51 protein-coding genes and 1 tRNA gene (1 of these 52 only partly in view) are annotated in these 57,511 nt (G+C 63.8%); 25 read left to right on the top strand and 27 right to left on the bottom strand.

Features of this window, described 5'->3' with window-relative positions; translation table 11 throughout:
• A protein-coding gene (locus FJ979_RS08525; RefSeq protein ID WP_140497147.1) for a DMT family transporter crosses the window boundary here: on the bottom strand, positions 1 to 62 show its start. 829 nt of this gene lie to the left of the window's left edge; the window shows 62 of its 891 coding nt (coding positions 1-62); the start codon lies at positions 60 to 62; the stop codon falls past the left edge of the window.
• 27 nt (positions 63 to 89) lie between these two features.
• On the opposite strand from FJ979_RS08525, the gene FJ979_RS08530 reads away from it, so the two are divergent.
• The 5 genes from FJ979_RS08530 to FJ979_RS32470 all read left to right on the top strand — a co-directional run bounded on the left by FJ979_RS08530 (position 90) and on the right by FJ979_RS32470 (position 5,312).
• Positions 90 to 779 carry a PIG-L deacetylase family protein gene (locus FJ979_RS08530; protein WP_140580546.1) on the top strand — a complete coding sequence of 230 codons (690 nt, stop codon included), beginning with the start codon at positions 90 to 92 and terminating at the stop codon, positions 777 to 779.
• Positions 780 to 1,019: 240 nt separating this feature from the next.
• Complete coding sequence (locus tag FJ979_RS08535) at positions 1,020 to 2,927, top strand: propionyl-CoA synthetase (RefSeq protein WP_140580548.1); 1,908 nt, start codon at positions 1,020 to 1,022, stop codon at positions 2,925 to 2,927.
• Positions 2,928 to 3,064: 137 nt separating this feature from the next.
• A complete protein-coding gene (locus FJ979_RS08540; protein ID WP_140523583.1) occupies positions 3,065 to 4,144 on the top strand; it encodes an acyltransferase in 1,080 nt (359 codons plus the stop codon).
• A gap of 135 nt (positions 4,145 to 4,279) precedes the next feature.
• Complete coding sequence (locus FJ979_RS08545; RefSeq protein WP_140497155.1) at positions 4,280 to 4,600, top strand: putative quinol monooxygenase; 321 nt, start codon at positions 4,280 to 4,282, stop codon at positions 4,598 to 4,600.
• A 229-nt stretch (positions 4,601 to 4,829) separates the two neighbouring features.
• Positions 4,830 to 5,312 carry a hypothetical protein gene (locus FJ979_RS32470; RefSeq protein ID WP_181165290.1) on the top strand — a complete coding sequence of 161 codons (483 nt, stop codon included), beginning with the start codon at positions 4,830 to 4,832 and terminating at the stop codon, positions 5,310 to 5,312.
• Positions 5,313 to 5,404: 92 nt separating this feature from the next.
• Here FJ979_RS32470 and FJ979_RS08555 read toward each other — a convergent pair whose 3' ends face one another.
• The 6 genes from FJ979_RS08555 to FJ979_RS08580 form a co-directional block, all read right to left on the bottom strand.
• Positions 5,405 to 7,786, bottom strand: a complete 2,382-nt coding sequence (locus FJ979_RS08555) for a polysaccharide biosynthesis tyrosine autokinase (RefSeq protein WP_140497157.1) — start codon at positions 7,784 to 7,786, stop codon at positions 5,405 to 5,407.
• Positions 7,787 to 8,023: 237 nt separating this feature from the next.
• The gene (locus tag FJ979_RS08560; protein ID WP_140512943.1) at positions 8,024 to 8,920 is read right to left on the bottom strand and encodes a UTP--glucose-1-phosphate uridylyltransferase; all 897 of its coding nucleotides are present in this window, start codon (positions 8,918 to 8,920) and stop codon (positions 8,024 to 8,026) included.
• A gap of 74 nt (positions 8,921 to 8,994) precedes the next feature.
• Positions 8,995 to 9,963, bottom strand: coding sequence for a glycosyltransferase family 2 protein (locus tag FJ979_RS08565; protein ID WP_140523580.1), 969 nt, complete (start codon positions 9,961 to 9,963; stop codon positions 8,995 to 8,997).
• Positions 9,953 to 10,903: a glycosyltransferase gene (locus tag FJ979_RS08570; protein WP_140523578.1), complete on the bottom strand. Its 951-nt coding sequence runs from the start codon at positions 10,901 to 10,903 to the stop codon at positions 9,953 to 9,955. Before FJ979_RS08570 ends, FJ979_RS08565 begins: the two co-directional genes overlap by 11 nt.
• Positions 10,903 to 11,892: a glycosyltransferase family 2 protein gene (locus FJ979_RS08575; RefSeq protein ID WP_140523575.1), complete on the bottom strand. Its 990-nt coding sequence runs from the start codon at positions 11,890 to 11,892 to the stop codon at positions 10,903 to 10,905. Before FJ979_RS08575 ends, FJ979_RS08570 begins: the two co-directional genes overlap by 1 nt.
• Before the next feature lie 15 nt (positions 11,893 to 11,907).
• Positions 11,908 to 13,080, bottom strand: a complete 1,173-nt coding sequence (locus FJ979_RS08580) for a glycosyltransferase (RefSeq protein ID WP_140523572.1) — start codon at positions 13,078 to 13,080, stop codon at positions 11,908 to 11,910.
• A gap of 189 nt (positions 13,081 to 13,269) precedes the next feature.
• On the opposite strand from FJ979_RS08580, the gene FJ979_RS08585 reads away from it, so the two are divergent.
• Positions 13,270 to 14,766, top strand: a complete 1,497-nt coding sequence (locus FJ979_RS08585) for a lipopolysaccharide biosynthesis protein (protein ID WP_140580550.1) — start codon at positions 13,270 to 13,272, stop codon at positions 14,764 to 14,766.
• Positions 14,767 to 14,815: 49 nt separating this feature from the next.
• Positions 14,816 to 15,838: a phosphoribosyltransferase family protein gene (locus FJ979_RS08590; RefSeq protein WP_140497171.1), complete on the top strand. Its 1,023-nt coding sequence runs from the start codon at positions 14,816 to 14,818 to the stop codon at positions 15,836 to 15,838.
• A 201-nt stretch (positions 15,839 to 16,039) separates the two neighbouring features.
• On the opposite strand, the gene FJ979_RS08595 is transcribed toward FJ979_RS08590, so the two are convergent.
• From FJ979_RS08595 to FJ979_RS08630, 8 genes are all read right to left on the bottom strand, one after another.
• Complete coding sequence (locus FJ979_RS08595; protein ID WP_140580552.1) at positions 16,040 to 17,119, bottom strand: glycosyltransferase; 1,080 nt, start codon at positions 17,117 to 17,119, stop codon at positions 16,040 to 16,042.
• A 65-nt stretch (positions 17,120 to 17,184) separates the two neighbouring features.
• Positions 17,185 to 17,631, bottom strand: coding sequence for a hypothetical protein (locus FJ979_RS08600; protein ID WP_140580554.1), 447 nt, complete (start codon positions 17,629 to 17,631; stop codon positions 17,185 to 17,187).
• A gap of 14 nt (positions 17,632 to 17,645) precedes the next feature.
• Positions 17,646 to 19,088, bottom strand: a complete 1,443-nt coding sequence (locus FJ979_RS08605) for a GMC family oxidoreductase (protein WP_140580556.1) — start codon at positions 19,086 to 19,088, stop codon at positions 17,646 to 17,648.
• A gap of 93 nt (positions 19,089 to 19,181) precedes the next feature.
• The gene (locus FJ979_RS08610) at positions 19,182 to 20,513 is read right to left on the bottom strand and encodes a UDP-glucose/GDP-mannose dehydrogenase family protein (protein WP_140497179.1); all 1,332 of its coding nucleotides are present in this window, start codon (positions 20,511 to 20,513) and stop codon (positions 19,182 to 19,184) included.
• Positions 20,514 to 20,586: 73 nt separating this feature from the next.
• The gene (locus tag FJ979_RS08615) at positions 20,587 to 21,462 is read right to left on the bottom strand and encodes a family 16 glycosylhydrolase (RefSeq protein ID WP_140497181.1); all 876 of its coding nucleotides are present in this window, start codon (positions 21,460 to 21,462) and stop codon (positions 20,587 to 20,589) included.
• Positions 21,463 to 21,598: 136 nt separating this feature from the next.
• On the bottom strand, positions 21,599 to 22,000 hold the full coding sequence (locus FJ979_RS08620) for a hypothetical protein (protein WP_140512927.1): 402 nt from the start codon (positions 21,998 to 22,000) through the stop codon (positions 21,599 to 21,601).
• A 223-nt stretch (positions 22,001 to 22,223) separates the two neighbouring features.
• A complete protein-coding gene (locus FJ979_RS08625) occupies positions 22,224 to 23,246 on the bottom strand; it encodes a glycosyltransferase (protein WP_140497185.1) in 1,023 nt (340 codons plus the stop codon).
• A 70-nt stretch (positions 23,247 to 23,316) separates the two neighbouring features.
• Complete coding sequence (locus FJ979_RS08630; RefSeq protein WP_140497187.1) at positions 23,317 to 24,444, bottom strand: nucleotidyltransferase family protein; 1,128 nt, start codon at positions 24,442 to 24,444, stop codon at positions 23,317 to 23,319.
• Between the two features lie 522 nt (positions 24,445 to 24,966).
• Here FJ979_RS08630 and FJ979_RS08635 point away from each other — a divergent pair.
• The 6 genes from FJ979_RS08635 to FJ979_RS08660 all read left to right on the top strand — a co-directional run bounded on the left by FJ979_RS08635 (position 24,967) and on the right by FJ979_RS08660 (position 30,823).
• Complete coding sequence (locus FJ979_RS08635; protein WP_140497189.1) at positions 24,967 to 25,119, top strand: lasso peptide; 153 nt, start codon at positions 24,967 to 24,969, stop codon at positions 25,117 to 25,119.
• 166 nt (positions 25,120 to 25,285) lie between these two features.
• On the top strand, positions 25,286 to 25,585 hold the full coding sequence (locus FJ979_RS08640; RefSeq protein ID WP_140497191.1) for a PqqD family protein: 300 nt from the start codon (positions 25,286 to 25,288) through the stop codon (positions 25,583 to 25,585).
• Positions 25,586 to 25,703: 118 nt separating this feature from the next.
• Positions 25,704 to 26,078: a lasso peptide biosynthesis B2 protein gene (locus FJ979_RS08645; protein WP_224618327.1), complete on the top strand. Its 375-nt coding sequence runs from the start codon at positions 25,704 to 25,706 to the stop codon at positions 26,076 to 26,078.
• Positions 26,079 to 26,081: 3 nt separating this feature from the next.
• Positions 26,082 to 27,989 carry a lasso peptide isopeptide bond-forming cyclase gene (locus FJ979_RS08650; RefSeq protein ID WP_140512920.1) on the top strand — a complete coding sequence of 636 codons (1,908 nt, stop codon included), beginning with the start codon at positions 26,082 to 26,084 and terminating at the stop codon, positions 27,987 to 27,989.
• Positions 27,986 to 28,957, top strand: coding sequence for a serine kinase (locus FJ979_RS08655; RefSeq protein WP_140580557.1), 972 nt, complete (start codon positions 27,986 to 27,988; stop codon positions 28,955 to 28,957). The genes FJ979_RS08650 and FJ979_RS08655 overlap by 4 nt, the downstream gene beginning before the upstream one ends.
• A 21-nt stretch (positions 28,958 to 28,978) precedes the next feature.
• The gene (locus tag FJ979_RS08660; RefSeq protein WP_140580559.1) at positions 28,979 to 30,823 is read left to right on the top strand and encodes an ABC transporter ATP-binding protein; all 1,845 of its coding nucleotides are present in this window, start codon (positions 28,979 to 28,981) and stop codon (positions 30,821 to 30,823) included.
• 17 nt (positions 30,824 to 30,840) lie between these two features.
• Here the strand turns inward: FJ979_RS08660 and FJ979_RS08665 are convergent, their stop codons facing one another.
• Positions 30,841 to 31,116: an exopolysaccharide production repressor exox gene (locus FJ979_RS08665; protein ID WP_140512914.1), complete on the bottom strand. Its 276-nt coding sequence runs from the start codon at positions 31,114 to 31,116 to the stop codon at positions 30,841 to 30,843.
• Between the two features lie 599 nt (positions 31,117 to 31,715).
• Here FJ979_RS08665 and FJ979_RS08670 point away from each other — a divergent pair.
• Entirely contained in the window at positions 31,716 to 32,393 is a 678-nt protein-coding gene (locus FJ979_RS08670; protein ID WP_140497203.1) for a sugar transferase, read from the top strand.
• Positions 32,394 to 32,503: 110 nt separating this feature from the next.
• A complete protein-coding gene (locus FJ979_RS08675; protein ID WP_181171603.1) occupies positions 32,504 to 33,769 on the top strand; it encodes a polysaccharide biosynthesis/export family protein in 1,266 nt (421 codons plus the stop codon).
• A 224-nt stretch (positions 33,770 to 33,993) separates the two neighbouring features.
• On the opposite strand, the gene FJ979_RS08680 is transcribed toward FJ979_RS08675, so the two are convergent.
• The 5 genes from FJ979_RS08680 to FJ979_RS08700 form a co-directional block, all read right to left on the bottom strand.
• A complete protein-coding gene (locus FJ979_RS08680; protein WP_140523534.1) occupies positions 33,994 to 35,295 on the bottom strand; it encodes an O-antigen ligase in 1,302 nt (433 codons plus the stop codon).
• A 254-nt stretch (positions 35,296 to 35,549) separates the two neighbouring features.
• On the bottom strand, positions 35,550 to 36,377 hold the full coding sequence (locus FJ979_RS08685; RefSeq protein ID WP_140523531.1) for an SDR family NAD(P)-dependent oxidoreductase: 828 nt from the start codon (positions 36,375 to 36,377) through the stop codon (positions 35,550 to 35,552).
• A gap of 109 nt (positions 36,378 to 36,486) precedes the next feature.
• The gene (locus FJ979_RS08690) at positions 36,487 to 37,002 is read right to left on the bottom strand and encodes an acetone carboxylase subunit gamma (protein WP_140512904.1); all 516 of its coding nucleotides are present in this window, start codon (positions 37,000 to 37,002) and stop codon (positions 36,487 to 36,489) included.
• Between the two features lie 5 nt (positions 37,003 to 37,007).
• Positions 37,008 to 39,203 (bottom strand): hydantoinase B/oxoprolinase family protein, encoded by a 2,196-nt coding sequence (locus FJ979_RS08695; protein WP_140497213.1) that lies wholly within the window; start codon positions 39,201 to 39,203, stop codon positions 37,008 to 37,010.
• Positions 39,204 to 39,216: 13 nt separating this feature from the next.
• Complete coding sequence (locus tag FJ979_RS08700; RefSeq protein ID WP_224684603.1) at positions 39,217 to 41,358, bottom strand: hydantoinase/oxoprolinase family protein; 2,142 nt, start codon at positions 41,356 to 41,358, stop codon at positions 39,217 to 39,219.
• 110 nt (positions 41,359 to 41,468) lie between these two features.
• Between FJ979_RS08700 and FJ979_RS08705 the strand changes: the two genes are divergently transcribed.
• From FJ979_RS08705 to FJ979_RS08720, 4 genes are all read left to right on the top strand, one after another.
• Complete coding sequence (locus FJ979_RS08705; protein WP_140580560.1) at positions 41,469 to 42,248, top strand: helix-turn-helix transcriptional regulator; 780 nt, start codon at positions 41,469 to 41,471, stop codon at positions 42,246 to 42,248.
• Between the two features lie 184 nt (positions 42,249 to 42,432).
• Positions 42,433 to 43,185, top strand: a complete 753-nt coding sequence (locus tag FJ979_RS08710) for an SDR family NAD(P)-dependent oxidoreductase (protein ID WP_140580562.1) — start codon at positions 42,433 to 42,435, stop codon at positions 43,183 to 43,185.
• A gap of 213 nt (positions 43,186 to 43,398) precedes the next feature.
• Positions 43,399 to 44,742, top strand: a complete 1,344-nt coding sequence (locus FJ979_RS08715; RefSeq protein WP_140580563.1) for a glucoamylase family protein — start codon at positions 43,399 to 43,401, stop codon at positions 44,740 to 44,742.
• Positions 44,732 to 46,261, top strand: a complete 1,530-nt coding sequence (locus FJ979_RS08720) for a mercuric reductase (RefSeq protein ID WP_140580565.1) — start codon at positions 44,732 to 44,734, stop codon at positions 46,259 to 46,261. The genes FJ979_RS08715 and FJ979_RS08720 overlap by 11 nt, the downstream gene beginning before the upstream one ends.
• Before the next feature lie 31 nt (positions 46,262 to 46,292).
• Here FJ979_RS08720 and FJ979_RS08725 read toward each other — a convergent pair whose 3' ends face one another.
• Positions 46,293 to 46,874, bottom strand: a complete 582-nt coding sequence (locus tag FJ979_RS08725; RefSeq protein ID WP_140523515.1) for a DUF1349 domain-containing protein — start codon at positions 46,872 to 46,874, stop codon at positions 46,293 to 46,295.
• Between the two features lie 57 nt (positions 46,875 to 46,931).
• A complete protein-coding gene (locus FJ979_RS08730; RefSeq protein WP_140512893.1) occupies positions 46,932 to 48,371 on the bottom strand; it encodes an aldehyde dehydrogenase family protein in 1,440 nt (479 codons plus the stop codon).
• 265 nt (positions 48,372 to 48,636) lie between these two features.
• Between FJ979_RS08730 and FJ979_RS08735 the strand changes: the two genes are divergently transcribed.
• From FJ979_RS08735 to FJ979_RS08755, 5 genes are all read left to right on the top strand, one after another.
• Positions 48,637 to 49,296: a TetR/AcrR family transcriptional regulator gene (locus FJ979_RS08735; protein WP_181165292.1), complete on the top strand. Its 660-nt coding sequence runs from the start codon at positions 48,637 to 48,639 to the stop codon at positions 49,294 to 49,296.
• Between the two features lie 95 nt (positions 49,297 to 49,391).
• A complete protein-coding gene (locus tag FJ979_RS08740; protein WP_140580566.1) occupies positions 49,392 to 50,645 on the top strand; it encodes a sarcosine oxidase subunit beta family protein in 1,254 nt (417 codons plus the stop codon).
• Between the two features lie 71 nt (positions 50,646 to 50,716).
• Complete coding sequence (locus FJ979_RS08745; protein WP_140580568.1) at positions 50,717 to 50,983, top strand: sarcosine oxidase subunit delta; 267 nt, start codon at positions 50,717 to 50,719, stop codon at positions 50,981 to 50,983.
• Complete coding sequence (locus FJ979_RS08750) at positions 50,980 to 53,862, top strand: sarcosine oxidase subunit alpha family protein (protein ID WP_140580570.1); 2,883 nt, start codon at positions 50,980 to 50,982, stop codon at positions 53,860 to 53,862. The genes FJ979_RS08745 and FJ979_RS08750 overlap by 4 nt, the downstream gene beginning before the upstream one ends.
• Positions 53,855 to 54,373: a hypothetical protein gene (locus FJ979_RS08755; RefSeq protein ID WP_140497233.1), complete on the top strand. Its 519-nt coding sequence runs from the start codon at positions 53,855 to 53,857 to the stop codon at positions 54,371 to 54,373. Before FJ979_RS08750 ends, FJ979_RS08755 begins: the two co-directional genes overlap by 8 nt.
• Here FJ979_RS08755 and FJ979_RS08760 read toward each other — a convergent pair.
• The 4 genes from FJ979_RS08760 to FJ979_RS08770 form a co-directional block, all read right to left on the bottom strand.
• A complete protein-coding gene (locus FJ979_RS08760) occupies positions 54,363 to 54,848 on the bottom strand; it encodes a hypothetical protein (protein WP_140497235.1) in 486 nt (161 codons plus the stop codon). The genes FJ979_RS08755 and FJ979_RS08760 overlap by 11 nt on opposite strands.
• A gap of 37 nt (positions 54,849 to 54,885) precedes the next feature.
• Positions 54,886 to 55,041 (bottom strand): hypothetical protein, encoded by a 156-nt coding sequence (locus FJ979_RS32475; RefSeq protein ID WP_181168359.1) that lies wholly within the window; start codon positions 55,039 to 55,041, stop codon positions 54,886 to 54,888.
• 56 nt (positions 55,042 to 55,097) lie between these two features.
• Positions 55,098 to 55,173, bottom strand: a tRNA-Ala gene (locus tag FJ979_RS08765).
• Between the two features lie 173 nt (positions 55,174 to 55,346).
• Positions 55,347 to 55,736 (bottom strand): TIGR02300 family protein, encoded by a 390-nt coding sequence (locus FJ979_RS08770; RefSeq protein ID WP_140497238.1) that lies wholly within the window; start codon positions 55,734 to 55,736, stop codon positions 55,347 to 55,349.
• Positions 55,737 to 55,943: 207 nt separating this feature from the next.
• Here FJ979_RS08770 and aroA point away from each other — a divergent pair, with 207 nt between their 5' ends.
• Positions 55,944 to 57,302: a 3-phosphoshikimate 1-carboxyvinyltransferase gene (gene aroA / locus FJ979_RS08775; RefSeq protein ID WP_140580572.1), complete on the top strand. Its 1,359-nt coding sequence runs from the start codon at positions 55,944 to 55,946 to the stop codon at positions 57,300 to 57,302.
• Positions 57,303 to 57,511 lie beyond the last annotated feature (209 nt).

Below are 57,511 nucleotides of genomic sequence, written 5' to 3' on the forward strand. Positions count from 1 at the left end.
ACGGCATCGCTGCCCGAATAGCTTGCATAGGCGATCAGGGCGAGCAGGATTCCGTTCGTCACGTTTTTCCATTTCCGGGGAGAGAAGCGTTGAAAATACTGGCGCTCGGCGCGCATCCTGACGACATCGAGATATTCATGTTCGGTACGATGGCGGCCTATGCGGCGCAAGGCGCAGAACTGACTTTTGCCATAGCCACGGATGGTGCCAGGGGCGGCAAGAGCGATCCCACGGTTCTCGCCCGTGTCCGTCGCGAGGAGGCAACGGCCGCGGCCGCGCTGCTCGGGGCGGCGCCGCGCTTCCTCGACTTTCCCGACGGCAGGCTGGTGGCGGATAACGCGCTGATCGGCGCGCTGAAGACGCTGATTGGCGAAACCGGACCGGATCTGGTGATTACCCATGCGTCCAACGACTATCACGCCGACCACCGCGCGCTGTCGGACGCCGTGCGCATCGCGGCGTCGTTCGCCGTACCGGTGCTGCATGCCGACACGATGGGCGGCACCGGATTCTCCCCGACCCATTATGTCGAGATATCAGCCCAGGCCGAGATCAAGGCCAAGGCGATCCGCCTGCACCAGTCGCAGGATCCGGAGCGCTTCGTCGACATCGCCCGCACGCAGAATTTTTTTCGCGCCGGCCAGTGCAACGGCGCGCCGGGATCGCAGGCCGAAGCCTTCCGCTTCGAGCCGATGTTTCCCTTCGCCGACATTCGCGACCTGCTGCCGCCGGCGCCGCCGATCCGGCCGGTGATGGTGAGCACAAAAAGGATCGACTGACCCGGAGACGGCTGCTCGATCGCGGTGACCATGCCCGACGACGAGACCACCGGCTGACGCGCCGGTGCACACGGCCACATGGGAACGCCCGGGCCGGACCGTGCTTTTCTTCCCGGAGGCCACGATGTCGCACCTTTGCGACCAGGACCGGACCGGATCAGACGAATTGAGGGAAGACATCGCCGGAAAAAACAGCATAGGCTATCGCCAAGACGGCAAATCTTCCTGGGGAGGAAATGGATGGCTTCACGCTATCACGAGGTCTATGACGGCTGGAAACGCGACCCGGAAAAGTTCTGGGCGGATGCCGCCGACGCCATCGATTGGTACACACCTTATGACAAGGTGTTCGATGCGGAAGCCGGCGTTTATGGCCGCTGGTTTACCGGCGCCACCTGCAACACCTGCTACAATGCCCTCGACCGGCATGTCGCCGGCGGGCGTGCCGACCAGATCGCGCTGATCCATGACAGCGCCATCACCGGCAGCGTGAAGACATTCACCTATGCCGAGCTCAAACGCGAAGTGGTGGCGCTGACCTCGGTGCTGAAGAACCGCGGCGTCGGCAAGGGTGATCGCGTCATCATCTACATGCCGATGGTGGCGGAAGCGGCCATCGCCATGCTTGCCTGCGCCCGCATCGGCGCCGTGCATTCGGTCGTCTTCGGCGGTTTTGCCTCGCATGAGCTCGCCACCCGCATCGACGACGCCAGGCCGAAGGTGATCATTTCGGCCTCCTGCGGCCTGGAGCCCGGCCGCGTTGTCGCCTACAAGCCGCTGCTCGACAAGGCGATCGAGATATCCCGCCACAAGCCGGACGCCTGCCTGATCCTGCAGCGCGACCAATTGCGCTGCGAGCTCAGGGACAATTACGACATCGACTATGCGGACGCGGTCGCGCGCGAGCGGGCGGCCGGCGCCAATGTCGACTGCGTTCCAGTGCTTGCCACCGACCCGCTCTACATCATCTACACGTCAGGCACGACCGGCCAGCCCAAGGGCATCGTTCGCGACAATGGCGGCCACATGGTGGCGCTCGAATGGACGATGGAAAACGAGTTCGGCGTCAAGCCCGGCGAAGTGTTCTGGGCGGCGTCCGATGTCGGCTGGGTGGTCGGCCATTCCTACATCGTCTACGGGCCGCTGCTGCATGGCTGCACCAGCATCCTGTTCGAAGGCAAGCCGGTCGGCACGCCCGATGCCGGCACCTACTGGCGGGTGATCGCGCAGCATGGCGTGGTCGCCCTGTTCACCGCGCCGACGGCGTTCCGCGCCATCAAGGGGCAGGATCCCAGGGGCGAATTCGTCGCCAGATACGACCTGTCGAAATTCCGAACGCTGTTCCTCGCCGGCGAGCGCGCCGATCCCGAAACCATCAAATGGGCGGAGCAAAAACTGAACGTGCCGGTCATCGACCATTGGTGGCAGACCGAGACCGGCTCGCCAATGACCATCAACCCCGCGGGCCTTGGCCTGCTGCCGGTAAAATACGGCTCACCCGGCGTGCCGATGCCCGGCTACGACATCCGCGTGCTCGACGATGCCGGCCACGAGGTGCCGCGCGGCACGCTCGGCAATGTCGTGGTCAAGCTGCCGCTGCCGGCGGGCTGCCTGCCGACGCTGTGGAACGCCGACGCCCGTTTCCGCCAGGCCTATCTCGACGAGTTCCCCGGCTTCTACAAGACGGCCGATGCCGGCATGATCGACGAGGACGGCTACCTCTACGTGATGGCCCGCACCGACGACATCATCAATGTCGCCGGCCACCGGCTGTCGACCGGCGCCATGGAAGAGGTGCTGGCAACGCATCCCGATGTCGCGGAATGCGCCGTCGTCGGCATCGCCGATTCGATGAAGGGCCAGGTTCCGCTCGGCTTCGTCGTGCTCAACGCTGGTGTCTCGCGCGAGATCGGCCTCATCGAGAGCGAAGTGGTGGGGCTGGTGCGCGAGCGCATCGGCCCGGTCGCCGCCTTCAGGACGGTGGTGACGATCAAGCGGCTGCCGAAAACGCGGTCGGGAAAGATCCTGCGCGGGACCATGCAGAAGATCGCCGACAAGGAAGACTGGACCATGCCGGCGACGATCGACGACCCGGTCATCCTCGACGAGATCACGGCCGTGCTGAAGGAGCGCGGCATCGGGGTCTAGATGATCGGGCGCAGCAGACCCGATCCTTCCGTTTGTTGAGCGGTCGGCGCCAACTGTCACATCTGGCCAATCTTTTGTTGTGCAATGCAACAACAGACTCTAGGGTTTGGCTTGGGGGGCCATTCCAAAGGCACGGCATGGCTCAGCACAAGGCGACATTCGGCGGCGTCGACATATTGCGTTTCCTGGCCGCCGTCATGGTGATGTTCTATCACTATGGCTTCTGGGTATGGGCATTCCCTGACGGGGTTTCGGCGCGCGCGACCGGCGGCATCCCGCCCCATCCCGAAATGGCCTTGGTCGGCTCCGGCTGGGTCGGCGTGCAGATATTCTTCGTCATCAGCGGTTTCGTCATCGCCTTCAGCGCCGAGAATTCGACGCCGCTGCGGTTTTTCGAGGCAAGGGTGAAAAGGCTGGCGCCGGCGGTCTGGATCTGCGCGCCGGTGACCGCGGCGGTGCTGCTGCTCACCGGTCTGAGCTGGCCAACCGATGCCGTGATCAGGCTCGTTCGCACCGGCCTTTTCGCGCCCTACGGCCCTTGGGTGGACAGCGTCTACTGGACGCTCGGCATCGAGATCGCCTTCTACGCTGTCGTCTGGATCCTGTTGCGGCTTGGCCGCTTCCACCTGATGGAGACGGTGGCAGTCGTGATCGGCCTCGTCAGCACGCTGTTCTGGTGCCTCTATTATCCGCTCGGCTGGTCCGACCTCGCCGAGACACGCTGGCTGCAGCTCGTCCTGGTGCACCATGGCTCTTTTTTCGCCGTCGGCGTGCTCATCTGGCTGATGCGGTTCAAGGCGGTGACGGCCTCGCGCCTGGCCTTCTGCCTGCTGTTCCTGGGCGGGGGCGTGCTGCAAATCGCCAGTTCGGTCGATGTCCACAGCGCCAAGGTCGGCGCCGCGATGCCCTATGCGCCGCCGATCCTTGTCTTCCTGGTCGCCATCGCCCTGATGGCGTGGTCACTGCGGCTCGACCTCAGCTGGAGCGGCTGGCGCCGGATCGGCTTGATGACCTACCCGCTCTATCTGATCCACGACGTCATCGGCGCGGCGATGCTCGGCGCGATGATCCGCGCCGGGCTGCCTTATCTGTTGTCCATGGCAACGGTCGGCGCGACCATGATCGCGGCAAGCTGGCTGGTGGCGACCGAAGCTGAACCGCGCATCCGGCTGCTGCTCGACCACACGGTGTTCCGCTACCGGCTCAGGGCCGCGTAGTCGCGATCTTGTTGACCAATAAAGATTGACCAACGGGCACCTCGGTGCCTTCCTCACAGGAGCGCACTGTCCAGCCGCAGGGTTCCGAGGCCTGGATAGGGAGTCGCGGCCCTGTACAAAGCTAGGGACCAATCGATGCGGATCGTCAGGATAGCCGAACTGGAAATCGATCCTGACCAGATCGACAGCTACAAGGCCCTGATTGCCGAAGAGATCGAGGCCTCCGTGCGAATCGAGCCGGGCGTGCTTTTCCTTCATGCCGTGTCGGAAAAAGGTGCGCCTGAAAAGGTGCGCGTGATCGAATGCTACGCCGATCAGACGGCGTACGAAGCCCATCTGACCACACCGCATTTTCTCAAGTACAAGACGCAAACGGCGAACATGGTGCGGTCGCTTCGGCTTATCGAAACCGACCCGATCGCGCTGTCTGCGAAACCCGGTCAGAACTCAAACTGACCAGGGCTTGGACCGACACCGCCGTCCATCCAGAGCGGACGATCGACCTGCCGTCGAAATCGCTCGCAAGCGAAATAGACTGATCTGCTCTGGGGCCGACCTGCTTCCAATCCATGTCGCCAACCTCAAAGCGCGTCGATTCTGCGCAATACAATATTGCTCCGGATGTCATTTCATAGACATCGCCAATCAGCCAAAGAAACCGGGCGTCACGGGCTAGCATGGGTCTTTGGATCGGGCGCGGCTGCTTGAATCCGCCAAGCAGTACGGAAGCTACCTCGTTATAAATTCGACCCTTGAAGATGCCCGTACTTGTTTCGCCGGCTTGTTCGCTTTACGAACGGCAATGACCCTCATCTCTCGCATTGCCGCCCTTGCTTTGCTCGCCGTCATTGTCTTCGCGACGCTGTCGCCAATCCAGATGCGGCCCCACCTGGGTGACCCAGATTTCGAACGCGCCCTCGCCTACGTTCTGTTCGGCGTGGCAATGGGGCTCGGCTTTCCAAACCGCTTGGCTGGCACTGTCACTATAGTTGTCGTCGTAGCCACTGTGCTGGAGCTGATGCAGCTCCTCGAACCCGGTCGGCATGCGCGCCTTTCGGACGGCTCACTGAAGGCTTTGGCAGGCATCCTCGGAATAGTTGTCGTCCATCTCAGTCTTTTGGTGGCGAGCCGCTATTGGCCGCGTAAGCTGACATTGCCTGCCGGATGATGCCCGGGTTTAGACTCCCATTGTAGCCCGCCGCAGCCACATAGGCGATGACCTGCCTCGTCACTCAGGCACGGAAATCGCCACGGTTGAACTCAGACCGTTGTCTTGCTGCGCACTTCGGTCTTGTCGAGATAATAGCTCGAGTACTGGCCGAAGAATTTTTCGGACGCTCCGAACGAGCCGTATTTGGCGAGCTTCTTGAGATCGACCTTGTTCAGCACCGCGCCGACGATCTTGTTGGCGACATAGGGTTCGGATTCGAGCATCGATCTCACCATCGCGCGCGGCGTGCGGCCCCATTCGGTGACCAGCACGAAGCCGTCGACAAGCGGCGCGAAGGCCTTGGCGTCGACCACCGGCCCCAGCGGCGGCAGATCGACGACGATGTATTCGAAGGTCTCCTTGGCGTTGTCGATGAAGCGCCGCATGCCGGCCGAGGAGAGAAGCTCGCTGGTATGCGAGAAATTGCCGCGCAGCACGGCCGGAATGATCGCCAGCTTGGTCTGCCGGTCGATCTTGCCGACCGACTGCCAGGTCTGGCCGCTCACCACCGCTTCCATCAGTCCCTGCTCGGCCTCCATGCCGAGGCTGCGGCTCAAGCCCGGATTGCGCAGGTCGCCGTCGATCAGCAGCGTCCTGGCGCCGTTGGCGGCGAGCAGTCCGGCCAGATTGGCCGCGACCGTCGACTTGCCTTCGCCGGGAAGGACCGAGATGACGCCGATGACGCGGCTGCCCTGCCCTTCCATGACGACGTCGAAGGCGATCTTTGCGCTGCGCAGCGTCTCGGAGAACATCGACGCCGGAGCATCGACGCTGACGCGCATGCGCGCGCGCTTTTCGGCCGCGGCCGGCGATTTGGCGGTTTTGAGATCCGGGTCGGCCGGCTTTTCCTCCCTGGCGGTCTTGCCGCCGATGACAGGCAGATAACCGAGGAATTTGAGGCCGACGCGGTCGCGGACATCCTCGCCGGTCCTGAAGAAACGCTCGTTGAATTCGTTCAGGCCGCCAAGCCCGGCACCCATCAACGTGCCCAGCACAAGCGAGAGCGCCAGCACAACCACCGTGCGCGGGCTGGAGGCGCTGAGCGGCGTCGATGCATCCGAGATGATGCGGATCTTGCCGACCGGGAAGGATTGCTGCTGGGCGGCTTCCTCGTAGCGGCCGAGGAATGTCTGGTAGAGCGTGGAGAGCGCCGTCGCCTTCTGGTCGAGTTCACGCAGCTTGACCTGCGACTGGTTGTCGATGGCGCTCTTGCCTTGCGCCGCGGCGACATTGGCCCTGAGCGCGGTCTCGCGCGCCAGCGCCACTTCATATTCGTTGCGATAGCTTTCGGTCAGCTGCTTCAGCTCGCCGAATATCTGCGCCGATATGTCGGCCTTCTCCTTGGCGAGCGCCACCGCCTGCGGATGCTGCGGCCCAAAATTGGCCTCGACATCCTGCTGCCGCTTGGCGACGGCGAGATAGCGCGTCTTGAGCGCCGCGATGACCGAGCTGCTCGGCTGGTCGCTCGATATGGCGGCATCCTTGAAGGCGTTCTCCGAACCGCTTTCAACGATGGACTTGTATTGCTGGTAGCGGGCGCTGGCCCGGGCCGTATCGGCCTGCGCCACGATAAGCTGGGCGTTGAGGTCGGCAAGCTGCTTGGCGCTCATCAGCTGGCCGTCGCTGTTGGCGGACAGGCCGTGCTCGGCCCTGAATTTCTCGACCGCGAGCGATGCCGCCTGCGAGCTTTCGCGCAGTTCCGTCAGCCGGCCCTGCAGCCAGACCGCTGCGCGCTCGGTGGCATCGAAGGAGGCGTCGAGCTGGTCGGCGAGATAGGCATCGGCATAGGCCTTGGTGATCGCGGTCGCCAGTGCCGGGTCCGTCGCCTGGTAGCCGAGCGCGATGACATAGCTTCGCCCGACGCGCTCCGCCTGCACCTCGTTCTGCAATTTGAGGATCGCGTAGTCGCGACGTGAGGTCGCGATCAGCGCATCGCGGGTGGCGGGGTCGAGCTTGGTGACGTCGCCGACGCCCGGCATGGGAGGACTAGGGCGAACATACTGGATCAGGCCGCGGATCAGGCCGATGCCCTGGGCGAGCGCCGACTGGGGCGGGTTCATGAATGCGTCGTTGCGGTCGAGCTTCAGCTTGTCGACGACCACGGCGGCAAGCCTCGTCGAGGTCAGGATTTCGATCTGGCTCAGGATGGCCGAATCGGTCTGCATGGTCGTCGACGCCGCCGAAATGTCGTCGACGATCTTGTTCAGCCCCTCATCGATCAGCACGCTCGAGACCGATTGGTATTTGGGCGGCGTGGTCTGCAGATAGAGCAGGCCCAGGACAAGACCAATGACCGCGCCCAGGACAACCACCTTGGCCTGCCGCGCTGCCATGCCAAGCAGCCGCTCGACATCGATGAAGTCTTCGCCGTCTCCTGCTTCCGAATTCGGCAATGGCATCCTCTTGTCGAGAGGAAAGTTGGCATAGTTCATCTTCGGTCCAATTCCAGAGCCCGTCCATCCCAATCATCGGGATGGGCTCTATCTCACTGTTTGAACATGATCTTTTCCGAAAACCGCCTTGCGCTTTCCGGGATCATGCCTTGGCTCCCAGGCACTTCGAAGATCGGGAGCATTGCCAAAAAGCAACGCAAGTTCCATGCCGGACGCCACAGGGCGTTGCGCGCATCGCACCGTCAGCCGTCCGACAATGCTCCCGAAACATGGGCATTATGCGGCTTCTTCCTGTCGTTCATGCGACCGGACGAACTCCTGGAGCATCTCGAAAACCGGACCCTTCATGTCGTCGCGCGCCAAGGCGAAGGCGATGTTGGCCTGGATAAAGCCCTCCTTCGAGCCGCAGTCGAACATGCGGCCCTTGAAAGGCTGGGCAAAGAAGGACTGCTCCTGCGCCAGGCGGACCATGGCGTCGGTCAGCTGGATCTCATTGCCCGCGCCGCGCTGCTGGTTGCCGAGCAGGGCGAAGATCTCGGGCTGCAGGATATAGCGGCCGTTGATGTAGAAGTTCGACGGCGCATTGGCCGGCGCCGGCTTTTCGACCATCGCCGTCACCTCGAAACCGCCGCCAATGTCGGCGCCGCGGCCGACAATGCCGTATTTGTTGGTCTCGGTCGGGTCACAGCGCTCGACCGCAATGACGTTGCCGCCGGTCTCGGCATAGAGGTCGGCGACCTCGGCCAGGCAGCCGCGGCCGCCGAACGAAACCATATCAGGTAAAAGCAGGGCGAAGGGCTCGTTGCCGATGACCTCGCGCGCGCACCAGACGGCGTGGCCAAGGCCTTGCGGGGATTGCTGGCGGATGAAGCTGGTGGCGCCGGCCACCGGCAGCAGGCTTTCCAGCGACTGCAATTGCGCCTTCTTGCCGCTCTGCTCCAGTGTTCCGATCAATTCCGGATGCAGGTCGAAATAATCCTCGATAACCGCCTTGTTGCGGCCGGTCACGAACACGATGTGCTCGATGCCGGCCTCGAAGGCCTCATCGACGGCGTATTGCACGACGGGCCGGTCGACGACGGGAAGCATTTCCTTCGGCATCGACTTGGTCGCCGGCAGGAACCGCGTTCCAAGCCCCGCCACCGGTATCACGGCCTTCCTGATTTTCTTCATCGCAAGTTCCTTCTGAGGAGATCGACTTCAGTCCATTCGCAGGCCAGGAAAAATCCCTCCATGTGCCTGCATCTTCACCTCCCCGCCCCTACGGCAAATTGTGCCGCTACTCGTCGCAACCGCACGGCGATCGGCATGCCCATATGCCTGACCGCCGCCGGGTCGCTGAGCGCCGTCCGGATCGCCTTGAGCGGGGACCGCGCCTTGATGTGCTGGACCATCGACAGGAACGAGGCTGCCTTGCGCAGGCTGCGGCTGCGCCGGGCGAAGGCCGCTTGCGCGGCCGCGTCCATCTGATGGCTTTGAGCGAAAATCGCATCGGCCTTGCGCATCGCCTCGACATGATGAGGCTCGAGCACGCGCGAAATGGAGCCGCTGCGGATGTGATAGGCATAGCCGATGTCAGGCTCGACCACGCACCTGCCGCCCTTGGCCAGGGCGTTGGCCAGGAATATGTAATCCTCGCCGATGATCAGGTCCTCGTCGTAGCGAAGTCCGTTTTCTTCCAGGAAGCGGCGCTCGAAGATCGGCTTGAGATAGCCGAGATTGAACTTCGATTCGAAGACGACGTTGCCGGCGATATAGCTGGCCAGCGAGATCTCGCCCAATTCCTCCAGATAGCGCGTCGGGAACATCGCATCCTCGATCACGCCGTCCTCGCGGACGACCTGGAGGTTGTCGACGGCGATTTGCGCGCCCGCCCTTTCGGCCCGCGCGATCATGGCGGCGATGCGGCCGGGATAGACCGCATCGTCGGAATCGAGGACCGCGACCCAGCGGCCGCGGGCAGCCTCGAGGCCGGCGTTCCTGGCGCCGCCGGGGCCCCTGTTCTGCGCGAGCGCCACGACGCGCACGATGTCCTGCGGATAGGCCCTTGCCACGTCGAGCGTGGCGTCGCGCGACTTGTCGTCGACGACGACGACCTCGACGCTGACACCCTTCTGCGCGATGGCGCTGGCGATCGCCCGGTCGAGGGTCGCCTCGGCGTTGTAGGCTGCAATGACGAAGGAAACGTCCGGGACGAAGCTGACGTCAGGCTGCACGCTTGCCTCCTTCCTGTGGCGAGGGCTGGCCGTAGAGACGAATCTCGCGGATGCCGACAAGGCCGCTGACGACGCCGACATGCATAATGCCGCGCAGCACGCTGCGGTTCCGCCGCACGGGGCTGGCAAGGAAGGGAAACGCCGCGGCGAAGCAATAGGCTGCCTTTGCCGAGGCAATGGCGACCTGTTTGAGCAGGCCAATGCCGCTGGCATTGCGCCCCAGGAGATGGCCATGCGTCTGCCCGACGCGGAAGCGGCGGCGGCCAAGCCAGTCGAACGCGGCCCTGGTCCGTGGCACGACCTCGTCCACCCAAGCCTCCGGAGAAAACGCGATCGTGCCGCCTGTCTTGTGCATCTGGTCGAAGAATTCGGTGTCCTCGCCGCCGGTCTGGCCACGCGCCAGGCTGAAGCGGCGCCCGCGCAGGCTGTCCGACCCCATGTCGAGCAGCACGTTGCAGGTGTAGCCGGTGCGGATCTCGCCGCGCACCCAGACCGGCAAGGTCGAATGGAAGTCGCCACGCCGCATCCAGTCCGGCGCATCGGCCCCATAGCGCGCCTTGACCGGGCCCAGCACGGCGGCGGCGCGACTTGCCTGGGCTGTTGCGACGAGCTCGGCAAGCCAACGCGGCGAAGCCGTCTCGTCGTCATCGATGAAGGCGACGAAATCCGACGTGCTGGCGTCAAGACAGGCATTGCGGGCGATCGAGATGTTGCGCGCCGGGCAGTGGTGATAGCTGATCGGCAGCGTCAGTTCGCGCGCCAGGGCCGTCACCAGATCCCTGGCGCTCGGCGTGTCGTCATTGTCGGCGACGATGACACGGACATCGAAACCGGCCAGCCTGTCCATGGCGTCGAGCGAGCGCAGCGTGTGGGCCAATTCCGGCCGGCGGAACGTGCACACGCCGATATCGATGCTGCGGTTCTTGCCTGGAACCGCCATCACGCGACCCCGCGCTGTTTGCCAAGGCCGAGAAGCTGCAGCCAGAAACCGACGGACCAGCCGAAATGCATGACCATCGCCGAGACGCCGGCAAGCGCGATGTCGGCATTGCGCTGGCTTACCGCCGTCCACAGGCCATAGCCGAGGCATACGGATGCCCAGATCAAAAGCGGCACCGCCGCCAGCCAGTGCACGAAGGAAAAGGCCGCGAGCACCACCACCGGGAACACCAGCAGCGGCACCATCTGCCGGACCTTCGGGATGATGCGGTGCTTCAGGACATTCTTGGCGCGTCCGCGGCCGTAGCCGAGATACTGGAAATAGAGGCCGCTGAGCGACGCGCGCGGATAGTAGACCATCTGCGTCCTGCCGCTCATCCAGATCCTGTAGCCGGCCTGTCTCAGCCGGTAGTCGAGCTCGGCGTCCTCATTATGGCTGAACGTCTCGTCATAGCCGCCGACGGCCTGGAAGGCAGAAATCCGCATCAGCGCGTGATGGCCGTGATCGACCCATTCTCCGGCGGACAGATGCCTGTGCTTGGAACCGCCGGTGCCGAGCTTTGAATTCTGTGCCGCCGCGGCCGCCTTCTGCACGGTGCCGCTGCCGCTGGTCAGCATCGAGACCACGACCGAATCGGCGCCCGTGGCCAGCGCTTCCTCGACCAGCCGGTCGCAATAGTCGGCGGGGTAGCCGCCATGGGCATCGATGCGGATCAGATATTCGGCACCATCGCCGAATCTGGCGACGGCAAGATTGATCGCCGCGCTCTGGATGCGCTTTTCATTGTGGAGCAGGACGATGCGGGGATCCTCTTTCGCGCGTTCGCCGACAATGGCCGGGGTATCATCGGTGCTGCCGCCATCGGCAACGACGATCCTGGCACCGAGCCTCGCCGCCGCGGGGCTGAGCTGGTCGAGCAGCCCACCGATATGGGCTGCCTCGTTGAGGCAGGGAATCACGATCAGGCTGGAGGGGAGCGCTTGCATCATCGGGCGATCTCCATCCTAGGCCAAAGCCTCGGCCGCGAAGGGTTGGCGCATGGCGGCCAGGCTGCGAAGCTTGTCGACCAGCGCCTGGCAATCGCTGCGATCATAGCTCCATATCCTGGGGTTGCGCGACAGAACGCGCTCCTTCAACGTGCTGAAGCGGCGCTCCTCCATCTTGCCGATGGCGGCTTCGAGCGCGTCGGGTGAGGCTTCGGGCAACAGAATGCCGATGCCTTGCCGGCCGAGGAACCGCCCAGTTTCCGTGTTGGCCATCGAGATCGGCACCGCGCCGAAACGACAGCCTTCATAGAGGCGATTGGGCAGCAGCCATTCGGAATTCTGGCCCGCCTCGAAGAAATCGATCGCCCAGGAGAAATGCACGTCCCGGTAGATCGCCGCCATGTCCTCCGGGTTGCGGTAGGGTCCGCGAAACGAAAGCCAGGGCTCCGCCTCTACGAAGGCGTGGAAATCCGGGAATTCGGTCAATGCCGGGCGGCCGCGCAGCACGATCTCGAACCGGCCATCGGCGCGGCGCGAGAAATCGGCCAGGAGTTCGAGCGAGCGGCGGCAGCGCAATGCCCCGAACCAGCCGATGCGCCAGGGTGGCGCGACAGGCGCCTCGGCCATCTCATGCTCGGCCGGCAGGATCGCCGCTGCCTCGAAATATTTGTTTTCGACCAGTTCGACCGGCGCCGTCACCTGGCCGAACGGTTCGAAATAATTGGCGGTGAACGCGGGCGAGCTGGTCACCAGCAGCCTTACGTCCCTGGCAAGGTAACGTTCCGTGGCACGCAGCGCCCTGCCAACCGCATCGCTGCGAAGCATCAGGCGATGGATGTCGAGGCATTCATAGACGATCGGCACCGCGGCGCCGAACGCCGTGTTGGCGCGGCGGGCGAGCGCCAGCATTTCCAGGTTGCGCGCGATGATGAGATCGGGCCTCGGCATGCCGCGGAGCCTGGCGCCGATCGAAACCGCCGCCTTGGCGACTGCCGTCAGACGCTGGGCGAATCGCCCGTCACGCGTCGCGCCGAGATCCAGCGGCCGCAAACCCTCGACGTCGGCAATGGGATTTGCCGTGCGACGGAAGCCTGCGAGCGTGACCTGGGCGCCACCTGCCCTGAGCATGGTAATCCGCCGGCGCACTGCCGGGTCGGAAACGTCATGCACAAGGTACAAGACATTCAGCATGAAAACTCGACCGCTGTTGGCCCACCCACGGCGAACCTAGTACAGGTCTTGCTGCATCGCAACATTTTTGGTGCAGCGTAGCAAAATCCACGTTTTTTGTTGCACTGCAAAATAAATGCCGTAATTTGGCCGCGGCGGCGGTTGCAGGGTTCCTGGTCGGAACCTGCACAAGAATCAGGAATCCTGAATTTGGAAGCCAATCCATTCGATCCGCCAGAAGGCTCGCTGCGCAAATCGGTCGGGCGTGGCGCGGTCGTGACGGCCTTGTCGCAGTCCGTGCGGGTCGCCACGCAGATCATTTCCGTCATCGTGCTGTCGCGTCTCCTGTTGCCGCAGGATTTCGGCGTCGTGGCGATGTGCGCGCCGGTGCTGGCCTTCATCGCGCTGTTCCAGGATTTCGGCCTCACCCAGGCGACCATCCAGAAATCGGGCATACGGCACGACGAGGTGAACTACCTGTTCTGGATCAACGTCGCCGTCAGCGCCATCCTGGCCTGCGTGCTTGCCGGCGCGGCACCGCTGGTCGCCGCCTTCTACGGCGAACCGCGTGTGGCTGGCCTGGTGGCGGCGCTGGGCCTGCAGATCATGGCCTACGGCCTCGGTGCGCAGCATCTGGCGCTCCTGACGCGCCGCATGCAGTTCGGCCGCCTGGCCATCATCGATGTCGCAGGCGCCGTGGCTGGTCTTGCCGTGTCGATCGCCTGGACATTCGTCGACCGCTCCTACTGGGCACTTTTCGCCGGCACCTTGACCGGAGCCGTGCTGCCGACGCTGTGCTACTGGGCCAGTTCGCGCTGGCGGCCCAGCCTGCCGCGCAAGGTCGCCGGGATCAGCGAGCTGATCAATTTCGGCGCCGGCATAACCGGCTTCAACTTCGCCAATTTCTTCGCCCGCAATCTCGACAACGTGCTGATCGGAAAATACTGGGGCGAGGCGCAGCTCGGCCTCTATGACCGTGCCTACAAGCTGCTCCTGTTCCCGCTGAGCCAGATCACGAACCCGCTGTCGAAGGTGATGGTGCCGGCTCTTTCCAGGCTGAAGGACGAGCCCGACCGCTACCGCAGCGCCTATCTTCGCGTCATGCCGCTGATCCTGCTGGTGGCGCTTCCCGGCGTCGCTTTCGCCACCGCCATGTCCGACATACTCATCCCCTTCGTGCTCGGTGAGCAATGGCGCGCGAGCGCCGGCATTTTCCTGGCGCTGGGCTTCGCCGGGCTGCTGCAGCCGCTCAACAATCCGGCCGGATGGCTGTTCGTCAGCCAGGGCCGTTCCGGCGACTTCATGCGCTGGGGCATCATCACGGCGGCGACGTCGGTGCTCGCTTTCGTGCTGGGCCTGCCTTATGGCGCGCTCGGCGTGGCGATCGCCTATGCCGTCAGCGAATATCTGCGCACGCCTTTCCTGTGGCTCTATGTCGGCAGGAGCGGGCCGCTGCGGGCAAGCCACGTGCTTCGCGCGGCGACGCCGTTCGTGCTCGGCGCGCATGTGGCGCTGGCGGTGGTCTGGTTGGTCAAGCCGCTGCTGCCGCAGCAGCATGTCATTGCCTTGGCCAGCGGCGCGATCCTTGCCTATCTCATCACCATCGTCATCGCGCTGGCCTTCGCAGCCGGCCGTGAAGCCTTGCGCGAGGCCTTGAAAATGCTGCCGGCAAGGCCGCCGGCGGCAGCACCGCGCGAGGCGCAATAATTTTGGCGCTTTCGACCCTTACCGTTCACCCGAGCATCAGGCCTGATCCATGCATTACCGATCGATCTCAGACATGAACGACGCGATCGTCAGCAACCTTCACCGGTTGCCGCGCGACATCGACCTGGTGGTCGGCGTCCCCAGAAGCGGGGTGCTGGCGGCGACGCTGGTCAGTCTCGCGGCGAACATACCGATGACCGACCTGGACTCCTTCCTCGAGGGTCGCGTCTACACATCGGGCATCACCAAGCGCCGTGCGGTGCTCGACCGCAAGGTCGCGGAAATGCGCAAGGTGCTGGTGATCGACGACAGCGTCTCCGGCGGCAACGCCATGCGCGACGCCCGCGCCCGCATAGAGGGTGCCGGCATCGAGGCCGACTACACCTTTGCCGCCGTGTTCGGGCTTGAGCCGCAGCATGCCGAGACCGATGTCGTCTTCGAGGTCGTGCCGCACCCGCGCATGTTCCAGTGGAACTTCATGCATCACAAATTCCTGGCGCAATGCTGCGTCGACATAGACGGGGTGCTGTGCCTCGATCCGACCGAGGCGGAAAACGACGACGGTCCGGCCTACGAGAAATTCCTCAGCGAAGCGCGGCCGCTCCATACCGCGACCCGCAAGATCGGCTGGCTGGTGACCAGCCGGCTGGAGAAATACCGCGCCTTGACCGAGGCATGGCTGGCCAAGCACGAGATCAAGTACGATCATCTGATCATGCTCGACCTGCCGAGCAAGGCGGAGCGCCAGCGGCTTGGCGCGCATGGCAGTTTCAAGGCCGAATTCTACCGCAAATCCGATGCCATCCTGTTCATCGAGAGCGAGCACGAGCAGGCGCTGAGGATCACCGAGCTGTCGGGCAAACCGGTGCTGTGCGTCGAAACGCACATGGTCAGCTTTCCCAACGCGCTGTCGCTCCCGGCGCTCGGCCAGGCGGCGCGCAACCTGCCGGCCAGGTTGCGACAGGCCAAATCACAGGAAGGCCGCAAGGGCGCCGCCAAGGCCCTTGCCCGCGCGCTGCTTGGCGCCCGCGGCTACGAGACGCTGAAAAGCCGGGTCAAGCGCCTGGCCTGATCCGCCAAGGCTGCGAGTCCAGATTAACGGGTTCGTTCGGAGTGTTCGCCGGCGCGTGGTCGAGAAGCATCAAACGAAAAACCCGCGGCAGCTTCCGGCGCAACTCAGCACCATGACAGAAAATCTACCATAGCTGCTTCACCCTGTCAAGAAAAAATTCCTATCACAAGGCTGCCGGGGCCGGTGCCGGCTAAGCCTTGGCTACGCCGCCTGCCGCGAACGCTGCTGTGTGGCCTTGTCCAGTATGGAAAAGAACGTGAGGAACTGGCGATCAGGATCGAGCTCCGGACGCTCGGAGAAGCCGCGCGCCGTGGCCGAGAGCCGGTCATATTCCTGGCGGTCGTTCCACAGCAGCCTGACAGCCGCGACCCAGTCGGTGAGCGGAGCTTCGTAATCGAGCACCACGCCGCCTGGTCCGATCGCTTCGGGCAGGCCGCCGCGCCGCGAGCCAATGACGGGAATGCCGCTGCAATGGGCTTCCGAGGCCACACGGCCCCAGGCCTCTTCCCATTTGCTGGGCGCCAGCAGGATCCTGGTGCGGCCATAGACGGTCTTCATGTCGCCGGTGCGGTTCTCCAGCCTGATGTTGGAGAACGGGGCGATGGTCTGCTCGATGCGGGCGCGATGATCGTCGGCGAGCTTCCAGCTCTCCACGAACAGGAACGGAATCTCGGGGCAGGCGCCGGCGATGCGCACGGCGAGCTCGAAGCCTTTCTCCTCGTACGGATTGATCAAGGTGACGAACTGGCCCGTGGTCGGCGTGCTGTAGAGGGCGGCATTGATGGTCGGCGGCAGCACCGCCGCATCGATGCCGAACTTCTGTTTGTAGGCGCGCGCGGTGAATTGCGAATTGGCGATGTAGAGCGCCGAATGCAACTCGCGCAGATCGCCGCCCAGCTCATGGAACTCGACATTCCTGAGATAGACGACCAGCGGCACGCCTTCGGCCTGCAGCGCCTTGCCCACCGGAACCGACTTGTGGCATTGGACGACGGCCACGTCCGGCTTCAATCTGCGGACGGCAAAGTCGGCCGCCTTCCAGGGAAACCAGGCCCGCACCACCGGATAACCGGGAAAACTGTCGATGACCGCCGGCTGACGCAGCAGCTTCATCTTGGCGCGCGCCTTGAAGCCGAAGACACCGTCGCCGAACAGGGCGGCCAGTACGGCCGCCTCATGGCCGTGCTCGATCAACTGTTCCGCCAGATGATGGGTGCTCGACTGGACGCCGCCGCTGAATTCGGGCGTGTATCCGTTTCCGCCTGCAAAAAGAACTTTCATGGTCCTGGCTCCTGGTTCTTTCGCGTTTCGTTCAATGTGGCCCGAGAGCTTGCTCCGGCACCGCCTCAGGCACTCTGTTGCTCGAGATTGGCGAACGGATTGGTGCATGGCTGCCATCCGGTGAACCGGATCGGATCGCCCGGCGAACTGCGCCAGGCGTAGTCGGTCAGCATGTGGAATTCGGCGATCAGCCAGCGGTCGAAATGCAGGAGGTCCTGCTTCTTCTGCTCCGGCAGCAGAGCGCGGGCTTTGCCCAGCCTTGCCTCCTCGAGCAAGGTGACGGCGTCGCTGAGTTTCTTGCTCGGGAATATCCACGGGTTCCTGTCGCGGAACGCCAGGACGAACTGCTGCAAATGCTCGATGCGCATGTTGAGCTTGCCGAAATATTTCTCGAGCGTGACGCGCACCAGATCCTCATCAGAAAAGGAGGATACTGCCGCGTAGGCAATGCCGGTCGACACCACCCCGCCCGCCATGACGGCCAGTGCGGAGCGTCGCGAGATCTCTATCATCTGGTTTGCTCCTCTCACGCCATCCGGCTCGCCGCCCGCAGGGACAGCGCTGCCGCGGTCAGGCTCGGATTGGCGCATGAACAGCTCGGATATGTGCTGGTGCCGACCACGACCAGGTTCCTGAGCTGGTGATGAATCATGCCGCTGTCGACCACCGAATCGGCCGGGCCCGTCCCCATCCGGAGCGTACCCTGGACATGCGATTCGGTTGGCCGGATGCCGCGATCGAAAAGCTGTTCGACCGGTAGCGGGGCGAGCAGCCCGGGCAGTTTCTCCAGCGCCCGCGCCATGCCCTTGACCGCGTAGTCCGACGGCGCCTTGAAGCTGACGAAGGCGTTGTCGTTCTCGTCGAGCGTGACGAAATTCTCATGGTCGAGCAGGTTCTCGGTCACCACGACAAGCGGCAGAGCCTGGCGCAGCCGCCCTTTCTCGGCGCGCATGCCGTGTTGCCAGCGGTTCTCGAAATAGACCAGCGCCGCGGCGTGCTCGGACCGGTGCGGACCGTCATAGAGGCCGAAATTCAAGCCGGTGGTGATGGTGCTGCCGTCGAAATTGTCGACACCGTCGAGATAGACCTCGAAATTCCAGCCATAGGATTCATGCAGGCCGCGGCCGACGAATTCGCCTCCCAGGCCGGACCGCAGCATGATCGCCGCGCTCTGGATGGCATTGGCGCCGAGAATGAAGAGGTCGCCGCTGACCTGATATTCCTTGCCGCCATGGACGAAGGTGACCGAGCGGACCGTCCCGCCGACATGGTCGAGCCTGCGCACTTCCGAACCGAGGCAGACCGACACGTCGGGATGCTCGAAGACATGCATCAGGCCATTGTTGGCGGTGAACTTGGCGTCGACCGGGCATAGCCAGCATCTGAGGTTGGCACAGCACGAGGTGCGCTGCGCGGTCGGCACGCGGGCGCGCGCGGTCGGCATAACGAAATGCTGGCCGGGCTGCGCCGCCTTCATCATCCGGTCGGGCGTCGACATGCGGTGCGGCGGCTGCGGAAAAGGCTTCGAGCGCGGCAGCATCGCCGCCATGTCGGGATCGCCCGAGATCGACATGATGTCTTCGGCGTCGCAATAGAACGGTTCGACGTCGTCATAGCTGATCGGCCAGTCATTGCCGATGCCGTAGGTGCTTTTCAGCCTGAAATCGTTGGGATGGAACCTCGGCGTCTGCGCGAACCAGCAATTGGTGCCGCCGCCCAGCCCGATCGTGTAGTTCCAGGGCTTGTCGGAATTGGTCTTGTAGGTCGACTCGTCCTCGATGTCGGTGTTGACGTTCTGCTTGAGCTGCCATTCATGCGTGTTGTGGCGGCCCCATTCCAGGAGCAGGATGCGCGCCTTACGCCGCTTCGTGAATTCGTGCAGGAAGAAGGCCGAACCGAAACCGGAACCGATCGCGACAACGTCGAAGTGGTCCTTGGTGATCTGCTCCGGCTTTACGTCCAGCACCATCAGCCGCAACTCCTTTCCGGGTCTTGTGCGTTCGTCATGGCAAGCACACCGGCCGGCCGCGGCGATCCCACATTGGATTGCCCAAACCCGGTCTCATGCCGCCATCCTGCCGATCGAGTGATATTCGATGCCGTGGCGGGCGATGACCTTGGGATCATAGAGGTTGCGGCCGTCGAAGATGATCGGCGTGGTCAGCGCGTCCTTCAGCGCGTCGAAGGACGGCGCGCGAAAACTCTTCCACTCGGTGGCGATCAGCAGCGCATCGGCGCCGCGCAGCGCCGCTTCCTTGGTGCCGCACAGAAGCAGGTCGTCGCGCAGCCCATAGATGGCCTGGCATTCCTGCATCGCCTCGGGATCATAGGCCTGCACGGTGGCGCCGACGTTCCAGAGTGCCTCCATCAGCGTGCGGGCGGGCGCCTCGCGCATGTCGTCGGTGTTGGGCTTGAAAGCCAGGCCCCAGAGCGCGAAGGTCTTGCCCTTGAGGTTGCCCTTGAAATAGCGGTTCACCTTGTCGAACAGCACGGACTTCTGCTCGTTGTTGCGCTCCTCGACGGCGCGCAGCAGCTTGGCGTCGAACTTGACGCCTTCGGCGGTCTTGATCAGGGCGCGCACGTCCTTGGGAAAGCAGGAGCCGCCATAGCCGAGGCCCGGATAAATGAAGTGGTAGCCGATGCGCGGATCGCTGCCGATGCCCTTGCGCACCTCCTCGATGTCGGCGCCGAGCTGTTCGGCCAGATTCGCCATTTCGTTCATGAAGCTGATCTTGGTGGCGAGCATGCAATTGGCCGCGTATTTGGTGAATTCGGCGCTGCGCACATCCATCACGATCATCTTCTCGTGGTTGCGGTTGAAGGGGGCGTAGAGCTCACGCATCACCGCCTCGGTGTCCTCGCTCGATGTGCCGACGATGATGCGGTCCGGCCTCATGCAATCGGCGACGGCGGACCCTTCCTTGAGGAATTCCGGATTGGAAGCGACGTCGAAGGTCAGGTCCTCGCGGCCTCTTTTCTTCAGCGTTTCGGCGATCCTGGCCTTGATCTTCTCGCAGGTGCCGACCGGCACGGTCGACTTGCCGACGACGATCTTGGGCGCATCCATTTCCCGGCCGATCGCCTCGGCGACCGCCAGCACATATTTGAGATCGGCCGAGCCATCCTCGCCGGGAGGCGTGCCGACCGCGATCATCTGGATTTCACCATGCCTGACGGCGGCGGCCGCGTCGGTGGTGAACTTGATGCGGCCGGCGGCATGGTTCTCCCTCACGATGCTTTCCAGGCCCGGCTCGAAAATCGGGACGAGACCTTGATTGAGCCGCTCGACCTTGTTCGCGTCGATGTCGACGCAGACGACCTGGTGGCCCACTTCGGCAAGCACAGCAGCCTGCACGAGACCGACATAGCCGATACCAAACACCGTCAAATTCATTCTGTTTTGTTCCTGTCCAGGGCAGCGGACCGTGTTCGGCCCGGCCGGTTCAAATCGACTTTTCCAATAGGTTCTATTTTACGCTGCATGCCAGCGATTCCGGAAACTGGCAGGGTTCGCCCTGCGCGGTGAAGGCGACGCGCTCGATCTGCAGCGAAAGCTTGCGTCCGGGATCGGCGAATGCGCCCAACCATCCGGTCATCGTATCGCTGCCCCAGAGGCTGAAGAAGATCTTCTGCGCATGACTGGGCAGCTTTGCCGGATCGGTGATGGTGTTCACCAGCTGGCCGTTGACGTACCAGCGCAAACTGTCCTTCTGCCAGACGAAGGCGTAGTCGTTGAAGGCCTTTTCCGTGCCGCCCGGCACGTCGACCAGCTTCTCGTTCTTGCCCTTGCCGGCGATGTAGGCATTGACCTGCACCTTGGACGTGTCCTTGGTCAGGATCTCGAAGTCGATCTCGTCCCAGGGCTGCTTGTCCGACGGGCCGATATAGGAGAAGAAAGCCGCGTTGAGGCCGGGACCGGTGTCGGTTTTCATGCGCGCCTCGTAGGTGCCGTAGCCGAATCGCTGCTTGGTCTGGATTTCGCCGCAAGCGTAGTCGCGATCCTTCGTCTTCTGCTTCTCGAAACCCAATGACAGCACGCCGTCCGCCAGGCTGACCTGCCCCTTCGCCCAGGTGCAATTCTGATGGCCGCCATTCGTCCAGCCATCGGAGACATACCAGCGCTGGCGGTTGAAGCTGGTGAAATCATCGACGAATGAGGGCGCCGACTTCAGATCCTGCGACCAGGATGGCGCCGGCCCGGCGAACAGGCCAGCGAGAGCGGCCAGCGCGACCAGGGCAGCCCTGCGTCCGGTGGAACCGCCCGGGCGGGCTTGCCTGGCCTGGCGCGTTGACGATATGCCGCGAACTGCGACGGTGAACGTGGTTCTCGGATCCGCATTCATACGAAACTCAACCTTTGCGCTGTGCATCCCCAACCCAAAGTAGCCATTCGAGCCGTTGCCAAACGGCGCTTTCTTTCTCTCGTCAGCCCCTCCCCAAGCTGCCTTCTCGCCTCGCGCCAAATCCACCCTTCAGCCTTCACCCTCTGCCGGCGCCTGCCGGTTTGGCGAGCCCCTCGCTGGCCGTCATATCGGACGACCCGTCCTCATCGAAAACCATATCCAGCGAATGACGAAGCTCCCGGACCATGCCGTTCTGGCGCGACAGCGCCGCGATGCGGCGCTCGCAATTCAGGATCGACGTCGTCAATTCATCGACCTCGGCGGAACGGCGCGCAGACGCCGAGCCGTTCTCCATGGCCTCGACCAGAAAGGCGGCGTTGGTGGCCGTCGCCTTGTAGCGATTCTCCAGCCCGTTTCGCTCGGCCTCGATCTCGGCCGCGATCTGCTCGAACAGCTTCGCCAGGCGGTCGAGGCGCGAGATGTCGGTCTGGCGGTCGCGGGCCGGATTCCTTGATCTGAAGCCGAATATCGAGGCCATGCGTTCAAAGTCCTGTGGTAGTCCGGCCGTCGGCCGGGCCCCTTACCGGTTCAATATCGGGCAGTCCGATCGGAGGCCGGTTCATTGGCCATCCTAATTGCTGCACCGCAACATAGACTGCCATCCTCCGGCCGGCTAGGCAACCACCCAATTCGTAAACTCATAAATCCGCCGGAAATGCTTTGCGCGACGGGCTGGCAAGAGCGCGGCCGGACGCCCGCATTCAAGGCTGCTTGCCCGTGCTGGTGCCGGCCATGAGAAAACGCATTGGCGGCACATGTTGACGCCGGGAGGCTAACCCGACGCGGCGAAACAGCGCCTCGAGCTTGTCGGACGCCACGCCCTGGACGATGGGAACCAGGTTGGATTGGCTTGCGAAGGCATAGGCCGCGGCCGACGCCAGGCCCCGCTCTGCCTTGACGTCGAGGAAATTGCGCAGCCGGTATTTGTCGCGCACGTGGCGCTCGTGGCGGCGCAGCACCGCTTTGGAACCCTCAGGCAGGCTGTCGATCGCCAGCAGCGCCAGGTCGGCGTCGGCAAGACGCTTCAGGTCCTGGGTCTTGTGGCGGCCGCTCAGCGAATCGGCCCGCACGATGGCGCCGTAACCGCAGGAGCGGATGACCTTGAAGCGCGCGCCGCTGGCGACCGCGCGCGCGTAGAGTTCGTAATCCTCGCCCAGACGCAAGCTCTCGTCATAGCGCAAGCCGTGCCTGTCGAGAAAAGCGCGGCTGATCACCGGCTTGAGGAAACCGAGTTCGCCTCTGCGCACGTTGCGCCTGGAGATGTTGCCTTCGACGAAGCGCTCCAGGTCGAGGAATTCCGGCTCGGCCGCGAACTGCGGTGCGACGATCTGGGTGACATCGCTCAAGGCGTCGTCCCTGATGAGCATGATGTTGTCGGCCGCGAAATCCCAGTCCGCGCCGGCAAACAGATTGTGAAATCTGCCCGCGAGAAAGAAGTCGTCGGCGTCCAGAATGGCGATGAATGGCGATTGCGAGGCGGCGATGGCGGCGTTGCGGGCGAAGGAGGGGCCGCGATTGACGTCGAGACGGATCACCGCGAGCCGGTCGCTGCCGTCATCGGCGGCGCGGGCGACTTGGGCCGTGTCATCGGTGGAGGCGTCATCGACGACGACGACTTCGGCCACTTCCGGTTCGCGCAGCGCGGACGCGATGGCGACCGCGATTGTTCGCGCCGCGTTTCGGGCCGCGATGATCACGCAGACCTTTGATTTTGTCATCGACATGAATTTGCCTCTTGCACAGGTTCCATTCTGCCCTCGCCCTGTACGTGTTCGATGCCCGACAGGCTTCCCGTCACGGGCTGCCCTGCCGTTCGAAGATGCGGCGGCTGATGTCGGCCGATGCCGCCCAGCCGGCTTCCGCCAGATAGCGGACCGGCGCACGACCGCACAACTCCCACAGCACGGTGCGCCGCTGCGGCCATCGCAGGGATGACAGCCATGGCGCGATGACCATGTTGAGCAGATCCTCATTGCCGATGCGCGACAGCATCCGCGCGGCGCGCTGCGACAAGAGCGTGTCGGCGCCGCCGAGGAGCACGTCGGCGGCGCGCAGGCCAAGCAGCAGCGTGTCGTCCAGCCCCTGCGCCGCGGCGGCGTCGAGCAGGCGCTGCTGCTCGGCTTCGTCCAAGCGGTCGGCGCTGGCGCGCACGTCGCAGACGTAACCGGCGCAGGGTTCCCGGTTAAAAAGCGCCTTGGCGACGCTGATGCAGGACAACAGCAGAGTGTCGGCCACCGATGTGAACGGCACCTCGACGCCGGTGATCTCGACCTGCCGTTTGCGCCGCAGGAAGCCATCCGCGTCGCGCGGGCTGGGCGAGCCGGGTTGCTGGAGCCGATAATGCAGGTCGACGGTGGACTGCGTCGGCCCGTCGCCGCGGATCATGTGCTGTTCGCCGAGGAAACGGACCCACCAGACGGAGCGCGACTTGCCGGCGATCTCGTAGCCGATCGAGCGGAGCGCCTCGCGCGCCCTGAAAAACCCGCCCGGCGCCACCAATATGTCGACATCGCCCGAAGGCTTCATGAAATGGTCGTCGTAAAGCAGATGCTGCTGGAAGGGACCTTTCAGGAAAACGAAATCGATCTGCCTGTCGCGCAGCGCCGCCTGGATCGCCATCGAATCCATGATGCAGGACGCGTTCATCGAAACGGTCTTCCGGCGGTAGGCGTCGAGCCATTGGGAGAGCTGGGCCGGCGGCCCGTTCGCGGGTGCGCTCGACAGCACCTTGAGGATAAAGGTCGCGACCTTGTTCAACCTGGCTATGTCGGTGACATTGGTTACGGAGAGGCCGGAGGCATCGCCGGGCGCGGCGCCGGATCGCGCCGCGAAGAACAGCCGCAGACAGGCCTGCACATAGGCGATCTCGCTGGCGCAATCGGCGGCGCGCAGTCGCTCATATGAACGTTCGGTCAGGGCCATCGGGCGCACGGTTCTCCAGAAGCGATCGGCGCGACGCCTATGCTGCAGGTGCGAAGCAAAGCATCGCCAAAAACTTTTGCGCCGTCCAGTTTTTCCTTTTGCAGCGCAAAAATCCGGCCCCGACGTTTATCGAAACCGGCTCGGGCGAACGATGAGGAGAACTGCTGGACCACAAGGGACGAGTGGCCTTTTCGGCGTTCCGTAGCAAACCTACCGGGAGACCCGGCGCTAGGGCATTATTGTCGCCATGCCTTGAAGTGACAGGGCTTATAAAGTTTATATATGCAAATCAATTTCTTATGCTGACCTAGTGCATTAGGCCCATATGCAGGGATCTCGAGGCGATCAAGGCCAAAGCTTGAGATCGTTACTCACGACTGTGTCTGCGCGCGCAGTCCATAATTGATTAATGCGCGGTAAATCAGGCTTGACTCATAAATGCTGCCATGCAGCTATTGCATCGCAGCATGAAAGTGCCGCCGGCAATCGACAGGCCGTTTCCAGTCCTTGATGGAGTGTAAAATGGAACAGAATGTTGAAAAGCAGGAGTACGAAACGCCCAGCCTGACGGTTCATGGTTCGATTGAAACCATCACTCAGGGCGGTGGCGGCAACACGGCGCTCGACGCAGCATTTCCTGCGCACACGCCGATTGGCGACCTGACGTTCTCCTGAGCCTGTCCTGATTCTGGAGGGACACGTTGGGCCTCTGGAATCCAAGAACCATAAAGGGAGTCGGGGTGAAAATCCCGGCTTCTCTTCATTGCCTGACCCGGCTTTTCTTCATCGCCAGAATGGTCGGCACGCATTGCGGACAGTGTGTAGCAAACGAGGTTTTCGGATGAACTGGAACCCATCTGACCACGATCGCGTAAGTGCGACCAAGGAAGCGGTTGCCTGCGAATTCGGCAATGGCCTGGCGCTTCTCAACCTGAAATCCAACATCTACTACAGCCTCAACGGGGTAGGCACGTTCATCTGGGAGTTGATCCAGGAGCCGAAACCAATTGCCGAAATCCGCCGGGCCGTGCTCGCGCGCTACGATGTCGACGCCGAGCGCTGCAGGGCCGATGTCGACGCACTGTTGAAAGGTCTGGCCGATAGCGGACTTGCGAGGCTGCATCATGAGGAACCTGTCTAGGCAGGTTCCGCAAAAGCGGGTCACGGTTTTGCGACAAGAACCTGCGACGGAGAAAAGTCCCGACCAGACGAAGCACCGGCGGCGTCGGCTTCGAGCTCTCTCCCTGAGTGGCCCGGAAATGCTGTTCCTCTGCCGCTGCCTGCTGGTGGTCGCGGCCGTTCGCCTGGGGCTGACCCTGTTCTCCTACAACCGCCTTCGCGGCATCGTCACCCGGCTGGAGGCGCGTGAATGCGCCAGCACGGGAGAACTGCGCCGTGTCGCCTGGGGCGTTGCCGCCGCGGCCCGCCTGGTGCCGCGCGCAAGCTGCCTCACCCAGGCGCTCGCCGGCCAGTACATTCTCGCCCGCCAGGGCAACGCCTCGAAGATCCGCATCGGCATCGAGCGCGACACCGGCCGGCAGCTGAAGGCGCATGCCTGGCTGATCAGCGGCAACCATGTCGTCCTTGGCGGCTCGATAGACAGGTTTGTCCCTCTCGTCGACTATGGTCAATGACCGATGAGCGGCGTGGCCGGTATCCTGCACGGGCACGAGGCGCCGGAGTCCGCAGCCGATATCCAGCGCATGCTGGCCCGCATGCGTCATCGCGCCCGCGACGGCAGTTCGTGGTGGACCGACAAGGCTGTCGCGCTCGGCCACGCCTGGCTCAACACGACCGATGAAGCCGGCCCCGGCCCGCTGACGATGGCGGGCGGCAAACTGGCCGTCACCGCGGATTGCCGCCTGGACAATCGCGACGAGCTGACGGCACGGCTCGGCGTCCGCGACGCATCGGTTGCCGACGCCGTGCTCCTGATGCGGGCCTATTTGCGCTGGGGCGAAGCCTGTCCCGTGCACCTGCAAGGCGATTTCGCCTTCGCCATCTGGGATGCCGAGCGGCAGGTGCTGTTTTGCGCGCGCGATCATTTCGGCGTCAAACCGTTCTACTATCACGCGGACGGGCAGCGCTTTGTCTTTGCCTCCGAGATCGGCCCGATCCTTGGCGTCACCGGGGCCGGCGCCCGCCTCAGCGAACATCAGATCTCGGGTTTCCTGGCAGGGCTGCCAGACGATCCGCAAGCGACGCCTTATACCGATATTTTCCGCCTGCCGGCGCGCCACAGCCTCACTGTGACGGGGCAGCGCGTGACGCTGCAGCGATACTGGCAGATCGAGCCGTCGTCGCGGCCTATGCGGCCGGACGCCGCCGAGGAATTCGCCCACCTCTTCTCGCAGTCCGTGCGCAACCGCATGCGCGGAAGCGCGGCGGTCGGGGCCATGCTGAGCGGCGGCCTGGACTCCTCTTCGATCGCCTGCGTGGCGGGCCGGCAAAACCTGTCCGAGGAAAAGCCGAGGCTGCCCACCTTTTCGCTGGTTTTCGAACGCGGTTCGGCGATGGACGAAACCCCCTTCATAGACGCGGTGCTGGAACAAGGGCGCGTCGACGGCACGCTGATCCCGGTCGGCAACTACGCGCCGTTCGCGGAATTCGAACGGGTGCTGGAAGAGCAGGAAGGAACGTTCCTGGCGCCGGGCCTTACGCTCACCCGGGAGGTATACAGGACGGCGGGCGCCAAAGGCGTCAAGGTGCTTCTCGACGGCCATGGCGGGGACGAAGTCGTATCGCAGGGGCACGGCCATCTGCACGAGCTTGCCAATGCAGGCAAGTGGCTGGAGCTGTGGCGCGAGATCCGCAGCGCTTCCAACACCTATGGCGACGGCATGCTCGGCATGTATTTCCAGTTCCTGACCATCTACGGGCCTGCCTGGCGCGTGGCCAGGCTCAGGCACGCCGCGAACCGGCTCCTGCACAGGCTGCGAAAGCCGGCCCAGGGCGGAAGCTGGCGCGACCTGATCAATGCCGATCTTGCCGGCCGCACCGAGCTCATCGAGCGGGTTCACCGAGCCGGCTACAAGCCGCCCGACGTCAGCGCCAGCGAGGCGCTGACCCACCGCTGGATTCTTTCCAACGGCTATGTGCCGCATGCTTTCGAAGTCCTCGACAAGGCGGCCGCCAATTTCGGCGTCGAACCTCGTTATCCCTTCTGGGACAAGCCGCTGGTCGAGTTCTGCCTGGCATTGCCGGGCGAGGAGAAGCTCAGCCGCGGTTTTGGCCGCTACGTGCTGCGCCGCGCCATGCAAGACGTGCTGCCGGCGGCGGTCCAGTGGCGGCGCGACAAGATCGATTTCACCGGCAATCTCGTCAACGGCATGCTGCGCAACCACCGCGACCTCCTGGAACAGGTGCTCGGCCCGGACGCCGGCCGCATCGAGCCCTATATCAACCTGCCGGCCGTGAAGGCTGCCTATGCCCGGCTGCTCAGTCGGCCCGACCGGCCGGCGCCGCTCGACGTCCAGTATGTCTGGCGCTCGGCGTCGCTGTCGCTGTGGCTGCGGCAGGTGCAGCGTGCCGGGAGTGCCGCATGACGCCGTTGAACGAGCCGCTGGCCCTCCGCCCGCGCGCGCAAGGCTGGCCGCGCGGACAGCGCCGTTTTTATCGAGCCTACGGCCTGACCATCGCTTCCGAGGTGACATTGCCAGAACTGGAGCCGGCCGAACCCGCAGCGGCGGATATCGTGATCAGTGTCGGCGCGATCGATATGCCGAAGCCTTCGCCCGAGGCCGCGACCATTTTCCGCTTCGAACCGGATCGGCAATATCTGGCATGGCACGCTGTCGCCGCGTTCCTGATCAGCGACGCCTGCCGCATCGAGGTCGAGCCGGCGCCCGGCATCGACGACGCACTGATCGCGTTCCCGCTGCTGGGACCGGTGATGGCGCTCATCCTGCACCGGCGGGGCCTGCTCGTGCTGCATGCCAGCGCCGTCGCGATTGCCGGCAAAAGCGCCATCTTCATGGGCGACAAGGGCGCCGGAAAATCGACGACGGCAAGCGCCATGATCCGTGCCGGACACGAACTGCTTACCGATGACGTCGTGGCGCTCGATCTCAGCCATCCGGACGAGCCGATGATCGTGCCGGGTTTTCCCCAGATCAAGCTGGCGGCCGACGCGGCTGCCGCGATTTCGCTCGAAGGGGCACAAGTGCGGCCGCAGGTGCATCCGGCTATCAACAAGGCCCAGCACCGATTGCACGGGGCGTTCTCGCGCGACAGGGTTCCGGCGAGCCGCATCTATATTCTCGAGCGCGGCCAAAAGACTGAGATCTCGCCCATGCCCGGCATCGCCGCTTTGCCGGCCGTGATCAGATTTTCATACGTCACGCGTTTCGGCCGCGCCGCCCTGGTCGGCGATTTCGCGGCGGCGCATCTCGGGCATTGCGCACGGCTCGCCGATCGCGTCGGCGTGTGCAGGCTCGAAGTGCCGACGGGGCTCGACAGGATCGGCGAGGTCGTGAGCCTCGTCGAGCATGACCTGATGGCCGGACAGGGATAGCAGGAACAGGGATAGCAGGAGATGTCGAAATCATCGCTCCTTCGCCCGTCATTGTTTCGGGAAATCGCCGGGTTCGGCGCCGTTATCGCCCAGATAGGCGGGCGGCGGGCCTGGACGGCGCTGCTCTTCCTGATCCTGGGCAGCCTGACCGAAGGCATCTCCATCCTGTTGCTGGTTCCGCTGTTGCAGCTGGTCGGACGCTCCGGCCAGGACTTCGCGATCAAGCTGCCCGACAATGATTTCATGCGTTGGCTGGTGCCGGACGGCACGCTGAAGCTGACCACGATGCTGTGCATGCTGGTGGCGCTGGTCGCGCTGCAGGCCGCCTTCAACCGCTTCAAGTCGGTCTACATGGCCAGGCTTCTCTTCGATTTCATCAACCGCCTGCGCATGAACCTGTTCGAAAGCATCGGCAAGGCACGGTGGGGCGTCTTCACGCGCATGCGCGGCTCCGACCTCGACCATGCGCTGACCGGGGACATAGACCGCGTCCAGGGCGCGGCCTTCTCGCTGCTGATGCTGGTGCAGATCGCCGTGCTTCTGGCCGGCTATCTCGTGATCTCCATGTTCATTTCGCCGGTCATGACGCTGTTCGCCGTGGTCATTGGCATCCTGATGTTCCTCGCGCTGCGGCCATTCCGGTCGCGGGCGACCGCCTTTGGCCAGGTCCTGACCACCAACCGGCAGGATCAATACCGGACGGTCTCGGAATTCCTCGGCGGCATCAAGGTGGCCAAGAGCCTGAACATCGAGGCGACCTATTTCGCGCAGTTGCAGGCGACACTCGAAAGGATGAAGGCCGACAACATCGCCTATGTGCGCAACAGCTCGACCGGCACCGCCCTGTTCCAGGTGGCGAGCGTGATCGGCTTGAGCCTGTTCATCTATGTGGCGCTGGTTCGCTTCGACCTCTCACTGGCCGAGATCGTGGTGCTGCTGCTGGTCTTCATGCGCATCGCGCCGCGCTTCATGGACATGCAGACGCAAGCGCAGCAGGTCCTGATCAACCTGCCCGCCTATGCCGCGATGCGCAGCCTGCAGATGCGTTTCGACGCCGAGCGGGAACCTGGCCATGCCGGGATCCAGGACGCTCGAAAGCTGTCGCTCGATTTCGGACTGAATGTTCGCGGCGTCTCCTTCGCCTACGAGGACGGCGCCGCCAAGACGGTGGTGAGCGACATCACCTTCGGCCTTCCGGCCGGCAAGGTCACCGCCCTTATCGGCCCTTCGGGATCAGGCAAGAGCACGATCGCCGACATGCTGCTCGGCCTGCTCGAGCCGACAGCCGGCACGATCCTCGTCGATGGCGTCGAGATCGACGCCGCCAATCGCCGGGGCTGGCGCGACCAGGTCGCCTACGTGCCGCAGGACGTGTTTCTCCTGCACGACACGATCGCGGCGAACCTACGCCTGGCCGCACAGCAAGCAAGCGACGATGAACTGTGGGCCGCATTGCGATCGGCCCATGCGGCCGAATTCGTCGAACGGCTCGACCTCAAGCTGGAAACGGTGGTCGGCGACCGCGGCGTGCGGTTGTCGGGCGGCGAACGCCAGCGGATCGCGCTGGCGCGCGCCTTGCTGCGCAAGCCGTCACTGCTCATCCTGGATGAGGCGACCAGCGCGCTCGACTGGCAAAACCAGGCACTGATCGCGCAATCGATCGACGGGCTGAGCGGCTCGATGACGATCCTGACCATCGCGCACCGGCCATCGATGATCGCGTTCGCCGACTGGGTGGTCGCGATGGAAAACGGCCGTGTCGTCGAGGTCGGGCAATATCGGCGGCTGAAGGCGAAAGCAGGAAGCCGGTTGTCCCGGATGCTTTCGGGCGAACAATCTGAGTCCGAACCCGCCGACGTGGCCTGAGGCCAGCCTGGTCTGGGTCAGTGAAGGCTTCGCCCGGCGCCGCCCAGCTTTTCACCCTCGGCCACCTCGGCCGAACTCAGCTTTCTTTCGGCCTCGCGTGTCCTGTCGGCCGGCGTCGGCGCGCTTTTGACGATCATGGCATAGACGAGCACGAAGTAGCCCGCCTGGATGACCACGGCACAAATGATGACGCGCAGCAGCGTCGTGCCTATTGAAGCGCCGCCCAGCCATGACCAGCCAACGACGATCGCAAGAGCGAAAATCATCCCAACGATGAATTTTGGAAGCGACATACCCAACAGCCCACAAACCGGCCCGGGTATATTCCAATCGTTGCCCCACCCGAGCGTCGTCCCTTGTCATGCGGGCTTGTTAAGTCGCCCGCTCCCGGCCGGTTGCTTCCGGCCTTTCAACCTGTCGCCACTTTGACAGGTATAATTTGCAATTCTATTAAGGCGAGCAAAAGGCCGCAAGGGCAACTGCATTTATTTTTAGGTGAGCTTTTGCGCTCGACTCGCTCATGCTGCAACGCACACGACGGGATTACGCGCAACTTCGGCTCTTTGGTGTTTTTCAGTAGAATCTACAATATTGAATAGTATTTTATATGAATACCACCGAATATCGTGCCGCTCTAAAGCACCAACGAGCTCCATTCAAGGGCATAAAGAACGCCCCGCCTAGAAGTTGCCCCAAAAGCGCCTCTATTTTTCCGGCTATGCCCATTTATGTCATAAATGTGCTAAATATTCCGAAATTTGTGCAGGGCGCGCTTATTATTTAGTCAATTCATGACGTGACTATTTCAAAGGTGCGGGAAATTGTGTGTTGCGCTGCAACATTTTTTTGATATCGTGCCGTAAACCATCCGGTCAACGCATGGAGTTTTGGCATGAGGGATGTTGCCAAGTCGGCCACAGCGGAGTTTTCGCAGGCTGGCGTCGATTTTCCACCGCCGATCGGCGGCCTTATCAAGCGCAGTTTCGATATTGCCGGTTCACTGGCCGCCCTGATCGCTCTCAGCCCGCTGTTCGTGATGATAGCGCTGCTCGTCAAATTCTCCGATGGCGGATCGATTTTTTACGGTCACCGGCGAATCGGGCGTGGCGGACGGGTTTTCCCTTGTCTCAAGTTCCGCACCATGGTGCCGGACGGCGAAAGGGTGCTGGCCGCCTATCTGGCGGCCAATCCGGAAGCCAAGGCGGAATGGATAGCCACCCGCAAGCTGAAGAACGATCCGCGCGTCACCCGGGTCGGCGCGGTCCTGAGGAAACTCAGTCTCGATGAGTTGCCGCAGGTCATCAACATCCTTCAGGGCGACATGAGCCTTGTCGGACCTCGCCCGGTCGTGCGCGACGAACTGGAGATCTATGGCAGCGCCGCTGTGTATTACCTGAAGTCCCGCCCCGGCCTGACCGGCCTGTGGCAGGTCAGCGGCCGCAACGACGTCTCCTATGACAGCCGAGTCGCGTTCGATCGCCACTATGTCGAGAATTGGTCACTTTTTGAGGATATTCGCATCATCATCAAGACAGTTCCGGCTGTCTGGATGTCGCGCGGCTGCTACTGAGCGGTCGCGAACCGGATCGCACGCGGGGGATCTCTCCCGGCAGGCATCGGGCGCAGGCTCATCGGGCTGGTGGGGCCAAAGCGGATCGGAACATTCAGTTGAAGATAGACATGTTCGAAGTTTTTTGCAGCGGCCCGCATTCGAGCCGCTCGCGGCGTTTGCGGCTCGTAGCCAGTTGCCTGGCCCTGTCGCTCGCCCTGCCTCGGATCGCCATTGCCGACGAGTACCATCTCGGATCGCAAGACAAGCTCACCATCCGTATCGCGGAGTGGCAGACCGTCGAAGGCACGTTCCGCGACTGGTCGGCGGTGAATGGCGTATACACGGTCGGGCCGGCCGGAATGCTGTCGGTGCCTTTCGTCGGCGAGCTGCCGGCATCCGGCAAGACAACGGCCGAAGTCGCGGCGGCGATCGGCGAGGCGCTGCAGCACAAGCTCGCTTTGTCGGACCGGCCCGAGGCATCGGTCGAAATGGCGCAGTTCCGGCCGTTCTATATTTCGGGTGAGGTGCAGAACCCCGGCCAATTCCCCTATGTGCCCGATCTTACGGTGTTGAAGGCGGTCAGCATCGCCGGCGGCATCCGGCGAAGCGCCGACTACGGCCCGCAGCTCGGCAAGGACCTGGTCACCGCCAAAGGCAATTTCGATATATATGACGATCAGCGCGTTCGACTGATCGTCAAGCGCGCGCGCATCGATGCCGACCTTGCGGGCAAGTCGAGCTTCGACGTGCCGAAGGAGGTCGAGGGCGATCCGAGACTGCAGGCCATCGTCGCGGACGAGATGACGATCCTCACGGCTGACCAGAAGGCGCTGAAGCTGAAGCTCGAGGCGCTCAGCGATCTGAAAGGGGTTCTGCAGGCCGAGATCGAATCGCTGCAGAAGAAGATCGTCAACCAGCAGAAGCAGGTCGACCTGGCGCAGCAGCAACTCACCAGCATCGGTCCGCTGGCCCAGAAAGGCCTGGTCGCCAACGCAAGACTGCTGGATTCGCAACAGTCCGTCACCGACCTTCAGGGCAAGATCCTGGACTACGAAACGGCCATCCTCACCGCCAAGCAAGCGATCAGCAAGGCAACGCAGGATGCCATCGATGCCCAGAACACGCTGAGCTCGAGCCTCGCCGCCGACCGGCAGCAGACCGAAGCCGACCTGAACGAGGCCGCGCTGAGGGTCAACATGCAGAAAGGATTGATGGCCCAGGCCACCGATCCCGCCACCGTGGCCGCCAGCGCAACCAACGAAGAGCCCACCCTGATCTATTCACTGCTGCGCGCTGCCGAGGGCAAGACGAGCGAGATTGCGGTCAAGGAAGACACCCCCGTGTTGCCGGGCGATGTGATCAAGGTCAAGCTGGCGCCAATGCCCAGCCAGTAAGTGGTCGAACGGCCGAGATAAGAGCAGCTCACCGTTCACGAAAACGGTGAGCTGCTCTATCCCTTTGTTTTTGCGCAATTCCGGACGGAAAGCGCTGCGCGCGTTTCCCGGGGAAGCCGTACACACTTTCCTGAAATTGCTGGAGCGGGGCGGCGTTTGAGGGAATCGCCAGCCGCTCTATCGCCTTGCTTTGACGCAATCCCAAACGGGAAACCGATCGGTATTCATCGAGCGGCGTCCGTGCCAGGCTCGGGGCCGCTCCAGCCTCTGGCGGCATTTGCCTCTTCGATCCTTGCCGCAGACAGGCGAGGACGGGCAACGGGCAGTCGCGCCAGCTTGAAGAAGCTGAAATACATCAGGAAGGAACCCATGATGTAGGGGTTGAGGATCTCGACCTCGACGAAGGAGCGGATCAGGAGCAGCACCATGACGCCGGCCAGAACGACCGAATCCGCCCGCCATGTTCCGAACGCGACCGCCGAGACATGGCCGTAGAGCGTGCGCAGGATGACCAGCGAAACCAGCGTCGCCCCGACGAAGCCGAGTTCGACAAGGGCTTCGATGTAGGTATTGTGGAAGTGGAAGCCGGTGCGGGTGGTGATGTAGAACTCGTTCCACAGGCGCTCGGCCTCGGCAAAACCCTGGACCCAGTATGCGGCATAGCCGACGCCGAGCATGGGCGACCTCTGCGCGGCGTTCCAGCCCTGCTCCCACAGATAGGTGCGTCCGGTGAGCGTCGAATCCTTGCCGAACAGGCCGAGGACGAAGTCCATGAGGCCGAGGTTCAGCGCCACAAGGATTGTGACGACCAGCATGCCGGCGCCGATCAGGAAGATCACCCGGCGATAGCGTCGCGACAGCACCTTGCTCATGGCAAGCAGCATCACCAGCGCCAGCACCGCCGGTGTCGAGGCCATCGAGGTGGCCGAATGCGAGATGACCAGCAGATAGGCCGACAAAAGCACCACCGGCACCGTCAGGAACAGGCTTAGCCGGCCGTGCCTGAGGAAGGCGATGAAGACGACGCTGAAATAGATACCGAGCGAGGCGACGAAGCCGATCTGGTTCTTGGAGGCGAAGGCGCCGACGAAATTATAAGTGCCGTCGAGGACGTCCTCGGAATAGGCCCCGACCTTGAGAGAGTAGAGCAGGACGACGAATATGCCGACCAGGGCGCCTATTGTCAGGGTCCGCACACTGACGGCTCGCGCCGCGACATAGGCGCAGGCGATGTGGGAGAAGTACTGGACGGCCGTTCTCGCGGTGATGCCGGGAGCATCCGACCAGAAGACGGAGAAGCATACATAGGCCGCGAACGACAATGGCAGCCAGGCGCTGGACAGATGCCGCAGGAACCGCCTGTAGTCGACCATGATGAGGGGCAGCCACACCGCATAATAGGCCAGGATCAGCACCTGGCCGAATATGACGGAGTAGGAGAATGCCCAGACCGAGACGGCAACGGCAAAACTGCCGTAGACCGAGTTCCTCTCGGGATCGACCAGCAAGGACTTTGGAATCTTCATCTCAGGTTCTCGCCGAGCCTACCCCGGACCGCCGCGTAGCCGGCAGGCATCTCCGTAAGAAGGGTGCAATCGACGGCATCTCCATTGTGCAGTGCAATATAACCTATCGCGCCGCGCGCTCAATGGCAAATGCGGTCACCTTGTCTTACAGCCAGGCGAGCGCCGAGAGATCAGGTCCGGGACACGCCCGGACGGGATCGGACTTCTCTTTCCATTGCCGGCCTCTCCATCGACGCCGCAACCAGCCGTGCGCGCTACCAAAGTGCTCCGCCGGTGACCTGTATGTTTTCCATGGTGATGCCCTTGGCCATATCCGAGCAGAGGAACACGGCCAGCGCCGCGATCTCCTGCGGCTGGAGGATGCGCTGCTGCGGGTTGCCCCTGGCGATCTCGGCCATCGCGTCCTCGGCCGTGCGGCCCTTGCCCTCGCGCTCGACGACCTGCGCCACGTTGCGGCGCATCAGTTCGGTCTCGACCCAGGTCGGGCTGATCATGACGCAGGTGACGCCATGCGCCGCCCCTTCGAGCGCCACGCAACGGGTGAGGCCGAGGAGACCGGCCTTGGAGGCGCAGTAAGCGGGATTGTCCTTCCAGCCGACCGAGGCGGCGGTCGAGCCGATGTTGACGATGCGGCCCCAGCCGCGCTCGATCATGCCGGGCAGCACAGCGCGGGTGGCGCGGAAGGCGCCGGTGAGATTGGTGTCGACGATCTTGTCCCACAGCGCGTCGGAATGGCCGCAGACCGGCTGCTCGGCCGTGGTGCCGGCGGCGTTGACCAGGATGTCGACAGGACCCACCGCCGCCTCGGCGTCGGCCGCGAAACGGTTCGTGACGTCGGTGTCGCGCACGTCAAGATGGGCGGTGTAAATCCTCGTTCCATGCGCGCCGAGAGCCGAACGCACGCGCTCTATCTCGTCAGCGCCGGGATAGTAGGCGGCGTCGGATCTCTCCACGCCGCCAGGTGCGACATAGGAACCGACGGCGACATTGGCGCCGGCCTGCGCCAATGCCGTGGCAATCGCCAGGCCCATTCCGGAGAAGCCACCGGTGACGATTGCGCCGCGGCCGGAAAGGTTTGTCATCGGGCATGGCCTCCGCGCGGCACGGGACGGTCCATCAGTCCCGAGAGTATCTGAACTTCATAGGCCAACATAACCTTCGGAGCCGGTGACGAAACTTGTGTCCTTGCCATCAGCTTTCCTTGTCCATCGGCTCCAGCGGCTCCAGCGGCTTGCCCAGCCAATCGCGGTAGAAACCTTCCAGGTCGGGTTCGAAATCATGGACGATGGGATAACCCGGCGCCGCGGCCTCGACCTCGTGCAGCGTGCCGCATTGCGGACAGATGAACTCGCGGATTTCCATCCATTCGGGATCCGGCAGGTCGCTGTTGGGATAGATCTCGCGCAGCGCCTCCTCGCTGTCGCGCACGATGATCGAAGCCTTCAGCTTCCAGTTCTTGCGGTAGTCGCCGAAGGAATGGCCGCATTCGCAACGGGTTACCCGCTCATCGCCGCTCTGGCAGATGAAGAGGTGGTCGCCAACAGGGAGCAGTATCGGATCGCTCCAGCCGACACGGTCCTGCAAAACCGCGACATATTTGAAGAACCGGTCGTCGTCCTTGTAGGCGCTCATGACGCGGCGCGTCTGCGGCCAAGGCAGGGTGCCCGCGACCAGATCGGCGATGACTTCCTTGCTGTATGAGGTCATGGTCCCTACTCCACGCCGAAGGTCGATTTGGCGTCGACATCCCAGAAGGTTGAAAAATCCCTGGTGAAGCGCGGCGAGAGCTTGATGGCGCTGGCATACATCTTCTTCACCTCGGGCGCGAAATCGACCGCCTTCACCCGCTCGCGCTCCTTGGCCATCCACTCCGAGACCGGCCTGGCCCGAGCGAGCCGGCGCGACCGCATCTCGGCGCGGTGGCGCTTGGTGGCTTCGAGATTGGCGACGGGATAGCCGTCCTCGTCCTCGTCAAGCACGATCCCGAAGACATTTTCGGCAGCTTCCCTGGTGAGATAGCCGTTCTCGACGTCCGATGCTGTCTTGAGCGGGTCGCGCTCCAGCACGTCGCCATAGCCGCCCCCGCCATTGTAGGAATGGGTGAACACGTCGCCGGTTTTGTGGGGTGCGGTGATATAGGGCCCTTCCATCGTCACGTGCTGGCCTTCGAGCCGGACCTCGAGTTCGGAACGATAAGGATTGGTGCCGGTATGGTGCGCCAGCGGCGCGCCCTTTTGTGCAAGCTCGAAGATGTTGCTGTCGCGCACCGCACGGTGTTTTTGGCAGGTCGGCGCCGGATAGCCGCCGCAGAGCCCGCCATTGTCGAAGACGCGCGAGGAGTGTTCCGAGGTGACCAGCCGGAGATGGTCGGTCTTGCTGACCAGCCAGGTCGACAGGAAGGCGCAGCCGCCGCGATATTTGCCGGCGCCCCCGGAATTGGCAACGATTGAACGGCCGATATAGACCATCGGCATGTTCTGTTCCCAGATCTCGATGTTGCCCATGTCGGATTCAGGATTCCAGCCGACATAGGCGGTGTCCAGCCCATCCTTGATGGCAAGCGCGCCGGAACCGGCGGCCGCGCATTCGAAATGCGCCATGCCGAACAGCGTGCCGTACTGGCTGGTTCCCCCCATCTCGATCATCGGGCTGTTGACCTGGCCGACGAAGGCCTCCTCGACGAAGCCGCGGGCGATGAATGATCTCGACAGGAGCCGCTGGAAGACGCCATAAGCCGGCAAGAGCAGCGCCCAGGACGTGGCGGTGGCCACCATCTCATTGTCGGGATTGGTCCAGGTGCCATGCGGCAGCTTCAGCTCCGTCGCCATCCAGGCGCCGTCATTGACCAGGCCTTCGAAATTCATGTGCTGGGTCAGCGTCACGAACATGCCGCCATCCATGCCGGCCGGCGTGCAGTTCATGGAATGGTAGCCCCAGGGCTGCGTGCCCTCGAAATCCATGATGATCTTGCCGCCCGTGGTGATCTCCATTTCGATCGGAATGTTGTAGAGCCAGTCGGGGTCGCCGAGCGGCTGGTAGCCCGGCTTGCCCTTGGTGACGTGACCGTAAAAAGTATGCCCCCGATAGATGCCGGGAACGGTCAGTTGCCGCGTGCGGGCGAGTTGCGCGCGGCGGCCCTCCTCGATGAATTCCTTGGACACCTTCATCCAGTAGTCGAGGCCGATCTCGTCGATCAGCGCCTTGACGCTTTCGCGCATGTCGATGCAGGAGGCGACCTTGGCCTTCTCGTCCAGCACCCAGTAGATGGGCATGCGCAGATTGCGCTCGCAGCGGATCACGTAGTCGCGCCGCAGTTCGTCGTTCTGGCCGACTTTTTCGGCACAGACGAACAGGCCTTCGGTGAAGCGCTCCTGGGCCAGCGCCACGTCGCCGCCCGGCGTGATGCCGCCGGCCTCCAGCTCATGGCAGACGGCGCCGGCCCAGCCGACGAGCTTGCCCGAGTGGAAGATCGGCACCACGTCCATCACGTCGGGCACCTGCACCGTGCCGATGAAGGCGTCGTTGTTGGCGAAGATGTCGCCGTCGACGATGCGGGGATTTTCCTCGTAGCCTTGTCTGATCATCCATTTGATGAAGCGGCTCATCGTGTGCACATGCACCATGATGCCGTTGGAGAGCGCGATCGCGTCGCCCTCGGGCGTGTAGATGGCGACGACCATCTCGCCGACCTCGCGCACGCCGGGCGAAGCCGAGATGCGACGCGCCATCTCGCGCGCCGAGACGCAGTAGGCGCGCAGCTTGGTGTGCAGCGTCTCGAATTTCAGCGGATCCTGGTTGCGCAGTTCGAGATCGGTAATGCCGTCATAGCAGCCGGTCTCGTCCATGAGCCGTTCGGATTCGATCAGCCGCTCGCGGAGGCGCAGGGCGGAGGCGGGTTTGTCCAGCATGGCGTTCGCCCTCTCAAGCGTGGGAGTAGTGGAGCAGCGTCCATTCGTCGACGAAGACACGGTCCCGCGGATGGACGACGAGGGTGGTGGCGGGGTGTTCGATGATGGCCGGGCCGGTCACCTCATGCCCCGGCAGCAGAAGATCCATCTCGTAGAGATCGGCCTTGTGCCAGCGGCCGCCAATATAGGCCTCGCGCACGCCCTTGTGCGCGGATGCGGGGCTTGAGGGGCCGAGCGGCCGCTTGAGCAGCACGGGCTTGACCTTGTCGGCGGTGGCGATGAGACCGAGTTCGGTGATCGAGAAGCCGGCTTCACCATAACGCGAGACGCGATGGTTGACCTTGGCGTAGACCGCTTCGAACTCGTCGATGACCTTGCGCATGTCGTCGGCCGAATTGATGGCCGATAGGGGCGCCATCACCTCGACGTCCTCGAGCTGGCCGGTATAGCGCATCATCAGGAACGGCACCGTCCTGATCTTGTCCAGCGCATGACCGTCGGCCACCATCTCGTCGACCGCGGCCCTGGTGAGATCGTCCCAGACCGCGGTCACTCTGGCACCGAAGGCCAGCAGTTCGGCCTCGCTTGCGCGCGCGCCGATGTCGATCTGCGTGGATACCGAATGCCGGCGCATGAAATCCGCCGTGGTGCAGCCGAAGGCGGAGAAGGCGGCCGCGAACTGGAAGGTGATGATATCCTTGAAGCCGATGCCCCTGGAGCAGCCGGCCAGATGCAACGGCCCCGAGCCGCCATAGGAAAGCAATGTGAACTCCGAAGGATGGATGCCCTGGCCGGAGATGACGCGGCGCAGCGCGTTGTTGGCGTCTGCTTCCAGCATGTCGATCATGCCTTCGGCGGCTTCATCCACGCCGACGCCGAGCAGACGGGAGCACTTTTCCTCGAAGGCCTTGCGCGCCTTCTCGACCTGCAGCACGACCTTGCCGCCGAGGAAATAATGCGGGTTCAGCCGACCGAGGATGGCGTCGCAATCGGCGATGGTCGGCTCGGTGCCGCCCCTGGCGAAGCAGATCGGGCCGGGATCGGCACCGGCGCTTTCCGGCCCGAGCGAGACTTTCTTCGTCAGCGGATCGACCTTGAGGATCATGCCGGCGCCGGCGCCGATCGTGTCGAGATGCAGCGTCGGCACGTTCAGCTTGAACCGGTCCATCAGCGGCTCGTTCTCGATCCGTGTCTGGCCGCGCGTGATGACGCCCATGTCGAAGGAGGTGCCGCCCATATCGGAGCAGATCAGCGAGTCATTGCCGATCAGCTTGCCGACATAAGCCGCGCCCAGAATGCCGCCGATCGGACCCGAGATCATGGTTTCGTGCAGGCGCGGATGATTGATCGAGGTGAGGCCGCCGAAGGAGAGCAGCGTCTGGACGCCATATCTGAAGCCGTATTTCTTCGAGACGTCCTCGATCCCCTTGAGCTGCTTGCGGCCGCGCGAGGTGGCGTAGGCCTCGATCAGCACCGAGTTCAGCCGCGACTGCTCGCGGATGACCGGGCGCACCTCATGGCTGCTGTAGACCAGGATGTCGGCTCCGGCGGCGGCGATCTCCTCGCGGCAGATCTCGGCGATGCGCTTCTCATGCACCGGATTGACATGCGAGAAGATCGTCATGATGCAGACCGCCTCGACCTTGTCGGCGATCAGCTTTTTCGCCGCGGCACGGACCTCATGCTCATAGAGCGGCAGGATGATGTCGCCGAACTGGTCGATGCGCTCGGTGACGCCGTGAGTGCGTCGGCGCGGCACCAGCGGATCGGGATGATGATGCGTCACAGCGTGCAGCCGGTCGGCATAGGAATAGTCGGCCCAGGCCTGCAGGCCGCGACCCATCAGGATCATGTCCTCAAGGCCCTTGGTGGTGATCAGGCCGAGTTTCCTGCCGGTGCGCGACAGCAGCGTGTTGAGCATGCCGGTGCCGGAATAGAGCACCACATTGACGCCCGAAAACAGGGCCTCGAGCGAGATGCCCCAGGCGTCCGCCGCGTCCTCGGCCGAGGCGAGGAACCCCTCGGCCTCGTTCTTCGGCGTCGTTGCCGACTTGCCGATCTTGAAGCGGCCGTCCTGATCGACAAGGATGGTGTCGGTCATGGTGCCGCCGGCGTCGATGCCGATGACGATGGGATTGGTAGAGATATGGTCCACGGGTCGCCTTCCCTTGCCGAGCATGACCACAGGCTAGATTCGCGGGACCGGATCGCGCCATATGCCTAAAGGCACAATGACGGACGGGAGCTCGTCGCCGAAAAAGAGGCATGCGCATGGGCAACATCTGGGCGCCGCTCGCCATGGCGATCGCCGCCACCGGCACCGACAGGCATGTCGACTGCCTGATCGACCTGATCGGCGCCGACATCGCGCATGACTTGGTGACGGTGACGCGCTATTCGGCGACGCAGACGCCGCAATTCGTCAAGCACCGGCGCTTCTCCGACGAGATGGTGCGGCGCTATCTTGATAATTACTACGTGTTCGACCCCTTCTACGCTTCCTGGCGGCGCGAGCGCCGGTTGGGCATCATGCCGCTCAAGCGGCTGGCCGACGACGAGGCCAAACGCGGCCAGTACATAGCCGGCTTCCTCGCGCAATCGGAGATCTGCGATGAAGTCGGCATCATGCTGGCCGATGGCGGCGACTGGTGCCTCGGCATTTTCCTCGATCGTTCGACCACGGCGTTCAAGGACAACGAGATCGCCCTGCTGGCTGAGCGGCTGCCGGCGTTCGAGGCGCTGCACGCGCTCGACATCAAGACGCGCGGAAGCGATTTCTCGCGCAGCTCGGCGCCGTCCAGCCCCGGCGCCTCACCGCGCCAGCAACCCACAATCCCGGCGAGCCTATGGCCGGAACTGTCGCTCAGGGAAAGAGAGCTCGTGCAATTGATCCTGGCCGGCCATCCGACCGCCAACATTGCCGAGCGGCTCGGCATCACCGTCGGCACGGTCAAGAACCATCGCCGGCGCATCTATGAGAAACTCGACATCACCACCGAGCGGGAATTGTTCCTGCAGTTCTTCCTGTACCGCTCGGACAAATAGGCCTGGCGCTGGTGCAAGCGCTGGACAGGCAGATCGAGGGGAGCCCGGCATAACGCGCCTCAGGGATTGGCCCAGACGATCGAGGTGCATGCCGGCTTGAACTTGGCCGGCGGCGACCTCACAGTCACCCCCGAACTGGTTTCGCCGAGCGGAGCCGATTTGCGCCAGGACAGGGGAAAATGAGATGCCGACGATTTTCGCGGAACGGTTTGCCGGACGCTCGGCGGTGATTACGGGCGGCGCATCCGGCATCGGCCTCGCCGTCGCACAGAGGCTGGTCCAAGAAGGCGGGCGCGTTTCGGTTTGGGACCGCGATCCCGCCCAGATCGAAGCGGCCAGGGCTTCGATCCCGGCGCTGCATGGCCAGACCGTCGATGTCGCCGACCCGGCGGCGGTGGATCGGGCGGCGCGGTCGACGATCGAGGCGCATGGCGGGGTCGACATCCTGATCACCAGCGCCGCCATCACCGGTCCCAACATGACCGCCTGGGACTATCCGGTGGAGGACTGGCGTCTGGTCATCGACATCAACATCAACGGTGTCTTCTACTGCAACAAGGCGCTCGTCCCGCACATGCTGGAGCGCAATTACGGCCGCATCGTCAACATCGCCTCGATCGCCGGCAAGGAAGGCAATCCCAACGCTTCCGCCTACAGCACATCCAAGGCCGCGGTGATCGGCCTGACCAAATCGCTCGGCAAGGAACTGGCCAAGACCGGCATAACCGTGAACTGCGTCACGCCGGCAGCGGTGCGCACGGCGATCTTCAAGCAGATGAGCCAGGAGCACATCGATTTCATGCTCTCCAAGATACCGATGGCGCGCTTTGGCGAGGTCGACGAGGTGGCGGCGCTGATTTGCTGGATCGCCTCGGAGGAATGTTCGTTCACGACGGCTGCCGTCTTCGACGTCTCCGGCGGCCGCGCCACCTACTGATGTGGTGCGGCGCTTTCCGGCTGGCGGCAAGCAACTACAATTGCGCGTGAGGAAGCAACCAACGGAGCTGGACAAGCGTACAATGGCCGAAGCCGGAACCCGGCAACGGCAATAATGAGGGCGAAGACATGACCAGGCGTGACAGATCGGCCCGCGCGCGATTCCTGCACCTTTCTCCGGCAATCGCGACGACCAGACCGGAGCTTGCCGCATTTGCTTAAAGTCGAGCCTGCCATCCTGTCGGACGACGACCTTCTGGATCGTTTCCAGCGCGCGGCCTTCGGCTATTTTCTGGAAAACGTGAACCCCGAAAACGGGCTGGTCGCCGACACGTCGCGGCCGAATTCACCGGCCAGCATCGCGGTCGTAGGCTTTGCGCTCTCCTGCTATCCGATCGGGGTCGAGCGCGGCTGGATGGGGCGGGAAGCAGCGGTGGAGCTGACGCTCGCCGCGCTGCGTTTCTTCTGGACCAGCACGCAAGGCAGTGGCGCTGACGTCACCGGCCACAAGGGTTTTTACTATCATTTCCTCGACATTCGCACCGGACTTCGGGTGTGGCGCTGCGAACTGTCGATGGTGGATACGGCATTGCTGATGGCCGGCATTCTCGCGGCGGGCGCTTATTTCCGGGGCGACGATGACGAGGAAGCCGAAATCCGCCGGCTGGCCGAGGCGCTCTACCGGCGCGTCGACTGGCGATGGGCGCAAGGCAGCAGTCCGACGTTGCGACAGGGCTGGAAACCGAAGAGCGGCTTTCTCCACTATGGCTGGGAAGGCTACAATGAGGCGACGATCCTCTATGTCCTGTCGATGGCCTCGCCCGACAGCCCGACGTCCGACGACAGCTACGCGGGCTGGACGGCGACCTATCAGTGGGAAAACATCTACGGCTACGACGTGCTTTATGGCGGTCCATTGTTCATGCACCAGTTCTCTCATGCCTGGATCGATTTCGCCGGCATCCGCGACGCTTTCATGCGCGAGAAGAATTCGGACTATTTCGAAAACAGCCGCCGCTCGACCTACCTGCACCGCGACTATGCTCGGCACAACCCCCATGGCTATGATGGATACGGAGAGAACCTCTGGGGGCTTTCGGCCGGGGACGGACCGGGTGGCTTTCGCAGCAGCATACAACGGCGGCGGCGCCGGTTTTCCGGCTACGTCGCGCGCGGTGCGCCTTTCGGGCCGGACGACGGCACGATCGCGCCGTGGTCCTATCCGGCGTCGCTGCCTTTCGCGCCTGACATCTGCATGGCGGCGCTGCGCCATCTCGCGGATCGCTACCCCCAGGTGATCGACAATTTCCGGCTGCCGAGCGGCTTCAACCCGACGCTGGCCAACCGGCGAAAATTTGGCCGCGACGGCTGGGTGTCGGAAGGCCATTTCGGCCTCGACCAAGGCATAGTGGTGATGATGATCGAGAACCACCGCTCGCGCCTGGTGTGGGAGCTGATGCGTTCCAACCAGTACATCCGCCGCGGCCTGAACAAGGCGGGGTTCACAGGCGGATGGCTGTCGCAGCCGGCAAGCCCGGATGGCCGCGATGTCGCTTGAAGGGACGAAAGCTGCCGGTTTTCCGGCCGACCACAATGATGTCGAGCTGGTCAGGGGCGCCCATCCGCCGCATTGGCGAAACCCGCCGCCCACCGGAGCATACAATCTCGTCGTCGTCGGCGCCGGGCCGGCCGGCCTGACGGCGGCGAGCGAAGCGGCAAGCCTCGGCGCGAAAGTGGCGCTGATCGAACGCGGGTTGATCGGCGGCACGTGCATCAACACCGGCTGCATCCCGTCCAAGTCGATCATCCGCACATCCAGGCTCTATGCCGACATGCGCGATGCCGAGAATTTCGGAGCCGATGCGCCGGACCATCTTCGCGTCGATTTCCAGCGCGCGATGACCAGGATGCGGCGCATCCGGCAACGGATCAGCCATGCCGACAGCGCAGAGGCGCTTGCTGCGCTGGGCATCGACGTTCATTTCGGCGAAGCCCGGTTCGACGGAAGCGATTGCGTGACCGTCGCGGGAACGACGCTGCGCTTTCGCAAGGCGCTGATTGCGACAGGCGCGAGGCCGGAGTTTCCATCCATTCCCGGCCTGGTCGAGGCCGGCTATCTCAGCAACGAGACGATGTTCGACCTTGTCGACTGCCCGAAGCGGCTGCTGGTCATCGGCGGCGGGCCGCTTGGCTGCGAGACAGCGCAGGCCTTCTGCCTGCTCGGTGCGAAGGTCATCCTGGCGCAGAGCGATCCGATGTTCCTGCCCGGCGAGGAACGCGACGCCGCGCAGATCCTTTCGGAAGCGCTGGCGCGCGAGGGGGTCGAGGTCCGACTGAACACCGAAGTGGTGGCGGTGCGCAGGGAAGGCGACAAGAAGCTCGCCGACCTGGTGCGGGACGGCGACACGACGACCATTTCCGTCGACGAGATCATCACCGGCATAGGCCGCTCGCCCAATGTCGACGGTCTTGGCCTCGACGAGGCGGGGGTTGCCCACGATGCCAAAGGCATCAAGGTGGACGATTATCTCAGGACCTCAAACCCGCGCATCTATGCGGCGGGCGATGTCTGCCTCGACTACAAATTCACGCATACCGCTGAAGCAACAGCCCGCATGGTCGTGCAGAATGCCCTGTTTCTCGGGCGCAAGAGGCTGAGCGAATTGGTCGTTCCGTGGTGCACCTACACCGATCCGGAAATCGCCCATGTCGGCCTCTATCCGGTGGAGGCGCGACGCGACGGCATTCCGGTCAAGACCTATACGGTGCTGATGCACGATGTCGCCCGCGCGGTGATGGACGGCGAGGAAGAGGGTTTCGTCAAAATCCATGTCAGGGAAGGATCAGACCGCATCCTCGGTGCGACCGTGGTCGCCGCCCATGCCGGCGAGATGATCAACGCGGTGTCGCTCGCCATCAGGTCGGGCATGGGATTGCACGCGCTGGCCGACGTCATCCATCCCTTCCCGACACAGGCGCAAGGCATCAAAATGGCCGGCGACGCTTACCGGCGAACGCGGTTCACCCCTTTGTGGAGGCATCTGGCGGCACGCTGGCTGGCGTGGTCCAGGCGATGACACTTGTGTCCCGTCGGCGTTGGCGCGGGCTTCAGCCGTGCAGGTCCCGCGAAATCGGCGGGCCGACCGAAAAGCCGGTGAAAGTGACCTCGAAGCCTTCGCGCTGCGGCGAACAGCACATCATGCCGACATCGACCGCCTTCGAGACCGGGAAGTAGGCGAGCCGCACCGGCTTCCAATGACCGTCGGAGACATCCAGGTACTGGACGCGGATGGTCTCGGCATGGCGGGTCAACCGGATCGCAACGCCGTCCGGACCGGCCGGAATGGTGGCCAACGACCAGTCCGAGGCATCGTTGGTGACGACAACCGAGAAGTACATCACGCCGTCGGTATATTCGATGCCGGCCTTGATCCAATGCGTTTCGCTGAGGCGGAGCATCAGCCCCGCCTGGTCGTAGAGCACCTCATAACGTCCGGTGACGGTGACTTCCGCGGTGAAATCGCCCTCTACGCGCTTGTAGAGGAAATGGCCGTTGTCGCGCCAGAAATCATAAAAAGTCTCGCGCCAGAAATCCGTCTCCTTGCCGGTGCGCACATGAACCGCATCGCCGTCGATGGAATGATGCGGCGGCGGATTGAGCCAGGTCAGATCCTTGTCTTGAACTGTCATCGCCTTGTCTCTTGGTGCACGCGAAGGCTTCGCCGGCCCGGTCAGCCGGCGCCCCGATCAGCCTGCAAACGTGTAGGCGGTCTTCACGGTGGTGTAGAATTCCATGGCGTATCGGCCCTGTTCGCGCGGACCGTAGCTCGAGCCCTTGCGGCCACCGAAGGGAACATGGAAATCGACACCCGCCGTCGGCAGGTTGACCATCACCATGCCGGCCTCCGAATTGCGCTTGAAATGCGTGGCGTGCTTGAGGCTGGACGTGCAGATGCCGGACGTCAGCCCGAATGGCGTATCGTTGGCGACGGCGAGCGCCTCGTCGTAGTCCTTGACGCGGATGACGCTGGCAACAGGCCCGAAAATCTCCTCGCGCGAGCTGCGCATGGCGTTGGTGGCATCGGTCAGCAGCGCCGGCCGCAGGAAGAAGCCCGGCGTCTTGCGGTCGAGCCGCTCGCCGCCGAAGGCGAGCGTGGCGCCTTCCCTGACGCCGATGGCGATATAGTCTTCGTCCTGCTTGAGCTGCGTCGCATCGACAACGGGACCGATCTGGGTCTGCGCGTCGAGCGCATCTCCGACGACCAGTTTGTCCATCCGTTCCTTGAGCGCTTCGACGAAACGGTCATGAATGCCGTTCGTCACGATCAGCCGGGACGAAGCCGTGCAGCGCTGACCGGTCGAGAAGAAAGCGCCGTTGATCGCGCAATCGACAGCCGTAGCGAGGTCGGCATCATCGAGCACCACCAGCGGGTTCTTGCCGCCCATTTCGAGCTGGAACTTGCGCATGTGCTCGACGCTCGCCGCGGCGACGCGCTTGCCGGTGCCAACCGAGCCGGTGAAGGTGATGGCGTTGATGTCCGGGCTGTCAAGCATCGCCTGGCCGACCACCGAGCCCTTGCCCATGACGAGGTTGAGCACGCCCTTGGGCAGACCGGCACGGTGCAGTATGTCGACGATGGTCCAGGCGCTCTCGGGAACGAGATCCGCCGGCTTGAAGACGATGGTGTTGCCGTGGGCAAGCGCCGGGGCGATCTTCCAGGCGGGAATGGCGATCGGGAAGTTCCACGGGGTGATGATGCCAACCACGCCGACCGCTTCGCGCGTGATCTCGACACCGACGCCCGGCCGCACGCTGGGCACGACTTCGCCCGAGAGGCGCAGTGTCTCACCGGCGAAGAAATCGAAGATCTGGGCGGCTCGAATGGTCTCGCCAATGCCTTCGGCCAGCGTCTTGCCTTCCTCGCGCGCCAGGTTGCGGCCGATCTCGTCCTTGCGCGCCAGAATCTCGTCCGACGTCTTCTTCAGCACCGCGTGGCGGACCAGCAGACCCGAGCGCGACCAGGCGGGAAAGGCCGCCTTGGCCGCGGCGATCGCCTGTGCCGCCTGTTCGACACCTGCGGAAGCGTATTCGCCGACGATGTCGCCGGTATCGGACGGGTTGATGTTGCGGGAGCCGGCATCGCCGACCCACTCGCCGTCGATGAGGTTCTGTCGAAGCGGTGCCATGTCGTGTCTTTCCTGCTGGTTCGCCGCGCGGCGGCATCTGTGTGATTGTATTTGCCAGACAATTGCGCTGCGGGAAAGCACGCTTTGCGCGGACGGCCGCGACAAAGTCTCTCGGTTCGCGGCCCCGCGCGACCTGCTGCCCGCGTCGCGTCGTCCTTGGCCCAACAGGTTCGGCGACACATCGTTCCAATCACCGCGAAACGGGTCTGTACATATATGTCCATAGTCTTGATTTGCCCGGGGCGGCGTGTCATGCGTCGTGCCGATGGAAGCCACCGACACGACAACCCAGCGCGCCGGCGCCACCGGCAACATCAAGGTCACCCGGGAAGACTGGCTCAAGCTCGCGCTTGAAACGTTGATTTCGGACGGCGTCGAAAGCGTCCGTGTGCAGACGCTCGGCCAGAAGCTCGATGTGTCGCGTTCCAGTTTCTATTGGTACTTCAAGAGCCGCCAGGACCTGCTCGACCAATTGCTGGATTATTGGCGGCAGACCAATACAAGGTTCATCGTCGAACGCGCCGCGCGGCCTTCCGCGACCGTCATCCGCGGGGTGATGAGCATCTTCGAGTGCTGGGTGGACGAGAAGCTGTTCGATCCGCAGCTGGATTTCGCGATCAGGGCGTGGGCCCGGCGATCGCCCGCCATCAGGCGGGCTCTCGACGAGGCCGACGAGGAGCGCGTCGACGCCATTCGCGACATGTTCAGGCGCCACGGCTATGACGAGGAAGACGCCTTCGTGCGCGCCCGCGTGCTCTATTTCATGCAGATCGGCTACTACTCGCTCGAGCTCGACGAACCGATGAGCAGCCGCCTGCCGCACGTCGCGTCTTATCTGCGCAGCTTCACCGGCCAGGAGCCCACGGCGCAGGATGTCGAGGATTTTTCACGCTATGTCGAGGAAACGCTTTCGCGCAGCCGTTAGCGACAGCCGCCGCTTTCACACCACGGCACGAACTAGACATATATGTACAATCGCGTTACGCCTCACCCCATTGAACCAACCTCCTCCAGCACGCCATGACCAGACGCTATTCAGCTTTGTCGCTCTTGAAGGAAGGCCTCGCCGGCCAGACCGGCTGGGAGCCGGCCTGGCGCTCGCCCGAGCCGGAGCCGTCCTACGACGCGATCGTCATCGGCGGCGGCGGCCACGGGCTGGCGACGGCCTATTACCTGGCGAAGAATCACGGCATCGCCAGAGTAGCGGTTTTGGAAAAGGGCTGGATCGGCGGCGGCAATACCGGCCGCAACACGACCGTGGTGCGCTCCAACTATTACTATCCGCAGAGCGTCGAGCTCTATGGGCTGGCGCACCGGCTCTATGAGGGACTGTCGAAGGACCTCAACTACAACGTCATGCTGTCGCAGCGCGGCATGGTCAGCCTGTGCCACTCGACCGGCGAAATGGAGATCGGGGCACGCACAGTCAATGCCATGCAGATCAACGGCATCGATGCGGAGCTGTTTTCGCCCGAGGATGTGCGCCGGGTGGCGCCGATCTACAATTTCACGGCCAATGCGCGCTTTCCCGTGTTCGGCGGCATCTGGCAAAGCCGGGCCGGCACCGCGCGCCACGACGCGGTCGCCTGGGGTTATGCACGGGCCGCGAGCCGACTCGGCGTCGACATCATCCAGAACTGCGAAATCACCGACTTCATCGTCGAGGGCGGGCGCTGCCGCGGCGTCCAGACGACGCGTGGCGCCATCCGCGCGGACCGCATCGGCATGGCCGTGGCAGGACATTCCTCGGTGCTGGCGGCCAAGGCCGGCTTTCGGCTGCCGATCAATTCCTATGCGCTGCAGGCCTGCGTAACCGAACCGGTCAAGCCGATCCTCGACACGGTGGTACTGTCGCCCGGCACGGGCGTCTATGTCAGCCAGTCCGACAAGGGCGAGATCGTCATCGGCGGCGGGCTCGACCGCACTCCCTCCTATGCCCAGCGCGGTAACCTGCCGACGCTGGAGGGGGTGATCGCGGGGCTGTTGGAAATGTTCCCGATCTTCGGCCAGTTGAAGCTGATGCGGCAATGGGCCGGGATCGTCGACGTCGTGCCCGACTCCTCGCCGATCATCGGTCAATCGCCACTGCCCAATCTGTTCCTCAATTGCGGCTGGGGCACGGGCGGCTTCAAGGCGATCCCCGCCGGCGGCACGCTTCTGGCGAACCTTTTGGCAACGGGTAGGCACAACGACATCAGCCGCCCCTTCGATCTCGACCGCTTCGCCAGCGGGCGGCTGATCGACGAAGCGGCTGGTTCCGGCATCGCGCATTGATGCATGTCGCGCAAAAGCGCCGAGCGGCCTTAGGGCAACGACATGCATAAAGACGAAGACTGAGGTTTGCCATGCAGCTTTTCCCTTGCCCGTTCTGCGGCCCGCGCGACGAGACCGAATTCCACTATGGCGGCGATGCCGGCAATGTCAGGCCTGAGGGCGCCGAGGTGCCGATCGAGCACTGGGCCAACTATCTCTATCTGCGCTCCAACCCCAAAGGCGCGGCGCGCGAGATATGGCTGCATATGAACTGCGGCGAATTCTTCGTCATGGAGCGTGATACGGTTACGCACAAGGTGCTGTCTTCGGCTGCCCTGGGCGGGGAGCACGCGGCGTGACGGCCTCGCGCCTTGCCACGGGCGGCAGCGCCATCGACCGCTCGCGCCCGATCCGCTTCAGCTTCGACGGCGCCACCGTGCAGGGATTCACAGGCGACACCATCGCCTCCGCGCTGCTGGCCGCCGATGTCGCGGTCGTCGGCCGCAGCTTCAAATACCACCGGCCGCGCGGCATCTGGGGCGCGGGCGTCGAAGAGCCGAACGCGCTGGTGGATATCAGCGGCCCGAGGGCGACGCCGAACACGCGTACGACGACCGAGCCGGCACGCGACGGGCTGGTCGCCAAAAGCGTCAACGCGACACCCAATGCGCTGGCCGACCGCAACGCCTTCCTCGACCGCTTTTCCCGCTTCATTCCGGCCGCCTTCTACTACAAGACCTTCATGTGGCCGGACTGGCACAGGTTCGAGCCGCGCATTCGCGCCATGGCGGGACTGGGTCAGGTCGACAAGGACTGGACGTCGCCCGGCCCGGCCGACCAGATCAACCATCATTGCGACGTGCTGGTGATCGGCGCCGGACCGGCCGGGCTGGCAGCGGCAAGGCTGGCGGCCGGCGCGGGCCGCTCCGTCATGCTGGTCGACGACCAGCAAAAGCCCGGCGGGTCGCTCGGGCACCGCGCCGGCGAGGTCGACGGCAAGCCGGCGGCCGTGTGGGTCGAGGAGACGGTTGCGGGGCTTTCCGCCGGCGGTCACCTGGTCCTGCCTTCGACCACCGCATTCGGTATCTACGACCATAATCTGGTCGGGCTTAACCAGCGTCATTTCGACGGCCGGCCGGACACGCTGTGGCGGGTCAGGCCGCGCCGGATCGTGCTGGCGACGGGCGCCATCGAGCGGCCCCTGCCATTCGCCAACAATGACCTGCCGGGCATTCTCTCGGCGGACGCGGCGCTCAGCTATCTCAGGCGCCATGCGGTGCTGGCCGGCCGCCATATCATCGTCGCCGCAAACAATGACAGCGCCTATGAAGTGGCGGAGGCGGCCGCCGAGGCCGGCGCCGACGTCACGCTTGTCGACATCAGGCGCGACGGTATGCCCGCCGCGCCCGCCAAGGTGCGGATGCTCAAGGGCCGCGCGCTCACCGCCGCGGCCGGCAAGCTGCGCGTCGAGGGTGTGATGCTGGACGACGGCACCAGGCTCGATGCCGATTGCGTGCTGGTGTCGGGCGGCTGGACACCGACCATCCATCTCTTCGGCCAGGCCAAGGGCAAGCTCGCCTGGAGCGAGGCGCGCGCGGCCTTCCTGCCGGGCGACCCGGTCGAGGCCATAGCGGTGGCCGGAGCTGCCGCCGGCGCGGTTTCGTTGTCGGAGGTATTCGCCGGTTCGCAGAAAGCCGTCGCGTCGCTCGGCCCGACGAAGGCAGCAGTGTCGCGCAGCAGCGGAACGGAGGCGACCAGCGGGATAGTAGCGGCATGGCCAACGCCGGGTTCGAAGGGACGCATCTGGATCGATTACCAGAACGACGTGACGGTGAAGGACATAGAGCTGGCGGCGCGCGAAAATTTCGTCTCGGTCGAACATCTGAAGCGCTACACGACGCTCGGCATGGCGACCGATCAGGGCAAGACCTCCAACCTGCCGGGCCTGGCGCTGATGGCCGGGATCACCGGCCGCACGGTGCCGGAAGTCGGCACCACGACCTATCGTCCGCCGTTCACGCCGGTTCCGCTGGCGAGCTTCGCCGGCGCGCGCGGCGGCGAACTGATGGCGCCGGTGCGGCGGCTGCCGCTGGAGAGCGTGCATCGTGCCAGCGGCGCCGTGTTCCAGGAGTATGGCGGCTGGCTGCGCCCGGCCCACTACGGCGGCGGCGGCGATACGGATCGCTCGATCCAGGACGAGGCGCGCCGCGCCCGCCAGTCCGTCGCATTGTTCGATGGCTCGACGCTGGGCAAGATCGAGGTGATCGGACCCAAGGCGGCCGCGTTCGTCGATTTCGTCTATTACAACACGATGTCGACGCTGAAGCCGGGCCGCTGCCGCTACGGCTTCATGTTGTCCGAGAACGGCGTGGTCTTCGACGACGGCGTGCTGGTGCGGCTGGACGAGCATCGCTTCGTCGTGTCGTGCTCGTCCTCGCACGTGGCCGCCGTGCATGCGCGGCTGGAGGAGTGGCGCCAGGACCGGTTCGGGCGCGGCGCGGTCTACATCCACAACGCCACCGCGGAAATGGCGACCGTGACCGTTTCGGGACCGAACGCCCGGAAACTGCTCGAGACGGTTGATCTCGGCCTTTCGCTCGAGGATGGCGAGCTGCCGCACATGGCGGTCGGCCAGGGCAGCTATGACGGCGACGAGGTGCGCATCACCCGCGTCAGCTTCACCGGCGACAGAAGCTACGAGATCTCCATCCGGGCCGATCGCGCCGAGCCTTTGTGGGCGCGCCTGCGCGACGCCGGGCAGGCGTTCGATGCGGTTGTCATCGGCCTCGAGGCGCTGATGATCCTGCGCGCCGAGAAAGGCTTCATCGTGATCGGCAAGGACACCGACGGCACCACGCTGCCGCACGACCTCGGCGTCGAGGGCCCGCGGGCAAAGCGCCAGACCGAATTCGTCGGCCGCCGCTCGCTGTTCACCGAAGAGGCTTCGCGCGGCGACCGCATGCAGCTGGTCGGGCTGGCGGTCCCGTCCGGCGAAGCGCCGCTGCCAACTGGCGCGCATGGCATCAAGCGTAGCGGCGGCAAGCTGCGCAGCCAGGGCTTTGTCACATCGAGCTACCGGAGCCCCACGCTTGGCCGGCCGGTTGCGCTCGGCCTGATCGAGCGCGGCGCGGCCCGCCACGGCGAAACGATCGAAATCCAGCATCTCGGCAAGGCGATGACGGCGACGATCACCTCGCCATGCGCCTTCGACCCGGCAGGAGACCGGCTCAATGCGTGATCTCGCCCAAAAATGGCCGGTAGCGCCGGACTGGCAGTCGGCAACCATCAGTGCACCGGGTCTCGAGGCGCGCACGATCCCGGGCCTTCACCAATTGCTGGTCAGCGGCAACCTCGACGCCTGGGCGCGGAGATCCGGCATGGATGGCAACGGCGTGGGCGCCTTTGGCAGCGCGCAAGGTGACCGCTATGCGGCGCGTCTGGCGCGCGACCGCCTGCTCGTCGTGTCGAGCACACCGCTCGCCATCGCCGCGGGTTGGCGCGCGGAAGGTTTCGCGGTGACGGCGATCAGCGCTGGACTTCATGTGTTCGAGGTCAAAGGCTCGGCGATCGACGCTTTCATCGCGCGCGGATCAACGCTTGACCCAAACAAGGAAAGCGCCAGTGCCGCACTTTCCTTCGCCGGCGTCAGCGCCATCGCCTACCGCCACCGGGACCGACTGCGCATCCATGTCGATCGCGGCCTGGCATCCTATCTCTGGACGTGGATCGAAACGGCTCTCAGAGCGTGAACGACCAGAACAGGCAGGCCAGCGTGGCCGCCGCGAAGATAACGAAAAACAGACTGCGCAAGAGCACGTTGCGGCGAAGCTCGTTCATGACGAAGTGGCAACCGACGATAGCCGCCGCAAACAGGAACCGCCAGTTCAGCAGCGCCCATAGGGCGTCGCGCTGGCCGAATGCCCATCTGGCGACGAGACAGCCTACGATGGAGGCAAGGAGCACGATCACGGTCCAGAAGATGGCATCGGCTGCATGGGTGAGCACGATGCTGGCGGCTCTGATCGGCAGGATCATCATCAGCAGCGCGCTGAAGAAATAGACAGCGGCGAGTGGTATGAACATCCCGGCATCGGCAATGCCGTCGAGGCGCCTGACGCCGATCGCACCGTAGGGGTAGCCGTGCCTGGCCACCACCAGGCTCAAGGCCATGAGCAGCGCTGTCAGCACCGCGACCAGGGCGAAGGACGTGAGGGCTTTGCTCATGACGGTCCCGTTCAAAGCGAATCAAACAGGAACCGTTTTAGTCAATGGCCGCATATTGCGTAAGCACCGGCGCGCCCGACGGCAGCGAAATCGGCAGGCAGCCCAGCATCAGTGGAGCGGGCGGCCAGAACGAAACCGCCGCGTCGACCGCCTGAGCGGCGCGCTTCAGGCTGCGGCGGGCAGCGATGTCCAAAAATTCCGAAGCTGAATCCGGTTTCTACAACCCCGAAATTTGGAAAAGTGACTGTTTGGTGGAGCCAATCGGAATCGAACCGACGACCTCTTGAATGCCATTCAAGCGCTCTCCCAACTGAGCTATGGCCCCACTTCCGGCAGTCAACCGGCGCCGTTTCCGGCGAAGAGATCCGGCGCGGGTTGGAGACTGCGCCGTTAGTGCAGGCGGCTTCTAACCCCGCCCTTCGTCAATATCAAGCCTTCATCAGCGGCTTTTTCTTCACAAGCTGCGAAAGCCGGCAAACGCTTGCGTTCCCGGCCTTGTCAGACCTCGTCGTCGTCGTCGCCGACGCCGATCATGTCGGCGACATCGTCGTCCTCTTCCTCTTCGTCGGCGAGGAACGTATCGTCCTCGTCGTCGCCCAGGTCGACATCATCCTCGTCGTCGCCGAGATCGGGCAGATCGTCGCCCTTGACGTCTTCGTCAGCCTCTTCGAGCGAGACGACTTCTACGCCCTCCTCGTCCTCGGCGTCCACTTCCTTCTCGGCCACTTCCTCTTCCTCCTCGAGGGCGGCGATCTTGCCTTCCTCGAAATAGGAACGCGGATAGGTCTTGCCGGTGTAGGGCGAGACGATCGGGTCCTTGTTCAGGTCGTAGAATTTTCGACCCGTTTCAGGGTCGATACGCTTTGTGCCAAGTTCGGTTTTTGCCACGGCAAGCCTCGTCGATAAAAGAGTGGTCCCCTTAACCACTGTTTGCAGCGCTGTCAAAGCCAAAAGCCGGCGTCACAAAACCATGCGTTGAAAGGCCTAGCGTCAAGCGTCGACCATGGGGGATGACCATTTCGGCCCACCGTGATACGAGACCGCCGCAACAAATGAAAAGCGCCGGCCCGCCGGCATTCCGTCCAGGGAAATTCCATGTCTCACGCCGCCGCTTCCAAGCCGGCCACCGCCCGTAAATGTCAAGCGCTTTCCGGTACGGCGCGCGTGCCGGGCGACAAGTCGATCTCGCACCGCTCCTTCATGTTCGGCGGGCTCGCCTCCGGCGAGACCCGCATCACCGGCCTGCTCGAAGGCGAGGACGTCATGCGCACCGGCGCCGCCATGAAGGCGATGGGCGCGCATATCGAGAAGCGCGGCGACGAATGGGTGATCCGCGGCACCGGCAACGGCGCGCTGCTGCAGCCGGAAGGGCCGCTCGACTTCGGCAACGCCGGTACCGGCTCGCGGCTGACCATGGGGCTGGTCGGCACCTATGACATGGAAACGACCTTCATCGGCGATGCTTCCTTGTCAGGCCGGCCGATGGGCCGCGTGCTGGAGCCGCTGCGCCAGATGGGCGTGCAGGTGCTGAAGGCAACGCCCGGCGACCGCATGCCGATCACGCTGCATGGGCCAAAGCATGCCGCCCCGATCACCTATCGCGTGCCGATGGCCTCCGCGCAGGTGAAATCGGCGGTGCTTCTCGCCGGCCTCAACACGCCCGGCATCACCACCGTCATCGAGCCTGTCATGACGCGCGACCACACCGAAAAGATGCTGAAAGGCTTTGGCGCCAATTTGTCGGTCGAGACCGACGAGCGCGGCGTGCGCCATATCTTCATCGAGGGCCAGGGCAAGCTCACCGGCCAGACGATCGCCGTGCCGGGCGACCCATCCTCGGCCGGCTTCCCGCTGGTGGCCGCGCTGATCGTGCCGGGTTCCGACATCGTGATCGAAAACGTGCTGATGAACCCGACCCGCACCGGGCTGCTTTTGACTTTGCAGGAGATGGGCGGGCAGATCGAGATCTTGAACCCGCGTAACGCCGGCGGTGAGGATGTCGCGGACCTGCGCGTGCGTTACTCCGAACTCAAGGGCGTCACCGTGCCGGCCGAACGGGCGCCGTCGATGATCGACGAATATCCGGTGCTGGCGGTTGCCGCCAGCTTCGCCGAGGGCGAGACGCTGATGCAGGGGCTGGAGGAACTCAGGGTAAAGGAATCCGACCGGCTGTCGGCGGTAGCCAATGGGCTCAAGCTCAACGGCGTCGACTGCACAGAGGGTGAGGCATCGCTCGCGGTGCGCGGAAAGCCCGGCGGCAAGGGGCTCGGCGGCCACCCCAATGGCCCGGACACGACCGTGCAGACCCATCTCGACCACCGCATCGCCATGAGCTTCCTGATCATGGGGCTGGCGACCGAGAAGCCGGTGACCATCGACGACGCCAACATGATCGCGACAAGTTTCCCGGAGTTCATGAGCCTGATGACGGGGCTTGGGGCGGAGATCGGGTGAGAGTTGATGGGTTGGGGCCAAACTGAAATGCCGGCAGGACAGCGCCCCCCTCTGTCCTGCCGGACATCTCCCCCACGAGGGGGGAGATCAGCCGTCACAGCGGCCTTCGCAAATCGCCCGCGTTGCAGAAGTGAGCGAGGCGTCGGAACTGCCAATCTCCCCCCTTGTGGGGGAGATGTCCGGCAGGACAGAGGGGGGCGCGACGGATC

The organism is Mesorhizobium sp. B1-1-6, assembly GCF_006443035.1.
Lineage (GTDB): Bacteria > Pseudomonadota > Alphaproteobacteria > Rhizobiales > Rhizobiaceae > Mesorhizobium.

Excerpts from the sequence above, each read along its gene's own strand:
- FJ979_RS08535 (WP_140580548.1), top strand. The coding sequence starts at position 1,020 with ATGGCTTCACGCTATCACGAGGTCTATGACGGCTGGAAACGCGACCCG.
- FJ979_RS08540 (WP_140523583.1), top strand. The coding sequence starts at position 3,065 with ATGGCTCAGCACAAGGCGACATTCGGCGGCGTCGACATATTGCGTTTC.
- FJ979_RS08545 (WP_140497155.1), top strand. The coding sequence starts at position 4,280 with ATGCGGATCGTCAGGATAGCCGAACTGGAAATCGATCCTGACCAGATC.
- FJ979_RS08555 (WP_140497157.1), bottom strand. The coding sequence starts at position 7,786 with ATGAACTATGCCAACTTTCCTCTCGACAAGAGGATGCCATTGCCGAAT.
- FJ979_RS08560 (WP_140512943.1), bottom strand. The coding sequence starts at position 8,920 with ATGAAGAAAATCAGGAAGGCCGTGATACCGGTGGCGGGGCTTGGAACG.
- FJ979_RS08570 (WP_140523578.1), bottom strand. The coding sequence starts at position 10,903 with ATGGCGGTTCCAGGCAAGAACCGCAGCATCGATATCGGCGTGTGCACG.
- FJ979_RS08575 (WP_140523575.1), bottom strand. The coding sequence starts at position 11,892 with ATGATGCAAGCGCTCCCCTCCAGCCTGATCGTGATTCCCTGCCTCAAC.
- FJ979_RS08580 (WP_140523572.1), bottom strand. The coding sequence starts at position 13,080 with ATGCTGAATGTCTTGTACCTTGTGCATGACGTTTCCGACCCGGCAGTG.
- FJ979_RS08590 (WP_140497171.1), top strand. The coding sequence starts at position 14,816 with ATGCATTACCGATCGATCTCAGACATGAACGACGCGATCGTCAGCAAC.
- FJ979_RS08595 (WP_140580552.1), bottom strand. The coding sequence starts at position 17,119 with ATGAAAGTTCTTTTTGCAGGCGGAAACGGATACACGCCCGAATTCAGC.
- FJ979_RS08600 (WP_140580554.1), bottom strand. The coding sequence starts at position 17,631 with ATGATAGAGATCTCGCGACGCTCCGCACTGGCCGTCATGGCGGGCGGG.
- FJ979_RS08605 (WP_140580556.1), bottom strand. The coding sequence starts at position 19,088 with ATGGTGCTGGACGTAAAGCCGGAGCAGATCACCAAGGACCACTTCGAC.
- FJ979_RS08610 (WP_140497179.1), bottom strand. The coding sequence starts at position 20,513 with ATGAATTTGACGGTGTTTGGTATCGGCTATGTCGGTCTCGTGCAGGCT.
- FJ979_RS08615 (WP_140497181.1), bottom strand. The coding sequence starts at position 21,462 with ATGAATGCGGATCCGAGAACCACGTTCACCGTCGCAGTTCGCGGCATA.
- FJ979_RS08620 (WP_140512927.1), bottom strand. The coding sequence starts at position 22,000 with ATGGCCTCGATATTCGGCTTCAGATCAAGGAATCCGGCCCGCGACCGC.
- FJ979_RS08625 (WP_140497185.1), bottom strand. The coding sequence starts at position 23,246 with ATGTCGATGACAAAATCAAAGGTCTGCGTGATCATCGCGGCCCGAAAC.
- FJ979_RS08630 (WP_140497187.1), bottom strand. The coding sequence starts at position 24,444 with ATGGCCCTGACCGAACGTTCATATGAGCGACTGCGCGCCGCCGATTGC.
- FJ979_RS08635 (WP_140497189.1), top strand. The coding sequence starts at position 24,967 with ATGGAACAGAATGTTGAAAAGCAGGAGTACGAAACGCCCAGCCTGACG.
- FJ979_RS08640 (WP_140497191.1), top strand. The coding sequence starts at position 25,286 with ATGAACTGGAACCCATCTGACCACGATCGCGTAAGTGCGACCAAGGAA.
- FJ979_RS08645 (WP_224618327.1), top strand. The coding sequence starts at position 25,704 with ATGCTGTTCCTCTGCCGCTGCCTGCTGGTGGTCGCGGCCGTTCGCCTG.
- FJ979_RS08650 (WP_140512920.1), top strand. The coding sequence starts at position 26,082 with ATGAGCGGCGTGGCCGGTATCCTGCACGGGCACGAGGCGCCGGAGTCC.
- FJ979_RS08655 (WP_140580557.1), top strand. The coding sequence starts at position 27,986 with ATGACGCCGTTGAACGAGCCGCTGGCCCTCCGCCCGCGCGCGCAAGGC.
- FJ979_RS08660 (WP_140580559.1), top strand. The coding sequence starts at position 28,979 with ATGTCGAAATCATCGCTCCTTCGCCCGTCATTGTTTCGGGAAATCGCC.
- FJ979_RS08665 (WP_140512914.1), bottom strand. The coding sequence starts at position 31,116 with ATGTCGCTTCCAAAATTCATCGTTGGGATGATTTTCGCTCTTGCGATC.
- FJ979_RS08670 (WP_140497203.1), top strand. The coding sequence starts at position 31,716 with ATGAGGGATGTTGCCAAGTCGGCCACAGCGGAGTTTTCGCAGGCTGGC.
- FJ979_RS08675 (WP_181171603.1), top strand. The coding sequence starts at position 32,504 with ATGTTCGAAGTTTTTTGCAGCGGCCCGCATTCGAGCCGCTCGCGGCGT.
- FJ979_RS08680 (WP_140523534.1), bottom strand. The coding sequence starts at position 35,295 with ATGAAGATTCCAAAGTCCTTGCTGGTCGATCCCGAGAGGAACTCGGTC.
- FJ979_RS08685 (WP_140523531.1), bottom strand. The coding sequence starts at position 36,377 with ATGACAAACCTTTCCGGCCGCGGCGCAATCGTCACCGGTGGCTTCTCC.
- FJ979_RS08690 (WP_140512904.1), bottom strand. The coding sequence starts at position 37,002 with ATGACCTCATACAGCAAGGAAGTCATCGCCGATCTGGTCGCGGGCACC.
- FJ979_RS08695 (WP_140497213.1), bottom strand. The coding sequence starts at position 39,203 with ATGCTGGACAAACCCGCCTCCGCCCTGCGCCTCCGCGAGCGGCTGATC.
- FJ979_RS08705 (WP_140580560.1), top strand. The coding sequence starts at position 41,469 with ATGCGCATGGGCAACATCTGGGCGCCGCTCGCCATGGCGATCGCCGCC.
- FJ979_RS08710 (WP_140580562.1), top strand. The coding sequence starts at position 42,433 with ATGCCGACGATTTTCGCGGAACGGTTTGCCGGACGCTCGGCGGTGATT.
- FJ979_RS08720 (WP_140580565.1), top strand. The coding sequence starts at position 44,732 with ATGTCGCTTGAAGGGACGAAAGCTGCCGGTTTTCCGGCCGACCACAAT.
- FJ979_RS08725 (WP_140523515.1), bottom strand. The coding sequence starts at position 46,874 with ATGACAGTTCAAGACAAGGATCTGACCTGGCTCAATCCGCCGCCGCAT.
- FJ979_RS08730 (WP_140512893.1), bottom strand. The coding sequence starts at position 48,371 with ATGGCACCGCTTCGACAGAACCTCATCGACGGCGAGTGGGTCGGCGAT.
- FJ979_RS08735 (WP_181165292.1), top strand. The coding sequence starts at position 48,637 with ATGGAAGCCACCGACACGACAACCCAGCGCGCCGGCGCCACCGGCAAC.
- FJ979_RS08740 (WP_140580566.1), top strand. The coding sequence starts at position 49,392 with ATGACCAGACGCTATTCAGCTTTGTCGCTCTTGAAGGAAGGCCTCGCC.
- FJ979_RS08745 (WP_140580568.1), top strand. The coding sequence starts at position 50,717 with ATGCAGCTTTTCCCTTGCCCGTTCTGCGGCCCGCGCGACGAGACCGAA.
- FJ979_RS08755 (WP_140497233.1), top strand. The coding sequence starts at position 53,855 with ATGCGTGATCTCGCCCAAAAATGGCCGGTAGCGCCGGACTGGCAGTCG.
- FJ979_RS08760 (WP_140497235.1), bottom strand. The coding sequence starts at position 54,848 with ATGAGCAAAGCCCTCACGTCCTTCGCCCTGGTCGCGGTGCTGACAGCG.
- aroA (WP_140580572.1), top strand. The coding sequence starts at position 55,944 with ATGTCTCACGCCGCCGCTTCCAAGCCGGCCACCGCCCGTAAATGTCAA.